This window comes from Gordonia sp. UBA7599 (assembly GCA_002477755.1).
Taxonomy (GTDB): domain Bacteria; phylum Actinomycetota; class Actinomycetes; order Mycobacteriales; family Mycobacteriaceae; genus Gordonia.
Map to the genome: position 1 here is coordinate 1 of DLKD01000014.1, position 57,671 is coordinate 57,671.

The following is a 57,671-nucleotide window of genomic DNA, read 5'->3' on the forward strand; positions in this document are numbered from 1 at the left end:
CACGCTCGCTTTCAAGGCGAGCGCAACAAAACCATATTCCGGGTCTCCGCAGGTCAGGGCGGCGTTGTGCTTGGACGAGGCAATCGCGCACATCGCCGCAAACGACATGCCGCTTCTCGATCGGCTCGGCAACGTTCAGTGATCTGGACGCCGCGCGCCGAAGAAGTCTTCCTCGCCTACGCGGCGGTGTACGGGGAACCCCTGAAGTCCGTGACGCCGGGCTACTCCAGAGCACTGTTGAACGGCCATCACTCGTTGCCTGATCCCGAACGCGCTGGGTGCGGCGTGACACGATTGATCTATGACGAAGCCTTCCAGGACGACCTGAGTTGCCGATGACCGCAACGTTGGTCGCCAAAGATCTTGCGGGTGGATACGCCCATCGGGTCCTGTTCGAGCACCTCAACCTCACCGTCGCCCCCGGCGACGTGATCGGTGTAGTCGGTGCCAACGGCGCAGGTAAGACGACGCTGCTGCGCCTGCTCGCCGGTGATCTTGCACCTCTGGCCGGCGCGGTGTCCCGATCACCGTCGGATGCGTTCGTCGGCTGGCTTCCCCAGGAACATCAGCGCGTGCCGGGTGAGACCGTGGGTGAGTACGTCGCCCGCCGGGCCGGGTGCACCGCGGCTCAGGAAGCCATGGATGCGGCTGCCGACCTGCTCGCCAATCCGGACACGACAGCCGGCGCCGGTGACCCCGCCGATGTCTATGCGGCGGCCCTGGACCACTGGCTCGCCACCGGTGCCGCCGACCTCGAGGACAGGCTCCCCGTGGTCCTCGCCGAATTGGGGTTTGCCACCGACGACCCCGAGTCTCTGTTGATGACCGGTCTCTCCGGCGGGCAGGCCGCTCGCGTCGGGTTGGCTGCCCTGTTGTGCTCGCGGTTCGACGTCGTGCTCCTTGACGAACCCACCAACGATCTCGACCTCGACGGTCTCGCCCGTCTGGAAGACGTGGTCGCGGGTATGCGTGGCGGCGTCGTGCTCGTCAGCCACGACCGGGAGTTTCTCGCTCGCAGCGTGACGCGCGTGGTGGAACTCGACCTCGCCCAGCACACCAACACTGTCTACGGCGGTGGTTACGAGGCATACCTGGAGGAACGGGAGGTGGCCCGTCGCCACAAACGCGAGGAGTACGAGGAGTACGCCGAGCGCAAGGCCGACCTGGTCGCCCGGGCCCGTACCCAACGCGAATGGTCGAGCCAGGGTGTCCGCAACGCGATACGCAAAGCGCCCGACAACGACAAGATCCGCCGCCGCGCGGCCGCCGAGTCCAGCGAGAAACAGGCCCAGAAGGTCCGTCAGATGGAGAGCCGGATCGCGCGCTTGGAGGAGGTCGTCGAACCTCGCAAGGAATGGGTTCTGGAGTTCAGCATCGGGTCTGCGCCCAGATCGAGCACCGTCGTCGCCACCGTCAACAACGCCGTCGTGCAACACGGCGACTTCACTCTCGGTCCGGTGTCGCTTCAGGTCAACGCCGGCGACCGGATCGGAATCACCGGCCCGAACGGTGCCGGCAAGACAACCCTGCTTCGACTACTCCTGGGGCAAATCAAACCCGCCGAGGGGAGTGCCACGCTCGGCTCGAATGTTGCGATCGGAGAGATCGATCAGGCTCGTGGACAGTTCGCCGGCGCACAGCCGTTGCACAGCCGTTGGCTGACCGTTTCGAGGAGTTGGTCCCCGAGATGTCGACGGCCGACGTGCGGACCCTGTTGGCGAAGTTCGGTCTGCGCGCCGACCACGTCAACCAGCCGACCGCCGCCTTGTCACCGGGTGAGCGGACGCGTGCGGCTCTCGCGCTCCTGCAGGCGCGAGGGGTCAACGTGCTCGTCCTGGACGAGCCGACCAATCACCTCGACCTCCCGGCGATTGAACAGCTCGAGTCTGCACTCGACAGCTACGACGGCACGCTGCTGCTGGTGACCCATGACCGTCGCATGCTCGAGGGCGTTCGACTCGACCAGACCTGGCAGGTGGCGGGCGGTTCGGTGGTCGTCAGAGGGTGATGCGCTTCTGTTCCCCGACGCCGAACATGCCGTCGACGTCAAGGGACGCATGCTCGGCGTGGATGGCGCCTTCGTACCAGCCATAGGGGGCGTAGTACTCGGCTAGCGACTTCCCCGGGCCCACGTGCATTGTCGACCGGACCGTCGGCGCGAAGGCGATGTCCACCGCGCCCGCGGCGTCACGGATGAACCACTTGCCCCAGGGGCCGTCCGGGCGTTCGACGGTCACCGGCGGGAGGCGGTGGAGCCGGTTGCCGATCCAGATGGCGTTCTCGTTGTAGTTCGCCGGGTTGAGCACTTGGTTGTGGGTGAGGTTGAACCCCTCGACGACGCCGGCCGGAGAGCGACGGATACCGGTGACCCAGTCATACTTCATCGGCCGCGGGTAGTCGCCATGATGGTCGTCGAGGATGAGGTAGCCCCGGCCGTCGGCAAAGCCGACCTGTTCACCGGCCGTCGTCAGGGACCCCGTCATCGGCATCATCACCTTGTGCGAATACAGGGCGCGCCCTCGGCCGAATGGATGCACCACCACCAGGTGTGCTGCGTCGTCGGGCCCGCAGCTCCCCGTCACATGCAGATCCATCGACCCCGTCTTGCCGCGGCCGGTGTGGTGCGCGTCGACGGTGACACGGTTCTGGTCGAGATGATTGCCGATCTGGACTTGTAGGTCGTGGGTACGGCCGCGTGACGTGGAATCGAGGAGGCCGCGAGCGATGCTCAACGACGTCGCCGGCAGCTTGCTCTCCCAGCGAGTGATCGTCGCTGATTCCTTGTGCACCGCGAGCACTTGGAGAAGTCCGACCGTCTTCGCGTTGTAGACGGCGCCGAGGATGAACCAATCGTCGTCGCCGAGCTGGAAGGCCTCCCATTCCTTCAGACGGAGGTTGCGTGCCGTGCGTGCGAGACGGGTGAAACGCTTCCCCGGTTCGGCGTCGAGCGGGTTGACCCGCGCGATCGCTGCGTTGTAGGTCCCGACGTTGTAGTGGCCGTCGTCGACCAACGCACTCGGCGGGGAGTCCGGAGCGGGTGGAAAGTTCGGTGTCGTCGGCATCGGTCCGAACCTACCGGGCCGGGTCCGAGCCGGGGGTCGGTCCGGCTTGACAATTACGTTACAGGTAGTAACGTAATGGAAAGAAAGTAATCTGGCCCACATTGGCACCCTGGAGGTAACCGTGCTCACAGCACACGACGAGCTGCTCGCCCACCAATTGGCCACCACCTTCGACCACGTCGAGCAGGCCGATCTGCGTTGGACCGAACGCATCGTCATGTTCGGTTTCGAGAAGTCCGGCGAGTACACGATCGTCACCGGACTGGCGCGCTACCCCAACCGGAATGTCACCGATGCCTACGCCATGATCATCGCGCGCGGCGGGGAGACCCGGGTGGTGCGGATGTCGACGCAGATCGATACCGCTCCCGTCGGCCTGGGTTCCTACACGGTCGGGCCCTACACCTACGCCATCGAAGAGCCGCTGCAGCGCACCAGAGCGACCCTGGTGGCCAACTCCGAGGGCGTCGAACTCGACCTCGTCCTCGATGGCGAGTACCCCGCGTACGAGCAGACGCCCGCGTTCCACCGGGAGCGCGGTCGGATCAAGGAGAATGCCCGCCGCTTCTACCAGAACGGTCGAGTGACCGGGCATTTCACGATCGACGGCAAGCGTGTCGACCTCGATCCCGATCAGTGGTGGTTCACCCGCGACCACTCGTGGGGGCTGCGTTACGGCCCGGGCGGCGGCAGCCTGGCCGAGGGTGGGCAGATGCAACCCGGCGACATCCCGGCCGGTGCCCTGTACTACATGGGGATCTTCCGGTTCGACGACGAGCTGGTGCACTTCGCCCAGCGCGAGGACCATCTCGGCAACCGGATCCAGTTCGAGGGCGAAGTGCTCACCCCGACCGCCGCCGGTGGCGGAACGGCGGAGATCATCGACGTCGAGCACGACCTGAAGTGGCGTCCCGGACGCCGGCTGATCGACGCCGGATCGCGGTTCACGGTGCTGCGTGGCGATCGGACCACCAGCGAACTCGAACTGTCACCGCGCTCGGACTACTGGCCCGCGTTCGCCGGCTACGAGGAGTTCAACGGCTACGCGTCGGGATATTGGCGCGGCACTGACTTCCTCGACGGATACACCGTCAACGGCGACGACCCGGAAGTCGTCGCGCCGATCAGCCTGCTCTCGGGCACCCTCTGCCAGGCACGGATGCCCCTGGACGACGGCACCGAGAAGATCGGGTACGGCCTGGTCGAGATGGTGTTCGTCGGCGCCAACCCGCGTTACGGCTTCGAGGGCTGGTGAGCCCGGCTCGCCGCCGAGGACCAACCTTCCCAATTCCTTCACAACCCACTACCCCTAGGAGACACCTATGTTGACCGCACACGATGAGCTGCTCGCCCATCAACTCCCCACGACCTTCGACCACGTCGAACAGGCCGACCTGCGCTGGACCGAGCGCATCGTCATGTACGGCTTCGACAAGTCCGGCGAGTACACCATTTGCACGGGGCTCGCCCGCTTCCCCAACCGCAACGTCACCGACGCCTACGCGATGGTCGTACGCAAGGGCGGCGAGACGAAGGTGGTGCGGGTCTCGACCCAGATCGATACCGGCCCGGTGGGCCTGGGCAGCTACACGGTCGGTCCCTACACCTACTCGGTGGAGGAGCCGCTCAAGCGGACCCGCGCGGTCCTGCAGGCCAACGAGCAGGGGCTGGAGATCGACCTGACGCTCGATGGCGACTTCCCTGCGTACGAACAGACCCCGGCCTTCCACCGCGAGCGCGGCCGGATCAAGGAGAACGCCCGCCGCTTCTACCAGAACGGCACCGTGACGGGACACCTGGTGATCGACGGTGAGCGGGTGGAGATCGATCCCGACCAGTGGTGGTTCGGGCGCGACCACTCCTGGGGGCTGCGTTACGGCCCGGGCGGCGGCAGCCTGTCGGAGGGCGGCGAGTTGCAACCCACCGAGATCCCGGCCGGTGCCCTCTACTACATGGGGATCTTCCAGTTCGACGACGAGCTGGTGCACTTCGCCCAGCGCGAAGACCACATTGGCAACCGGATTCAGTTCGAGGGAGAGGTGCTCACGCCGCTGGCCAACGGCGGCGGGTCTGCGCCGATCATCGACGTCGACCACGATCTGACGTTCCGGGCCGGACGCCGGCTCATCGGCGACGGATCGCGGTTCACCGTCCACCGTGCCGACCGGTCGACCAGCGAGATCGAGGTGGACCCCATCTCCGACTTCTGGCCCGGCCTTGGCGGCTACCAGGAGTTCAAGGGCTACGCCTCGGGCTATTGGCGGGGAACCGACTTCATCGACGGATTCACGGTCAACGGCGACGACGCGGAGGTCGTGGCACCGGTGAGCATGCTCTCGGAGACGCTGTGCGAGGTTCGGATGAAGCTCGACGACGGGACCGAGAAAGTGGGCCACGGTTTGGTTGAGATGGTGTTCTTGGGCGCCAATCCCCGCTACGGATTCGAAGGCTGGTGACATGACGGTCGAAGCAACCCCGAACCGGGTGGCCGCCGACATCCTGCCGGACGTGATGGAAGCCGTCGTCCGCGAACGGATTCCCGGTGCGTCAACCGCGCGGGTGCAGAACTGGGCCAAAGCGGATCAGGGATTCTCCACCGAGACCTACCTCTTCGAGGTCGCCGGCATCGCCGGCCGCGACGAGCCCCTGGGTTTGGTGTTCCGCCGCCCGCCGGAGAACCAATTGATCCCTGACTACGACCTGTCGTCGCAGTATCGGATCATGGAATGCCTGGCCGACTCCGAGGTGCCGGTGCCGACGGTGCAGTGGATCGAATCGGGACCCAACGTGTTCGGCTCGCAGTACTTCGTGATGGACCGGATCGACGACGTCACGACCGTCAGCGACGTGCCGCCGTATCACCAGCACGGATGGTTCGCCGAGTCGTCTGATGCCCAGCGGCGACAGCTGTGGGACGGCTGCGTCGACATGATGGTCAAGGTCCACGCGGTCGACGCCGTGGCGGTGGGCATGGGGTTCCTCGACCTGGGCAAGTTCGGTTCCGCGCCGCCGCAACGATTGGCCAACTATCTGCGGTGGGCGATTGAGTGGACGGTCGGGCAGGGGCAGATCGGCGGCGCCTACGCCCACGCCCTGGACTGGCTCGACGACAATCTCTACGAGCCCGAGAAGGTGTGCCTGTGCTGGGGTGATGCCCGGATGTCGAACGTGCTCTACAGCAGCGACTACCAACCGGTGGCCGCCCTCGACTGGGAGATGTCCTACCTCGGTGATCCGGCCGGTGACCTGGCCTGGATGCTCACTACCGACTGGCTGTCGAGTCCGTTCCCCGAACACGCGCCGGCGCCCGGAGTGCCCTCGCGGGAGGAGACTCTGGACCGATACCGCACCAAGACCGGGCTGTCGCTGGACCACATGAAATTCAGCGACATCACCGCGACGCTGCTCCTGGCCCAACCGCTGATGCGATTGACCAAGATCTACGACCTCGGTGCCGACTTGGCCGAAGTGTGTGCGGGCCGACTGGACTTCATTTTCAGCGATCAATACCGGGAAGGGTGAGCAGTACCGGGAAGGGTGAAGGTTGCTCTTATGGAGGATGCACAGAGGCTCGTGGCCATGGGTCACGAGCCTCTGTGCTCTGAAAACGCAGGCTAGCCTAAATATGCATGAAATCGATAGCTCCCATTGATTGGGGGAATTTGCGCAAATATGAGACCGGCGTCACACTCACGTTGTGATCTCGCAGCTGCCTCTCGGGCGGGGTGAAAACCCTACCGACAAGTAGTTGGCCCCCGGCAATCGCGGCAACGATTTTCCGGGGGCCGTCGACAAGCTCCGAAGTGCCAAACTCCGGTGCACAAACCCCCAGCAAGGAGACGATCGACATGGCAAGCCTATCTGACGGAGTGTTGGAGCACGCGGCTGGAAGGCCCGATGCGATTGCCGTCCGCGGTCCCGACAGCGTCTATACGTACGGCCAGCTCAAAGACGGAATTCTCGCGTATGCGGGGATGCTCCGGGAGCGCGGGATCGAACGCGGCGATCGCGTGCTCTTCATCTGTCCGTCGGTGCCGGAGTTCGCCGTCGCCTATCTGGGCGTCAATGCCGTGGGAGCCATCGCACTGCCCGCCAATCCGTTGTGCACCGAGACCGAGCTCGGCTACTACATCGAAGATGGTGGCTGCCGCATGGTGATCGCGTGGGACGGGATCTCGCAGGCTGGGCGCGCCGCTGCTGCGGCTGCGGGCATCGACTTCGTCGCATTGACCACCGGCGCGAATGTCAGCGAAGGCACCCCGCTGGAAAGCCCCGTCGACCTCGACCGCGACGACGTCGCGTGCCTGCTGTACACGTCGGGAACCACCGGTCGGCCCAAGGGCGCCGAGCTGACCGTCAACAACCTCAACGAGGCTGCCCGAATCTCCAACCAACTCGGTGACGAGAGCCCGGAGGACCGCGCAGGGACCTCGCTGCCGCTGTTCCACGTCTTTGGCCAGGCCTCGGTGCTGCTCGCGTGTCTGCGTGCGGGCGCCGCGTTGAGCCTGCGGCCGACGTTCCATCCGAAGGATTTCATCGACATGATCGTCGACGACGAGCTCACGATCGTCGCCGGCGTCCCCACCATGTGGAACGCCATGCTGCACGTCCCCGACGACGTCAAAGAGGGTGCCTTCGACAATCTTCGGCTCGCGGTGTCGGGTGGAGCCTCGCTGCCCCGGGAGATCACCCAGGCCTTCCAGCGCCGCTTCGGCTGCATGATCCTCGAGGGATACGGTCTTACCGAAACCTGCGGGGCCGCAACGTTTTCCAGGCCGGGTGTCACGGCACCCGAGGGCACCGTCGGCATGGCGGTCTACGACTGCGACGTCGAGGTCCGCGACCACGACGGCGCCGCCGTACCCACCGGTGAGCGCGGCGAGGTGTACATTCGCGGACCGGTGGTGATGCGGGGCTACTGGAACCGTCCGGACGCGACCGCCGAGACCATCGTCGACGGCTGGCTCAAGACCGGTGACATCGGTGAGATGGATGCCGACGGGAACCTCGCCATCGTCGACCGCGCGAAGGACCTGATCATCCGTGGTGGCTACAACGTCTACCCCAGCGAGATCGAGGAGACGCTCTACGCGCACCCCGACGTCGTCGAGGCGGCGGTCGTCGGAGTCCCCGACGACCACTACGGCGAGGAGGTGGTGGCCGTCGTGGCCACGACGCCGGGATCGAATGTGTCCGCGGCCGACATCACCGAGTGGGCGACGGAACGGCTCGCGGCCTACAAGTACCCACGGGCCGTGGTCTTCGTCGACGAACTCCCCAAGGGGCCGTCGGGCAAGATCCTCAAGCGTGCCATCGAGCGGGAGCCGCTCTTGGACGCGGTCGTGAAATCGCGTGCCGCACGCGCTGCCGCCAAGCACTGATCCCGTAGAAGCCGAAACCCAACAGAACAGGGCAACCATGCAGCAATTGTCAGGACTGGACGCAGCCTTCCTGAATCTCGAGACCGGTCCCGTCTACGGCCACGTGAGCAGTCTGGGCATCTACGACTCGTCGACGGCGGATCAGCCGCTGACCGCGGCGGTCCTTCGGGAACGAATGATGTCGCGGATCCACAAGCTGCCGATGTTCCGCCGAAAGCTGGTCACCGTCCCGTTGGGTCTGGATCAGCCGTACTGGTGCGACGACGACGAGTTCGACATCAATGCGCACATCTTCGATGTCGGCATCAGTGCCCCCGGGACCCGGCAGCAGCTGAACGAGGTCGTCTCCCGGCTCGTGGCCAAACCGCTCGATCGCAGCCGGCCGCTGTGGGAGATGGCGGTGATCAACGGCCTCGAGGACGGCAAGACGGCGCTGTTGGCGACCGTGCACCATTCGGTTATCGACGGCGGTTCGGGCAACGACGTGAATGCGATCCTGCTCGACATGGATCCCAACGCCGACCAGACCAACCCGCCGCCAAAGCCGTGGCACCCGGAGGCGCCGCCGGACGGGATGAAGTTGCTGCGATCGGCGGTCACGGCCAACGCGGTGCGGCCGTTCAAGGCCGTGAAGTCGGGGTTGAGCATGACGCGCCAGTTGCTCAAGGAGACGCCGGCTCTGGCCTCGATGGTGCCGGGTGTGGCATCACGCGGTACGAGTGTTCTCGGCCCGCGGACGCCGTTCAACGTCAAGCCGACGAATCGGCGGATCTTCGTGCCCTTCCAGATACCACTGGACGAGGTGAAGACCATCAAGAAGGCGGTGGGGGCCACCATCAACGACGTGGTCATGGCCGAATGCGCCGGTGGTCTCCGGTCGTGGTTGATGGCGCGGAATGAGTTGCCCGACAAGCCGCTCACCGCGTCGATCCCGGTGTCGATTCGCGACGAGAGCCAGAAGGGTGCGATGGGCAATCAGGTCTCGATGATCATCACCGATCTGCCCACCGACGTCGCCGACCCGCTGGAACGGATCAAGGCCGTGCACGAGTCGATGATGACGGCCAAGGAGGTGCACGACGCGCTGCCGGTGGCGACGATCATCGGGTTCAGCGACTTCGCCACCCCCGCGATCTCAGCAGCCGCGGCACGTGCGGCGCAGCGTGCCAACTTCACCAGCGGTGTGATGCCGAATGTCACGATCTCCAATGTGCCCGGTGCGCAATGGAAGATGTACCTGTGTGGCGCTGAGTTGGAGGAGTTCTACCCGGTCTCGATGATTGTCGACGGCCAGGCCATGAACATCACTCTGTTCAGCTACGACGGGCACCTGGACTTCGGCCTGGTGTCGTGCCCGCACGCGGTGCCCGACCTCCAGAGCCTTGCCGACGCGATCGTCGCCGATCATGCGGCTCTGTTGGCGGAAGCCACGGCATGACGGACTAGAGCCGTCGGCTCAACCGGCCCGGCCCGCCGCCTCGGCGTCGGCCGGGCCGTTGCCGTCTGGCAACTTGTCGGCGCACACCTCGGCGATGCGCTCGCGGAACCAGATGCTGCCCGGGTCCAGGGCGAGTCGGCGCGACCAGCAGATGCGGTACTCGAGGGCCGGTATGTCCACGGGTGGGGTGAAGCTGGCCACCTCTGGGCCGACCGGTGTGGTCATCGGAGTGATGGTCACCAGGTTCGTGGTGGCGAGCAGGTGCGGGATCAGCTCGGAGTTGGTCAGGCGCATGGCGATGTTGCGGGTCAGTCCCATCGAGCCCAGCAGATCGTCGAGGTGCTCGTGCATGAGCGCCCGGTCGACGACTATGTGGGGCAGCGCGCAGAACTCCTCGAGGTCGGGTGACGTGCCGGCCACTGGATTCTTGGCGCCGGCAACGCCGTGCCAGCGGATGTTGCAGGCGTGGATCGAATCCCGCGATTTCGGTACTCGTTCAGCGGGCAGGAGAGCGGCGTCGATCTTGCCGCCGAGGTTGACTTCGTGCGGTGGGGGCGTGCTGTAGTTCTCGATGCGCACATCCGGTGCCTGCTGCTGCAGCAGCACCGTGATCGTCGGGAGTATCTCGGCGGCCAGGAAGTCCGGTGCCACCAGGGTGAACGTCGAGCGTGCAGTGGCCGGGTCGAAGTGCGGTGCCTGCAGCGCGTCGCCGACGAGGCGCATGATCTCCGCGGCAATCGGCTTGAGCCGGTCGGCTTCGGGCGTGGGGACCAATTCGCGGCCCGACCGGATCAGCAGAGGGTCGTCGAATGTCTTTCGCAATCGGGCCAGTGCGTGACTGGTTGCCGCCTGACTGAGTTCGAGGCGTTCGGCTGCCCGGCTCACATGGCATTCGTGCAGGAGGGCATCCAGCGCGCGGATGAGGTTGAGATCCACCGATTCCGCGGTAGGTATCGGCAGGTGTAGCGGTGCGCCGTCGTGCATCGCTCAGTCTTTCCGGCGTCGCCGCAACCGGCTGAACAGGTTGACCTCGGCGAGGTCGACCAGTTCGTCACCTCGGCCGGACAGGACGGTACGGATGCCCCACAGTGTGAAGCCAGTGGCCTGTGCGATCGAGATCGTCGGGGGGATCGACAGCTCCTGCCGGGCCACCGTCACATCGAGCAGCGCCGGACCGTCGTGGGCCAGGAATTCGGCGACGGCCGCGGGCAGGTCCGACGATTTCTGTACCGACCAGCCGCGAATACCGACGGACTCGGCGACCGCGGCGAAGTTTGGGTTCTCCAGGTCGGTACCGAAGCTCACCAGGCCGTCGGCCTTCATCTCGAGTTCGACGAAGTTCAGCGACGAATTGTTGAACACGACGGTCTTCACCGCGATGCCGTTCTGCACCAGCGTCAGCAGCTCGCCGAGGAGCATCGCGATGCCACCGTCGCCCGACAGAGAGATCACCTGCCGGCCCGGCTGTGCCGCCGCGACACCGGTCGACATGGTCAGGGCGTTGGCCATCGAACCGTGGTTGAACGAGCCGAGCAGTCGGCGTTTGCCGTTCATAGTCAGGAATCGCGCCGCCCAGATGATCGGCGAGCCGACGTCGGGGACGAAGACCGCGTCATCGTCGGCGGTCTGATCGATCAGGCGGGCGAGGTACTCGGGTCGGATCGGGATGGAGTCGTCGGGCTGGGCGAGTTCGTCGAGCACGGCGCGGGTGATCCGGTAGTGCTCGCGGGCGTCGTCGAGATGCTCGCCGTCGCGACCGTCGCGGATCAACGGGGTCAGCAGCGGCACGGTGTCGGCGACTGCCCCGACGAGAGGGAGGTCGACGTGGATCCGCCGCCCGATCTGACTGCCGCGGATGTCGAGCTGGATCACCTTGGCCTTGGTCGGCAGGAACTGGTTGTACGGGAAGTCGGTTCCGAGCATGAGGAGGGTGTCGCACGCCGCCATCGCGTGATACCCGGACTCGAAACCGACGAGGCCGGTCATGCCGACGTCGCACGGGTTGTCGTACTCCAGGTACTCCTTGCCGCGGTACGCGTGGACCACCGGGGCCTGGAGCTTCTGCGCAAGCTCGACCACCGCGTCATGGGCGCCGACGCATCCGGCACCGGCGAAGATCGTGACCTTCTTCGACTCGTTGAGCATTGCCGCAGCGAGGTGGACCTCCTCGTCGGAGGGTCGGGTCACCGGGCTGGTCGCGCGGATCCGCGGTGGGCGTGCCGGGCGGTCGACCTTGGCGTCGAACAGTTCGCCGGGGATCACGAGGACGGCGACGCCGCGCTCTTCGACGGCGGTGCGGACCGCGATGTTCAGGATCCGCGCGAATTGCGTTGGTGTATGCGCGAGTTCGCAGTAGACCGAGCACTCGTCGAACAGCCGCTCCGGATGGGTTTCCTGGAAGTAGGTGGTGCCGATCTGTTCGACGGGGATGTGCGAGGCGATCGCCAGGACCGGCACCCGGGAGCGCTGGGCGTCGTAGAGCCCGTTGATGAAGTGCATATTGCCCGGGCCGCAACTACCTGCGACGACGGCGAGTTCCCCAGTGACGGCGGCTTCCGCGCCAGCCGCAAACGCTGCGGCCTCCTCGTGGCGGACGTGCATCCAGGCCATGTCTTTTGCCCGGCGCAGGGCGTCGGTGAACCCGTTGAGCGAATCGCCCGGTATGCCCCAAATACGCTGCACCCCCGATCCGCGGACTGTCTCGAGGATGAGGTCGGCGACTGTGTAGCTCATTGGCTCTGTCCCTGCTCGGCGGTGGTGGGCTGGAACCTACCAGCGCTGAGCGGGATGCATCCGTAGATCGCGGGCATCGTCCCTAGCGCCGACGCTGATGACATCACCCATTTAGCATTACCGCCGACGTTGGTGACCACTATGTGGTCGCCAATGTCGGCGCTGATGTGTTTGGCGCCTAGCGGGTCAGCTCGATGAGCTTGTCGACGGTGTTGAGGTTTCGAGCGGTGCCCGGAACCCCGAGGGTTCGACCGATCGACGCGTCTTTCATCTGCGGGCGACCGGCACCACCGGCGTAGCGGATGTGCATCTCGGAGCCGATGACGTCCCAGCAGTCGTCGCCGGTTTCGTACTCCCGGGCCTTGGCAATAGCTTCCGGGGTCGGTGTGCCGGCCAGGAACGTGACGTAGGAGTACTTGGGGACGATCACCTCGAACGGGTGGGCGGCGCGCGCTGCCACCAACTCCTCGTGGCTGCGAGAGATCACCTCACGGAAGAAGCCGAACTGTTCGTCCACCGCTGCCTCGAGAGCGCGGTCGAACTCGGCGGGGTCACCGGGCGGTTCGCAGATGAGGTTGCCCGACGCGATGTAGGTCGAGACGTCGGTGGCGCCGAGCGACGTGGCGAGCGCACGCAGATCGGCCATCGGCAGCTTCGCGCCGCCGACGTTGACGGCCCGCAGAAGGTGGATCCGTCCACTCATGGGCACCAGCGTAGATGCCGTCGCGCTGCACGATCGAAATCCGATCGAGACAGGCACCCGACGGGTCGATGTCAGGTGCAGAAGACCCGACGCCCTAGTGTCCCAATTGTCACTTTAATCACTTTAGTAACACCCCTGAGGGAGGGCGCATGCGTGCGATCCAACGACGTGGGACTCGTCTCGCGCTGAGCGCGACTGCCGTCGTTGCCCTGGCTGGCGCGCTGGTCACCGGTATCGCGCCCGCGGCCCACAGTTCGCCGTGTGGAAACGACGGCCCTGGATCGGCCGGCAACAGCTCACTTGGTGGGACGGGTTCGACGGGTTCGCTGGGTGGAGGTGGTGGAAGCGGCTCTCTCGGCGGCGAGCAGAATGAGCCGGGTGGGGGACCGCAGGGCAACCTGCCGACCTGGCGGACCCCCACGTCGCGAATCGTCTCCTGGGTCACCGGTCCACGCAGTCCGAACAGCACCCTGCACCGCTTCACCGTCTCGGGCACCGACCTCGGCGTCGCCTGGGACAACGGAGAGGGCCAGACGCTGATGGCCTTCGGCGACACCTTTGGGTGGTGCAACGTTTCTGGCCAGCAGTGGCGCAACAACTTCCTTGCGCGCACCGACGACGACAACCTCGCCGATGGCTTGACCATCGAGCCGGGCGTCCCGGGCGACTCGAACTCGGGTGCGGTGGTCCTGCCCGATGCACCGAACTATGCGACGGAGATGGTCCGCGGTATCAAGACGGACTTTGTCGAGATCTCGACGATCCCAACGGCCGCCATCAGCCTGAACGGCAAGCAGTACGTCAACTTCATGTCGGTGCGGAAATGGGGCGGTGAGCCGGGGGTCTGGAACACCAACTACGCCGCGATCGCCGAGTCGAGCGACAACGGCCAAACCTGGACGCCCAGACCCGAGACCGCGATGCTCAACCTGCCGCTGACGCTGGCCCTTCCCGATGATCTGCCGACGGTCAACGTCAACAACCACCGGTTCCAGCAGAGTGGCTATGTCAAGGGGCACGACGACGATTACGTGTACCAGGTCGGCACGCCCAATGGCCGTTCCGGTCGCGCGTACCTCGCCCGGTTCAGGCCCGAGGACATCCTCGACCTCACCAAGTACGAGTACTGGCTGGGATCGACGTGGACGTCGGACCTATCGCAGCTCACCGACGATTCGGCCATCGTCAAGGCAAGCGTCACCGAGCTGTCGATCGCGTGGAGCCCGTACCTGAACAAGTACGTGATGCTCGACGGCGACAGTTCGATCCGCATCCGCACCGCGCCGCAGCCGTGGGGACCGTGGAGCCCGGCGCGGATCCTCGTGCCCGCTGTCGCCGCCATCCTCTACGGACCGATGATGCTGCCGCACTCGCCGGCTCTCACCAGTACTTCCGATGGGCGCCTCTACTTCAACGCGACCCGGTGGACCGACTACAACGTGATGCTGGTGGAGGCCAAACTCAGCAAGACGTGGTGACGGCTACGGGCAGCCCATCTTGATGCGGTCGGTGTTGGGTAGCAGACCGGCGAAGTCGTCCGGCTCGGACTTACGGCCGGCCACGCGACAGGCGGTGTCGAGCCAGGCATCGGCGTTGACCGGCATCGCGGTCAGCGTCTGTTGGGGTTCACTCGCGACGTACATCGTCGAGCCGTCCGCGCTGATCCCGACGGCATTCCACGCGTGGTGGGCCGAGCGCACGGACATCAACGCCAGTGAGGAGCCGTCGCGCAGGTCGTAGCGCACGATTGTGCCGTCGTTCTCGACGTAGATGTTGGTGCCGGACCCGACGGCCATCGCCGGGATCGGGATTCGCGCACGCAGGTGCGCGACCTGGTCGACGCGGTTGCCGCGCACCCCGATGCGCAGCAGGTCGGTGCCCATCGCTCCAGTCGACTCGCTGCGCAACAGCGCGAAGCCACCGGGGACCTGCGCGGTGAAGGCCAACGGGCGACCGTCGACTGTCACGGTGTTGACGACACCTCCGGTGCGGGTATCGATGATCTGAACAGGGGTGGTCGCGTCGTTGGGTTTGCCGAGCAGGTTGACCGCGAAGTCGCCGGTCGGCGACAGCCCGGCGGCCTTGACCCCGTTGGTCTTGACCGTCCCGTTGTCGGGGTTGATGAGGACTAGCGAGCTCGACGGGTCCTTCCCCGGATCACTGATCCCGACGACGAGGCCGTCGCCGCGCCGCACAAGCGACGATCGCGAGTCCAGCTCGGGGATGGTGAAGTCCTGCTCGACACGCTTGAGGCGAGGACCGCTGAGGATCTGTGCCCGTTGTTCGTGGGGGTGGGTCACGAGGAGGCGCTGGTCGTCGAGCCAGAGGGCGGCCTCCGCCGAGCCGAGGTCGACGGTCCCACCGTCACGGGTATCGAGGACCGTCGAGCGCACCGCGACCCGGGAACCGTTCGGGGACACCTTCACCGCGGGTGGTCCGCACGCGTTGCAGGTCTCCCCGAATGCGAGCGGGAACACCTGTGTCCCGCCGCCGGCGGCGGTGAGGTTCCAGAGCGCGACACTCTTTCCTGCGGCGCTCACGAGACGGTCCGGCGAGGCGAAGACGACGGTGGTCGGGTTGTCCCCGGCGCCGGGAAGGGTGATGTCCGCAGTCGTGCCCGGCCCCACCGTGGCCACCGTGATCTTGCCGCTGGCAGCGGTGGCCAGTCGCTTGCCCTCGCGGTCCAGCGCGAGGTCGCGCGGAGCTGTCCCACCGCTGTCGACGGTGAGTGGCTTGCCGGTCAGCCGTGGGGGCAGCGGGCCGGCGAGGTCCCATACGACCATCGCGCCATCGGCCGCGTCGGTGGGATAGGCGAACCGCATCCCGTCACCAGACAGCGCACCCGATGCCAGCATCCACCCGTAGATGGGCGCCACTGTTTGCGCGGTGAGTCGGCCGTCGACGTCGAACCGGGCGTAGCGGCCCTCCATGGTCATGACCGCGAACGACCGGTCGTCCGGAACGACCATCCACAGGTTGGAGTTCTCGTTCGCCGTCGGGTGGGCGATCATCCGGGTGCCGGTGCGGGTGATCACCTGGAATGCGTTGGCGTCTGTCGTGGTGGCGACCGCGACGTCGCCCGACGGGGACAGTGCCCGCACCCATACGCCGGGCAGAGTGGTGACCGCCGATCCCTCCCGCCACAGGAGCGAGGCCGTTCCCGGTGATGCCTTGTTGCCGTACGGGTTCTTCGCCGCGGCCACGGTCTTCCCGTCGGCGCTGATCCCCACCCAGATCGGTGGTCCGCTAACGGTTCCGATCATCTCGCGCGCACCGGTTTGGCGGTCGACGCGGTGGATCTCGCCGTTGGCGGTGCCCACGGCGAGGAAGCGGCCGTCGTCGGTGCCGTCAGCGGCGGTCACCCGGTCGGCGAAGGCGACGAAGGCTTCCAGGTGCGGGCTTGCGGTCAATGTGTGCAGCAGTGATCGCTCGGTCGCCAGCTCCGGAGTCGTCCGGTATCCGGTGGCTGCGAGCAGCAGCGCGGTTTGCATGTCGGTCTGGGACAGGGTGTCCGCGGTGGCCGCCAATTGGCGGGATTGCGCCACGGTCGCGGCTCGAATCGCCGCCGAGCGCTGGACGAGAGCCACCGCACCCGCGGCCAGTGCCGCGACGAGCAGCAGCACCAATCCGACGACTCCGCCGCGCGCAAGGCGTCGGGCCTTGCGGAGCTCAGCGACGTTCTCGCCGATGAGCGTGTCGCGCGGCACTCCGCGCACCGCTGCCGACAGGTCCGCAACCCGTTCGATGAAACGCGGGTCGGAGTCGCGCAGTGAGCCGGGCTGGTTGAACCAGGTCATGTCGATCCAGCGCGGCTCCTGCGGAAAGGCACGGTGGAGAACCGGCGGGATTGCGGTCGAGTCGGCTGTGAAGTCGTTTGCCGCGCGGTCCCAGGCGATGGCTCCTCCCGCGTGCACCAACAGGAGGGTGTCTGGCCCTTTGTTGCGCAACCACCAGGCGACTTCGGCGTTGACGTACTCCGAGTGCGCCGCCTCGGGGGTGGCGAGGAGGATGAACCATCGTGCTTCCGACAGCCCGCGTTCGATTGTCTTCCACAGCGCCGTGTTGGCGGCCATCGAAGAGTCGTCGTGGAACACCCGGATCGCCCGCAACCGGTGCCACGGTTTGGCGAACTTCTCCAACCCGGTGTGCAGGTCGTCGGCCAGGTCTGACGACGCCGCCCGCGCGTAGCTGATGAAGACGTCGAATTGGTCCGTCGCAGCCATTGTCCCCCCGTCAGTACGAGAACCGTCGACGATACTCCCGCCGACGACTCGCTATCGACGCCCCGGCGCTATAGGTCCACCTGGTCGAGGTTCCAGTCGATCGACCCGAGGCGGGGCATCTCCCGACCGTCGTCGACGCCGATCTCCTTCTTGATCCCCGCTTCCAGTTTCGTGTTCGACGCCATCACCAACGCGTCGTTGGCCCCTTTGGTAGCGGCGAGATTGGTCATCTCACCCGGGTCGGTTTGTAGGTCGTAGAGCTCTACGTCGTTGTATCGGTAGAGGTCGTCGATTGTCTTCGGCGAGTTGCGCTGGGTCGGGGCGAAGTAGCGCGTGAACTTGTACCGGCCGTCGAACGTGGTGCGTAGGCTTCCGCGTTTGGACAGGTCGGGCATGTACCCGTTCGCACCGACGACCGTCGCAGGATCCTTGCCCGCCGCCTTCGCGTCGGCGATCACGCGGATCGCCTCGGCGTCGTTGGTGGCGATACCGCTGTAGGTGTAGAGGATCGAGTCCCGAACGCTGTGCAGGCCGGCCTTCCCGGGCTGTTGCATAGCCTCGGAGAAGTCGTGTCCGGGAAGCTCGCGGCCGGCGAACTCAGCTGCCTCGGTCGGCGAGACCCCGGCCATCGAGAGGATGGACGGGACCAGGTCGATGTGGCTCGTCAACGCGGAGAAGTCTTGTCCTCCCGAGACGTCCGGGTGGCGGACGTGCATGGGCAGGTGCATGCACTCCTCATAGGCGAAGGGCCCCTTGCCGCGGAGTCCGTGCGCGCCACCCATCTCGCCATGGTCGGACGTGAAGACGACGATGGTGTTTTCGGTCAGGCCGAGGTTGTCCAGTTCGGTCTGGATCGTCTCAAGCTGGACGTCGACGCTGCGGATGCTATTGAGGTAGAAATCGGAAAATCGCTGCCACCGGTCTTCCTCCGGCGGGATACGACCGAGGGTGTAGCCCCATGCGCGATCAAACTCCCCATGGGCTTTCGGGCGTCCCGGTTCGTCGAACGGTTGGGTCAGGTTGGTGGGGAGCTTTGCGCCCCAGGTCTTGTCGTAGATCGAATTCTCGGGTGCAGGCGCCGCTTTCAGTAGGAGTTTTCCCGTGTCTTGGACATGCGTGCCCGGCGCGTCGGTGTTGAAGTACATGATGTCGTGGGGGTTCACCAGCGAGACGAACAGCGCCCAGGGCTTCTTCTCGTCGGCGAGCGGCCTGCCCCGGTTGCGCAGCCAGGAGACGGCGGTACCGCCGATGACGTTGTCATACCGGTACCCGCCCAGCGTGTGCCCGACCACGTCGCCCGGCCATACGAAGTCGGAGAAACCGTAGGCGTCCATCTCCTTGGTGAAGAGGCGCTCTGGCTCCTCGACGTCGAAGGCCGAATCGAGGTGCCACTTGCCCTTGTACGCGGTGTAGTAGCCGCCCTTGCGGAGCATGTGGCCGACCGTGGGGATGTCGTAGCTCATCGGTGCGACGTAGGACATGTCGACGTTGTCGAACATCTTGGTGTCGGGCGTCTGTAGGCCGGTCAGCATGACCGAGCGCGAACTCGTGCACATGACGGCGGGGCCGTAGTGCTTGTGGAAGGTGATCCCGTCGGTTTGCAGGCGGTCCCGCCCGGGCAGGGACATCCCCTTCGGCCACTTGTCGAAGTAGCGCTCCTGGTCGGTGAAGACGAACACGATGTTGTGTTTGTCCGAGGACGGAGGCATCGACCGCGGGCGGGCCCCGGGCTGCGTCGCCCTGTCGCGCTCCTTGACGGTCTTCGCGTCGTTGCTGCACGCGGCCAGGGCGGCGCCGCCCGCGATCGCGCCGGAGGCGGCGAGGAAGCTTCGTCGGGTCACATTTCTCATTGGGCACCTCACGTCGGATCGAACTAGTCTGTAGTGAACTATACATATACTGTAGTGAGTAATACAGATACTTGTGAACCGCAGCGTCCCGTGGCCGGTAGGCTGCAACGATGCCCAGTGCCCATCAGGCCGGACACCGACAGCGAGGCCGCCGCCCAGACGCGCAGAGCGCCCGTGAGCGAATCCTCGACGCGGCCACCGACGTCGCGACCGAGTTTGGTTACGAAGGCACCACCATCGCCCGGGTCAGCAAGAAGGCGGGCGTGTCGGCGACCTCGATCTACTGGCAGTTCGCCGACAAGGACGAGATGATCGCCGCGGTGATCCAGCGAAGCTACGAACGCTGGGCGGCGATTATCGATCTCCCGGAATCGCAAGCCCGAGAGCGAGCGCTGGAAATCGGCCGCCACGTCGCCAGCGCGCTGACCCGCAGCCCGGAGTTCCTCCGGTTCGGCCTGAAACTGATGCTGTTGGGCCAGGAACAGCGACCGGCCGGCCACGAGATCTACTTGAACACGCGCCAGGTCGAATTCGAACGGTTCGCGGCCTTGATTCGCGATGCCGACCCGTCGCTGAGCGAGCGTGGGGTGAACCTGGTCGCCACCTATGCGATCGCCGGTGCCGACGGTTTGTTCCTCGCCCGCGAGATCGGTGGCGACGACGTCGACTTCGTGGCGCTGTTCGAGCTCCACGCGCGCCTTGTTTTCGGGGCGGCGATCGAGATCATCGCCGCCGACGAGCGAGGAAGCTCAGAGGTGTGACTCCACAAACGCGATGATCTCGCCCTCGACGAGTGCGCGGGTCGGCGGCTCGTTGTGGATCTCGTGGCGTACGCCCGGGTACACGACGGTGCGCACATCGCGGCTGCCGCGCGACCACAGGGAGTTGGCGACGTGGAAGGCACCCTCGCCGTAGTTGGCGACCGGGTCCAGCTCCCCGGCGACGATCAGCACCGGCAGCGCGGCGTCGATGCCGTCGGCCCACCCGTCGTTCACCTCGTCGTAGAGCAGGACGAAGTCGTTGATGAACCGGTTGCTCATCGGCGTCGCGAGTCCGTTGAGCGGGTCGGTGGCGTGATCGGCGCGTACACCGTCATCGGCGGCCACCCACTCGGTGCCGGTCTGTACGTCGGGGAAACGCTCGACCATGGGGGCGAACATGGCCATCATGAACTCCGCGCCCGGCTCGGTACCGCTCGTGGCGGCGGCCTGCGCGAGCGCCTCGCGGTCCAGCGCATCAATCCCGCCGATCTGCGCGGCGATGCCGCACAGGATGAGCCCGGCAAGGTCGGAGCCGTACTTGGACGCGTAGCCGCGCGCGATCATCGATCCCCAACTGTGGCCGAAGAAGAAGTACGGCAGGTCCGGATACGCCTCGACGGCCCGGTCGTGCAGCGTCTTCTCGTCGTCGACGACGACCGCGGCGCCGTTCTCGCCGGTGTCGGCCCACACCCCGGATTCGACGGCGGTCGCACCGTGCCCGGCATGGTCGTCGGCGGCGACGACGAACCCGGCGTCGAGCAGCGCCGAGATCAGGTGCAGGTAGCGGCGCGAATGCTCGCCAAGCCCGTGCGCAATTTGGACGATCGCGCGCGGCGTCGTGGCCGGTGCGTAGATCCAGCCGTGGATCTGGTCGCGGCCGTTGGCGGAGGGGAATCGGATCTCATGCAGGGCCATGAATCCGACTGTAGGACCGGGCGCATCAGAAGGTGACCCGATCGCGCAGCAACGGGCCGGTCATGCAATGGCCGCCACCGCGGCCACGGCCCAGTTCGGCGCCGGCGATCGTGTGAACGGTAATCCCGGCCTGCGCCAGCAGGTCGTTGGTCACGGTGTTGCGGTCATAGGCGAACACTTCGCCGGGGCGCAGCGCGACGACGTTGTTGGCGCTGTCCCACTGCTGGCGCTCGGTGGAGTACGAGTCGCCGCCGGTGTCGACGACGCGCAGGCGGTCCAATCCGAGGGCGCGCGGGATCACGTCGAGCAGCGGGTCGGTCTCCGCGGTTACGTGCAACCCGCCCGGCCCGCTCCCGCCCGGTCGCAGGGTGAACGGGCGGATGTCGTCGACGATCGAGCGGTAGACGGTCACCACGTCGCGGTCGGCGAACGTCAGGATGGTGTCCAGGTGCATCGCGGCCCGCAATCGCGGCATCCCCGCGACGATGACGGCTTCCGCGGCACCGGCGTCGAACAGGGCGGCTGCGACCTGCGTAATCGCCTGCTGAGACGTCCGCTCGCTCATGCCGATGATGACCACGCCACCCCCGACGGCCAGCACGTCACCACCCTCGACGGTCGCCGGGCCCCAGTCCTTCTCGGGGTCGCCCCACACGATCTTCGACGCCGCCGGGGTGAACGCCGGGTGGAAGCGGTACACCGCGGCCATCAGCAGTGTCTCGCCGTGGCGCGCCGGCCAGAACAGCGGGTTGAGCGTTAGCGCATCGTTGACCCACGTGGTGGTGTCACGGGTGTAGAGCATGTTCGGCAGCGGCGCCATGATGTACGACGACGGGCGCAGCCGGTCGATCGCCAGCGACACGACCGACTCCGGCAGGTCGTGGACGGCCAGCCCGCCGATCAGGTACCGGGCGAGCGCCCGGTCGTCGAGCGAGTCGAGGAAGCTGCGCGCCTCGTCCAGCAGCAGCAGGCCGACCTCGTTGGCCGTCACCTTGCGGTCGAGGATCCACTCCCGCGCCCCCGGAACAGCGAGCGTCTCCGCGAGCACCCGGTGCAGCTCGAACACCTCCACGCCCTCGGATTCCAACTGTGCGACGAAGGCCCGGTGGTCCTCGACCGCGCGATCGACCCACAGCACGTCGTCGAAGAGCAGATCGTGGCTGTTGCTCGGCGTCAGCCGGTGGTGGGCGAGGCCGGGCTCGCAGACCAGGACGCGGCGCAACTGCCCGACTTCGGAGTAGACACCGAAACCCGGGGCGGTGTCGTCGGCGGTTGAATCGGCAGGGGACATGATGGCTCCCTCGTCGTCAGGAGGCGATCATCACGACGTCGTCGGCGGCTGAACGCGGTGCGGGTGCGGCCACCGGATCGGTCCGGGGGTCGAGATGAATGCCCGCAATCATGCAGCGTATCGATCCTCCGGCCAGTTCGATGGGTGAAACATCCAGCGCCAGCAGATCGCACGACGATTCGACGACCTCAACCTGGTCGGGGGTAAGTGCGGCGGCAGCCGTCGTCGAGAGGGCCAACAGCCGCCGCGACGACGAGCCGCGCAGTTCGATCGCGTTGCCGGCAAACGCCCGGACCTGTGCCTGGGTCAGTGCGACGACGGTCTTCCCCGTCTCGCGCAGCCGTCCGACGACCTCGCTGCGGAGCTTCACGTCGGCGATCGCGTCCAGGCAGACGAGGGCGAAATCGGTGGCCACGCACATCATCACGTTGGTGTGGTAGACCGGCGTGCCTTCCTCGTCGCGGGCGTCGAACATCATCGGCTCGTAGCCGAATGCCGTGCAGAACCGGTGCAGCAGCTTGGGGTCGGCCCGTCGCGACCGCGCCGTGTATGCGATCCGGGACGTGTGGTCGAGCACCATCGCGCCGGTGCCCTCCAGGTGGATCCCGTCGAGCTCGAGTCCGGAGTAGTCGGTGACTTCCTCGACGCGGTAGGCGAATTTGAGGAACTCGATGACGTCGGGGCGGCGCTCGCCCCGACGGTTCTGCGCATACATCGGATACAGCGCGATGCGCCCGTCGTTGTGGGTGGAGAACCAGTTGTTGGGGAACACGCTGTCGGGGTGCTCGGCGGTCTCATCGTCGAAGAGGTGCACCGTGACTCCGGCCTCGGTCAGGCGTCGAGCAGCGGCCGTCGACGCGTGGTACGCCGCGGCGGACACATCGCGGCGCAAGCCCAGGCCGGTGGTCTGAAACGCGTTGTCGATGGCGGTCGCCGGGTTGGGCCGGAAGTGGTGCGGGCGGATCAGCACGGCGGCACTGGGCGCCTGGGTGGGATTGGCGCGGGGTGCCGCGGTGAGATTGGCGTCGGGTGCCGGGGTCGGGCCGGACATGGGATCAGCCGACCCGGCTGGTCGTCGAAGCGCCCGCGGCGACGAGGGCGAACAGGTCCTTAGGGTCGTCGGGGTCGGCGATCAGGTCGACCTCGAGCGCCTGCCCGGGACGCAGGCTGCGGTCGAGGTAGCACAGCGCCGAGAAGTCCTCGATCGCGAATCCGACGGAGTCGAAGACGGTGATCTGCGCGGCGGACGTGCGACCGCCGGCGTCGCCGCGCAGCACCCGCCACAGCTCTGTGACGGGGTGGTCAGGGGGCAGCTGCTGTATCTCGCCTTCGACGCGGGTCTGCTCGGGGAACTCGACGAACACGTCGGCGCGGCGCAAGATCGCGACGTCGAGCTCGGTCTTGCCGGGACAGTCGCCGCCGATGGCGTTGAGGTGCATGCCGGGGCGGACCATGGCGTCGGTGAGGACCGTCGCATTGGTCTTGTCGGCGGTGCAGGTCGTGACGATGTCGGCGCCGGCACACGCGTCGACGGCATTGGCCGCACGGTGCACCGTGAAGCCCAGCGGTGTGATGTTGCGCTCGAAGGTGTCCATCGCCGCGGGGTCGATGTCCCAGATGCGCAGGGTGTGGATGCCCAGGACTGCCCGGAAGGCCAGTGCCTGGAATTCGGCCTGGCTGCCGGTGCCGATGAGCGCCATCGTCGTCGAATCGGGCCGGGCCAGTGCGCGTGCGGCCATCGCCGACGTCGCGGCGGTGCGCAGTGCGGTGAGGATCGTCATCTCACTCCACAGGACGGGGTAGCCGGTGTCGACGTCGGCGAGGACGCCGAACGCGGTGACGGTCTGCAGGCCGCGTGCCGGGTTCCCGGGGTGCCCGTTGACGAACTTGAAGCCGTAGGTGCGGCCGTCGCTGGCGGGCATCAACTCGATGACGCCGGTTGCGGAGTGGCTGGCGATCCGCGCGCACTTGTCGAACTCGGGCCACCGGCGGAAGTCGGCCTCGATGGCGTCGGCGAGGCCGGCGACGATGGGTTCGATGCCGGTCTCGCAGACCCACCTGCGCATGGTGGGGACGTCGACGAAGCGCACCATCGGATCTCCTTGCATCATTGGTCTGTGCACTCCACGCTAGGTTCGAGGCGAGTACACAAACAAGAAGCAACACGTGCACATTTAGGCTTGCAGGTGCGCAATTTGCTTACTACAGGCATACGATCTAGACATGATTCCCGCTCTCGACGACCTCGACCGGCAGCTCATCTCCCTGCTGCGCGCGAATGGTCGGGAGTCGGTGGTGAACCTGGCGAAGCGTCTCGGGGTGACCCGTGCGACCGTCAACGCCCGGCTGGACCGACTGGTCGAGAACGGCGTCATCGTCGGCTTCTCCGTACGCGTGCGCGATCCCGCCGATGCGTCAGTGGTGCGCGCGATCATGCTTATCGCCGTCGAGGGTCGCAGCACCCCCGAGGTCATCCGCAACCTGCGCGGCGTGCCCGAGATCGCGGCGCTGCACACGACCAACGGTGAGTGGGACCTGATCGCCGAGATGAATTGCGAGAGCCTCGCCGCCTTCGACCACGCTCTCGGGGTGATCCGCGGGATCGGCGGTATCCACCACAGCGAGACGTCCATCCTGCTCAGTTCGGCGACGGCGTGACCTCGTGGTCGAGCGGCGACTCTCGACCCCTCTACGCCAGACCAACAATCCCGGACACCCTTGTGCCCAGGTCGGCGATGAGGCGCTTGTCGCCGCCGGCGAGGGGGACGGCAAAGATGCGGCCCGCCAGATCGGAGGCGTAAGCAACACCGGCATCGGCGTCGACGGCCAACCCGACCGCCTCCCCGAACCCGTCGGCCAGAATCTCCGGTGACGCACCGCGCCGTCCCGGCGCAGGCAGGTCCGCGCGGTTGAGGGTGTTGCCGCTCGGTGGTGCGCCGCGATCGGTCCAGTAGAGGACACCATCGACGATTGCGAGGTCGATCGGTTCGGGCAACCCGTTCCACAGCACTTCGATGTCAGTTCGCGACGCGGGGTCGTGCGCGTCGTCGACGAGGATCGGTGCGCGCAGGATCTTGCCCTCGCCGCCCTTCGACGGCCCCTTCTGGGTCCAGTAGAAGTAGTCGCCGTCGACCGCGACGCCGACGCACTGGTTCCCGATGCCCGCAGGGTTCACGACGAGGTCCTGGCGGTCGCGCCCGTCGATGCGGGCACGGCTGACCCGGTGCCCTTCGCGGTCACCCCAATAGAGCCAGCCGTCGGCCAACGCCAGTTGCTTGCCGGTGGTCACCTCGCCCGGCTCGACCAAGTCGCGTCGGTCGTTGCCGTCAACGTTGACGGCATGAACGCCGCCGTTGGCCTGCGAATAGTCCAACGAGGCCTCCCCGCGCAGTGATCGATCGCGGATGGGCCGACCCATCGTCGTCCAATAGACGACGCCGTCGGCGGTCTGCACGCCGTCGGGGCTGGGGCCGGTGTCGTCGTAGAGCGCGGCATACTCGCCCGACTCGACGTCGACGGTGAAGATCGTGTCGACGGCGATCCCCAGGGCAAGAAGCGTCATGAACATGTCAATAGGTCTACCCCGTGCGCGGACGCGACGTGCCCCCGGCGTCGGGGTCAGGCTGGCAGCACCACGACGGGGACCGGAGCGTACCGCACGATCTTCGTCGCGTTGGTGCCCAGGAAAACCCGGGTGAGCACGTCGGTCTTGTGGGAGCCCAGGACGAGCATGTCCCCCTGGTCCCAGGCGATCGAGTCCATCGCCGCGCGCCACCCGTGCCCAAGGCCGACGACCGTCTGCACACCGTCGTCGATCACGCTGGCCGCGCGCAGCTCGCCGAAGTAGGACTCGCTCTGCTCCCGGGCGGCAGCGACGATCTCATCCTCGACGCCGGGCCCGACGACGGTCGGGAACATGGTGTCGAGGCGGACCGCGAAAGTCACCAGCCGCAGACCGACGCCGGCCCCCGCGGCGATGGTCTTCGACGTCGCGATCACGGCCGCATCGCCGTCGAGGCCGGCCACGGCACAGCTGACACCGGTGAATCCTCCGACCGGCCGCGCGTAGCCGCGCGGTGCGATGCCCACCGGCACCGTCGACGAGTGCAGCAGCCAGCTCCCCGTCGAACCGAGTTCGACGCTGCCGCGGCGTGCATCCTCTGACGAACCGACGACGATTCCCGTCGCTCCGGTCTCCAGGGCGACCGACAACAGAGCCGTCCCCGGTGACCGGTGGTCGACCTTGCGGAAGGACGCCTCGGCGCCGCTGCCCATCTCGGCGAGTTCGGCCTTGGCGCGGGCGAGCGCGGCGTCACCCTGCTGCGCGGCCCACGCCGCGAACTCGGCGTCGGCCTGTCGGGCCAACGACGGCGAACTCCAGCGCGGCGGTATGACGGAGACGACGAGGAGGTCCTCGCCGCGCGCGTCGGCGTAGGTGGAGGCCAGTTCGAGCGCGCCCGAGGACCGGCTGCCCGGGCCATAGCCGACGACGACGGTCACTTCTGTGGCTCCTGCGCCGTCGACGGCTCGTCAGTCGCCTGACCCCCGGGTGGATCCCCGGCCAGCGTGCCGGCCCCGGCGACGAGAGCGCCGAGTGAGCGGGGACTCAGGTGTGAGTGGTGACGACTCCACAGGAAGTAGAACGTCAGCACGACCGCCAACCAGCCTAGGAACCACGCGTAGGTCGTCCAGTGCAGTCCGGTCAGGATGTAGATGCACGCGGCAATCGAGAGGATCGGGGTGACCGGATAGCCGGGCACTTTGAAACCGCGCTCGAGGTCTGGCTCGCGTACACGCAGGACGATGACGGCCAGCGCGACGACGATGAACGCGACGAGGGTGCCGATCGACACCAGGTCCCACAGGCTCGACAGCGGGATGAAACCGGCGAGGAGCCCGACGATGGTCGCCACCACGATCGTGTTGAAAACCGGCGTGTGCGTGCGCGGACTGACTTTGGCGAAGCGCTCCGGGAGCAGGCCGTCGCGCCCGATGGCGAACAGGATGCGGGTCTGCCCATAGAGGACGACCAGGGTCACCGAGAAGATGGAGGCGCTGGTCGCGCCGTCGTACCGGTACTTCGAGTTGATCAGCCGCATGAAGGCGACCGTCGAGGCGGGCGTGACGACGGTGCGCGACTTGATGGGTGTGGATGTCGGTGTGCGTGACGCGGTGGCGCACGGTTTGGTCGAGGGTCCGCGCCTGTTGGTGGCGGACAAGATGCTGAGCCAGACCGGCGGGCACGCGGATTTCCATATCCCGGCTGGAATCTCGGCAACCGAGATCATCGGCGGCGTGCTGGTGGATTCGGTGGAACAGGCACGCCTAGAGGCGCGCAAGCTGATCCGCGAGGGCGTCGACGTCATCAAGATCGCTTCGTCGGGTGGCGTGAGTTCCCCCAACGACCAGCCGACCTTCCTGGGCTTCCGCACCGAGATGGTGGCGGCCGTCGTCGAGGAGGGCCAGAACTACGGTGGTCGTCCGGTCGCGGCGCACGCGATCGGCTTGGCCGGTATCCAGGCGGCGGTTCAGGGCGGCGTGCACAGCGTCGAGCACGGTTACGCGTTGACCGATGAGTTGCGCAAGGAGATGGTGCAACGCGGCCAGTTCCTGGTGCCGACGCTGATCGAGACACTGCATCCCGATACCGCGACGCCGCAGGCGGTGGCCAAGAGTGCCAAGTGGCACGCGATGGCCCAGGAGTCGATTCAGGCCTCGGCCGAGGCGGGGATCAAGATCGCCGTCGGTACCGATGCCGGCTTGGTGCCTGCCCACGGTGCGACGCTGGGCGAGCTGGGGTGCTTGGTGAAGTTCGCGAAGATGACGCCGATGCAGGCGATCGTCGCGGGCACCAAGACCTCCGCGGAGCTGTGTGGCGTCGACGACACGCTTGGCACGTTGGAGGCGGGCAAGATCGGCGACGTCGTGGTGGTCAAGGGTGATCCGACCGCCGACATCGATTCGCTGGCAGACAAGGACAACATCCTGCTGGTCCTCAAGGAGGGCAAGTCGATGAGCAACCGCGGGCAGTACGCGGGAGTCTGATCGGCTGATCTGACACAACAGCTACGGGTCCCAACAAGAGCTACGGTCGCAACCGTAGCCTCTGTTGGGACCCGTAGCTGTTGTCGCTGTCCTTAGTCGGCGAGGATGCTGTCGCCGCCCTCTGGGATGAGGATCTGGTGGAGGACTCGGTTGTGGAGGTGGTCGAGTTCTGAGCGCTCGCGGTCGGTCAGTGGGTAAGCGTCGGGGTTGGCATAAACGTCGGCGAACTTGAGGATGCGGCAGTCGTGGGTGCCGTCGCCGTTGTCGGCGTTGAGGATGTAGACCGGCAGCATCTGCAGGTTGGCCAGGTAGGTCCGCTTACCGTCGGAAGTGTCTTCTTGGACGATGTCGAAGCGAGTGGTGTACGCCAGCTTCGAGTTGCGGCTCCCGGGGTGGTAGCAGACGAAGTCGCCGAAGGCGTAGACGATCAGGCCGTCGGGGCGACCGGGGCGGGTGACGCGTTGCATGGGCTGGGCGACGTAGGGGTGGTTGCCCAAGATGGTGTCGATCCCCAGGTCGATAAGTGTGTGGGCGGCCCGTACGACGTTGGGATGGGGGTACATCTGTAGTTCCCAGCCCCAGTGGCAGTAGGCGATGATGTAGTCGGCGCCTTTGGCCTTCGCCGCGGCGATGTGGTGTTGGACCAGGGTGTAGTCGGGGGCGGGGACGGCGTCGTTGAAACGGACTTCGTTGACCAACCAAGGCTGATCGGCCGGCGGTTGATGGCCGTTGAGGTCCATGGTGAAGGTGAGCAGGGCGACTTTGATGCCGTTGTGCTCGACGACGATGACGTCGTCTTGTTCGGCGGCGCTCGACGCGGTGCCGGCGAAGCGGGCACCCGAGCTGCGCAACACGTCGAGGGTGGCTTCGACACCGTCGACGTCCCAATCCAGCGCGTGATTGGTGGCGGTGGAGATGAAGTTGATCTTCCCCTGGTCGCGGAACCGCTGGAACATCTCCGAGCTGGTGTTCATGCGGGCAAGTGATCCGGCGGGTTGGGTTCGTCCGGTCGGCTTGTTCGAGGCAATGGTGGATTCGAGGTTGGCGCTGACGATGTCGGCGGTGCAGTAGAAGTCGGCGATGCCGTCGAAGAGGTGTTCGGTGTTCGCCGGGACCAGTACGTCGACCGCCAACAGGTCACCGCCGCAGGTGAGGCTGACGCGTCGTTTCGCGGTCCCGTCACCCTCCGGGAAGGCTAAGTCCTGGCCGGCGAACAGCTCTTCCAACCCCGAACCAGGCTGGGCGATCTCCAACTGGTTGAACCGGTAGTGATAGAGCCACTTCACCTGTTCGATCGCATCGGTGGCCACGTCGTACATGCCGTGCTCGGGCTGCGGGTAGTGGAAGTCGTCGTACATGATGTGGGCGAAGAGCATGATCGCGAAGTCGACGAGGTGGTCTTCGTTGAGGTCTTTCAAGACGGGTGCGCCCGGCTCTGACGTGAACAGACCCTCCGGCACGAGTCGGGCGATGGCCGCGAAGGCGCCGGGGCGGGGTGGCACTGGAGCCTCCCGGGCGGGCAACGGCAAGCACCCGGTCGTCAGCAGGGGGCCTATTTGTGCGAGGGCCCGTCCGGGCCCGACGTCGGCGATGCGCCCGAAGATCTCCTGGACGCACGCCTTCTCGTCGGGATCGAGGGTCTCGGGCATCGCCAGCTCGCCGGTGGAGACGCGTCGAAAAGTATCGGTGACTTCATGGGTGTGGAAGATCGACTGCTCGGTCATGATCGCGACCAGCTCGGCGATCTCTGACGGTCTGTGCTTGCCGATCATTCCATCCCTCACATCGGCCGCAGTGGGCACATCGCCCGCCGAAAGTGGCTGGTCGGACCGCTATATGGCTGACTCTATTGGCAGCAGACGGGGTCCTCCGGCCAGAGAGGGGAGCATGAATCCCGGAAATTCATCAGTGCCGATGTTGCTGAACTGAGGGTGAAATCCGCCCATCGGACATTGCATCTCACTAACGAACAACATTTGGCGGCCGCCAACAGGTCACTACGTAGATACGGAGTCGTTCGGCTATCGGGTTTGGAGGTAGAGGAGCCCCGCATAGGTCGCTATGACGGGGACCAGGACGACCCATCCCGTGAGCAACATCGTGCGCACATCTCTCGATCGCGCCATGCCCATCGGACCCAGCATGTTCTGGGTCGGGAACGGGCCGTAGCTGTCCGCTTTCGACGAGAAGAACAGGATCGTGGCCCACGTCGAAGCATTCAGCCCGACTCCCGCACCCAGTTGCCCGAACATCTTCTCGACGAGTACCACCTGGACCGCGGCCGCGCCCGGGAGCCCGACCCAGCCGACGAGGGCGACGGTGACGGCGAATCCGAAGGGGGAGCTGTCCTCGATATGGGGGCGCAGGAGGTCGCCGACCGCCTCGAATGGGTGCAGGCTGTCGACGAGGATGATGCCCAGCGCCAGGATCCAGAACAGCAACCAGATCCCGGCGACGCTCGCGATTCCGCGGCTCATCGTCGACAACCATTCGCGCACCGGCAACCGGGCGCTGATCCCGGCGACGATCGCCAGGAGGGGAAGGGCGATCAGCGGGAAGGTGATTCCGATGTTGGCCACCATGGATCCGATCACCAGGATCCCGAGCACTGCGGCGAAGACAGCGGTGGACCTGCGGGCCGACGGGTTGTCAGGTCCGACCGTCTCGGCGGCCTCCTCATCGGTGTAGAAGTCCGCCGACGCGACACCGCGGCGTTGGACGACGGGAACCCAGAACATTCCGACGACGAGCGAGACCACGGCGAGCGGGAGGCTGATCATCAAGTACTGCGGAAAGCCAATGTCGGCCGTCGTCATGACCGCGACGTTGCTGCCCGCAAACGGAGCCACCGCTAGCCCCGCGCAACCGCCGATGAAGAACATCACGGCCGTGGCGATGCGTGTGAACTGCAAACGTGCGGCAACCGGGATCAGCAACGGCGCGGCCACCGCGATCGCGCCGGCCAGCGTTCCCAGCGCGACGACCGCGACCGCGCACACCGCCATGATGCCTAGCGCGGTGGCGCGCATCCCTCGGTCGTGCACCAGGGTCAGGACGCCGGAGACGATCACCTGGGCTATTCCGGTCTTCCGCAGAACCGCACCGAGGCCACCGCCCAGCGCGATGACGAGACCGACGACGGTGAGCGGGTTGGTCACCGACTCGGCCAGCATGTCCATGCTGGTCGACGGAGACGGCAGCGCGAGACAGAGGGCGGTGAGGAAGGCGGCAAGGGTGGCCGGCAGGATCCGCATTCCGGCCAGGGCGAGGACCGCGTACATGCCCAGCGGCAACAGGGCCCACAGCGCGACCGGGTCGTGTCCGCCAGCATCGGCGGCCGCGCGGACGTCGGGGGAGACGATCAGGGCCGTCGCGATACCTGCGATGACGAGGATCGCACGCAGAAAGTGGGCTGCCGTCACTGGAATCGGTGCGTCACAATGCGATCGGGCCAGCTATTGCGCAGCGCCGCGTTGTGGATCTCCGGGCTCGCGACGAACGCCAGGATCGTCCGTAGGCGCATGGCCTGGTCGTTGAGGTCGATACCGGAGATCTCGGTGATGCGCTCTAGCCGGGCGCGAAACGAGTTCAGGTGAATGCCGAGCGGTCTAGCCGCCGCCGCGACATTCGTCTGCTGCTTGAGCGCGGACAGGACGGTCGGCAGAAGGTCGGTTCGGTGGTCAAGGTCGTACTGGTGGAGAATCCAGAGCCGGGCCGTGAGACTGTCCGCATACGGTCGAAGCGCGTCGGTGGCCTGGATGATGGCGAGCGGGTCCTCCACATCAGCGGCCTCGGCGATTCGGACGGGAGCGCTCTCGTTTAGTGGGCGCGGGCCAAGCTTGACGTTGAGCGCGCGCAGGATCAGTCGCGCCGTACTAGCGGATTCATGCAGGCGCAGGACGCCGGGTACAACCGGACCGACGCCGATCGGCAAATCGGTGTCGCGGCGCCACCCGGCCCCGACCAATCGTGTTCGCAACCGTTCGACGACCGACCGCGGCTCATCCCCCGGCGCGACGGGGATCGCCGCGAGTAGGTAGCCCTCGCTCACGACGTCGCGCACGTCCGGGAACTCAGCGGCAAGGGCGTGGCGGAGCCACGCGATGCGATCAGCGCTGACCCCCGCTGCAATCACCACGTGGTCCTGGTCCAGGCGCAGGCCGACGATCGACGCCGGGACCGCCGTGTCCGTGGTGCCGGCGATCAGGGCCAGCAGGGCGCTCTCGCGCCGCCGGCTCGCCAGCGCCTCGTCGCGCGGGACGGCGTCCTCGGCATGGTCGAGTCGCGCCTGCGTTGCGGGCTCGGACACGACTTCGGTCAGCGTGCGGACCAGCGTGTCGGTGGTGGCCCACGACGAACTGCGCAGCAGTACGGGCTGTGTCCGGGTGCTCAGATGACGTGGTGTCGATGACGAGACGATCAGGCCGGTCGCCGTCGCACATGCGTCTGACACCGCGTCGAGCGTCGCTTGATCGTCGACGGGGACGGTCACGAAGACCAGTTTCTCGGTGTAGTCGGTGGCGGTGCCGGGTTGGTAGAACTCCAGGCCTTGGACCGGGCTGTCGAGCAGCGTGACGTCAACTTTGGCGTCCTGTGGCAACAGGATGCCCTCGGCGTCGGTGAGGATCGCTCCAAGACTGCGATACATAGGAGAACAATAACGCGCGAAACTATGCGTGACGCGTGCCTCAGCCGCCCTCGCGGATGTCGATGGCCTGCATCAGGGCCCAGTTCAACTGGGACAGGGCGTGAACGGCGGCGGCCTGCGGCGACTGTGCCGTGATCGTGGCACCTTGGAACTCCGCGGTGACCGTCGTGTCCCAGCGGGCGGCCACTTTCTCGCCGTCGACGAGCGCGCTGCGGGCTGTCGTCAACGATTCGTTGATGATGTCGACGGCGCGATCGAACCGTGGGGCGAGTTCGGCGATCGCCGTCGGATCCTCGTGCGTGGCCACGTTGACAGCGGCTTGCCCGAGGCGGTCGGCGGTGTGGGTGGCGACCATCATCAGATGCTCGAGTTGGGAATTCAACGCGCGATGGGCCACCAGGCTCACGACCATCTTGTCCAGCTCGGTGCGGACATGGGCGCTGGTGGTGTCGACATCGGTTACTGCCGCCAGCACGGGTGCGCCGGAACCGCCCGCGGTCAGCGCCGTGCGGACCGGTTGCAGGTAACGGTCCATCGCGTCGAAGAAGGCGGTGATCTGTGCCAGCAGGGTGGGGTGCGTACTGGTCGAGAAGAGGAGATAGGCGCAGGCGATGCCGACGGCAGCGCCCGCGGCCGTCTCGTCGAGCCGCAACTCCAGGATGTCGGCGTTGAGGTGACCGAGTAGGCCGTACATGGAGGCCAGGGTGATGGTGATGAAGAACATTTTGACGGCGTACTCCAGGGGGCCGAAGTACAGCGCGCAGAACACCGCGGCGACGCAGATCGCGATCAGGACGGCAGTATTGCCGTCGGCCAGCATGGCCAGACCGATCCCGACGGCCACGCCTGCCAGGGTTCCCGCCACGCGGCGCGATGCCCGGGTCAGGATGGCGCCCCGTGTATTGGCGCCGACGAAGACGAGGAACGCCGTCGTCACCGCCCAGTACCAGCGGGAGGCCGAGATCAGTTCGCCGACGCCGGTCGCGATTGCTGTGGCCACCACGACCTGAACGGTCATGCGGCTCGTCGGCGCCCATTGGACCCATGGCTTCCACCGGGATGTGGTGTGCGTGGACGCCGGTGTCGGCGGCGACGGGGGCGGTGGCCCCGGTGTCGGACGGGCGGTCGCCACGGATGCGGTCGCCGACGCGGACGTGGCGGGACCTGCCGCGGGACGGGTCGTCAGCGGCGCGTGGAGGTCGATTGCGCGCAGCTTTGCGTGGGCGATGGTCGCGCGATCGATGCCGATGGCGGCGAGGTCGGTCGGCGAATCGGTGATGGTCGTCGCCAGCCGCTTTTCGGCCTCATCGCCGAGCCGTCGGACCAACGTCGGGTCGGCGCCCGGGGACAGCACCGTGGCGAGCGCGTCCAACGGTTCGGAGAGCGCTGCGGTCGCTGGCGCCGCGGTCTTTGGATCCTGCAGCAGCTTCGAGGTGTCCAGGCAGGCGAGTTCGATCTCCATGCGGGAATCGAGTACCAGGCTGGCGAAATCGACTGTGGTGCAATCGATGTAGTGCTCCGTGGGGACGTCGGCCTGCCAGTCGTTGATCGCGGTGGCGATGGTGTCGACACGTCGGAGGTAGGTGCGCAGCGGTATCGGGTGCGCCATCGCGGATTGTGAGCGTGCGGCGGTCAGTGCGGCGGCGCTGCTGCTGCGCAACTCATCGAGCAGGCGGTGCAGCCGTCGTCGGGGGAAGTGGTTGGACAGCAACAAGAATCGGAGGACCAGTGCGGATCCGGCACTGCTCAGGGCGACCAGGCAGAAGTACGGGAGCTGGGCGAGTGGGGGGTGCTGGAAGAGTGCGAAGAAGTACGAGAGGAAGCAGGCGGTACCCAGTGCCGTGGCGCGGGGACCAAACCGGCGGGCCCAGGTGAGCACTCCGGCCAGGGTGATGAACGTGATGATCTCGGCCCAACGCCATCGGCCCAGCAGTGTGGCGACGCAGAAGGCCGCCATGATCGGCAGCGCCAGCAGGGCGGTGGTGACGAGACGGGCGTGGGCCGTCTTGTCCTTGACCATGAAGCCCATTTGGAGGGAGAGGAAGCCGCCGATCGACACCAGCGCCGGATCGGCGTGCAGGAAGTGCACGATGAGCCACGCCGAGACCGTGCTGATCAGGACCGACAATGCGACGGTCGTGGCGTTGATCAGCCGAACGTGCCCGGGGTCGGTACCCACCACCAGTCGGGCAATCGACCTCGGGTGGGGGATTTGCATGAGACCAGTCTGTCAAACCCGCTACCGGCCGGACGGAACTCGGGAGGGGTCTAGCTTGATTGGGCCGCGAGGAGCGTCGTCGTCAGCGACCTCTTGTCGATCTTGCCGACGGCGGTGACGGGCAGCGATCCGACAATGGCGACCTGATCGGGCATCTTGAAGGTCGCCAGACCACGGTCGGTGAGGAACTGTCGTAGTGCGGCCCGGTCGGGTGCGGCGTCGCGCGGATGGCCGGGCGCGACGACGATGGCGGCGCAGATGCGTTCGCCGAGCGCGTCGTCGGGCAGCCCGACGACGGCCACCTGGCCGACGGCTGGATGGGCGAGCAGATGCTCCTCGACATCGTCGGCGGCGACGTTCTCGCCGGCCCGCACGATGGTGTCCTTGATCCGGCCGGTGACCGCGAGGTAGCCGTCGGGCCGTCGCGTAACCCGGTCGCCCGAGCGGTAGAAACCGTCCGAGGTGAACGAGCGCGCATTGTGTTCCGGCGCGCGGTAATAGCCGCGGATCGTGTACGGGCCGCGCACCAGCAATTCACCCTCGGTCCCGTCGGGGACGTCGTGCCCGTCCTCGTCGACGACGCGGACCTCGTCGAACTCCGACATCGGACGGCCCTGCACGGTGGTGACGAGGGTGCGGTCGTCGTCGAGGCGGGTGTAGCAGATCAGTCCCTCGGCCATGCCGAAGACCTGCTGGACCACGGGCCCCAACGCGGCGTCGAGTGCCTCGGCGTCGGGTTGGGCTAGTTTCGCCCCACCCACCTGCAGGACGCGCAACGACGAGATGTCGGCCGGTTCCCACTCCGTCGCGGCACACCACACCTGGGCCAGCGCGGGGACGAGCGCGGTGACGGTGATCCGGTGGCGCTCGATGAGGTCGAAGGTGTTGTCGGGGCTGGGGTTGTCGGTGAACACGACCCGGCCGCCGGTGGCAAACACACCGAGCAGGCCGGGGCAGCACAGCGGGAAGTTGTGGGCGGCGGGCAGGACCACGAGGTAGGCGTCGTCGGGTCGCAGCTGCAGAATCTGCGCTGAGACGCGTGCGTTGTAGGCGTAGTCGTTGTGGCTGCGCGCGATCAGCTTGGGCAGCCCGGTGGTGCCGCCGGACACGAGGAACAGGGCGGGGGCGTCGGGGTCCGGGCTCGCCGGGGTGAAAGTGCCGTCGGCTTCGGGGAGTCCGGCGTAGGGGCCCGGATCGCCGGCGATGAACACGTGGCGGACGGACGTGACCGCGCGTTGTAGGTCGGCTGCGAGCTCGCGGTAGTCGAAGCCGCCGCTGACGTCGGCGCTGATGTAGGCGACGGCCCCGGCTCCGGCGGCCAGGTGGGCGATCTCGGCAATGCGGTGGGCGGGCAGCGCCATCACGGGGGCCACACCCAGGCGCAGCAGGCTGAGCAGCGTGACGGCGAACTCGGCGGAGTTCGGCAACTGCAAAACGACGCGGTCCCCGGCCCGCAGACCGGCGGCGGCAAAGCCGGCTGCGCGACGATCGGCCGCGGCCATCAGGTCGGCATACGAGAAGACCGTTTCGGGCGATTTAGTGGAATCGATCACTGCGACGGCGGAGGGGTTGCGCAGGGCCGAAGCTGCAACGAGATCGCTCAGCGGACGGTCGTCGAAGAGGCCCTCGGACTGGTAGCGCTGCGCCGTCTGTGCTGGTAGCGGCAGGAATCCGTCGGTCAGCCCAAGTGTCGCGCCGCCATCGCGGGGATCGTTGTCCGGGGAGCTCATGGCTGCCATTGAAGCACAATTCTTAGGCAAGCCTAAGCGGCCGACCGCCCCCTTGATGCCAGCAAAGTTTGAATTTGGAACCTCTCTGGCTACCCTTACTGAACTGTACTGAGGCTTACCTTATCTGTGCCTACTTTCGGAGTTTGCCATGTCTGTCGTCATCGAGACCTCCGCCCGAGCCAACCACGGTCGACATACCGATCGGGCCGCTCAGATCGTCGCCGCCTGGGCCGCCGCAGAGGACTTTGGGAACGACTACGTCGTCTACGAGGGGCCCGGCGGCTGGCACTTCGCCGCGACGCCGCGGGCCACGGTGGAGCTCCGCAAGGGCTCCATCACGACGGTCCTGCGCTCCGGTGAGTCGACGACCGCAACATGGACCGACGACGCGTCCGGAGCGATCGCTGACGCATTGGACGCGCTGCCGTTCGACGAGTGGCAGGTGTTCGGCTGGGTGGGGTTCGACTACTGCGCGGCTCACCACGACCTGCTCGACCGCGTCGCCGACGATGCAGTCCTGGCCGTGCTGATGGTGCCGCAGACCCACGTCGTGCTCGATCCCCGCGGATTGGCTTCCGACGGCGGGTTCCGCGCTGGTGCTGTCCGGGTCGTCGCCGTCCCGGATTCGATGGAGGCGGCAGAGCTGATCGCACGTCTGGCCGAGCTCGCCGACGGTGCCGTCGAACCGGCCGTCGCCCGGCCGGTGGATGTCTCCGAGGACGTCGACGATTACCGCGGTCGCGTTGCGACGGCGATCGACGAAATCAGCCGCGGTGAGTACCAGAAGGTGATTATGTCGCGCCGCGTCGACGTGCCGTTCACCGTCGACATGCCCGCGACCTATGCCCGCGGCCGTGCGAACAACAACCCCGCGCGGTCGTTCCTGGTCTCCATGGACGGGATGTCGGCTGCCGGTTTCAGCCCGGAACTCGTCGTCGCCACGAGCGCCGACGGCGAGGTCGTGACCGAACCGCTGGCGGGCACCCGCGCTCTCGGCGTCTCCGACGAGCACGACCGCGCCGCTGCGGCCGAACTCCGCTCCGACGCCAAGGAGATCGCCGAGCACGCCATGTCGGTGGCCGCCTGCTTCGACGAAGTCGCCCAGGTCTCCCTCCCGGGCACCACGGCGGTCAACGAGTTCATGGCGATCCGAGAGCGCGGCAGTGTGCAGCACCTCGCGTCAACGGTGCGCGGCGAGCTCGCCCCCGACGCCGGTCCCTGGCGCGCGCTGGCCGTCATCTTCCCGTCGATCACCGCCTCGGGCATCCCGAAACAACCGGCGCTCGACGCGATCTACCGGCTCGAACCCGACGAGCGCGGCTTGTACTCGGGCGCAGTGTTGACCGCGTCGTCGGATGGCGCCATGGAGGCGACGCTCACGCTGCGCACTGTGTTCACCACGCAGGGGCACTCCTGGCTGCGGGCCGGAGCCGGCATCGTCGAGCAGTCGACGCCCGACCGCGAGTTCACCGAGACCGTCGAAAAGCTCAGCAGCGTGGCACCCTTCGTCGTGCCCGCGCCGGAGGAGCGTCAGTGAGCGCGATCGACGAACTCCGCAGCGAGGTCGCCAGCGCGCTGCAGGTCGCACCAGACGAGGTCGGTGACACCGCCGACCTGATCGAGCTGGGCCTCGACTCGATCCGGATCATGAAGATCGCCGGCGGGTGGCGCAAGCGCGGTGCGAAAGTGAACTTCGCGCAGATGGCACAACAGCCGCGGCTCACCGACTGGGCTGCCCTCGTTGGCGGTGATTCGGGCTCGGTCGATTCTGATCTGGGCTCGGTCGATGCTGATTTGGGCTCGGTCGGAGACGATTTGGGCTCGGTCGGCGAGGGTTTGGGCTCGGTCGGCGACGAGGCATTCGCCCTCGCTCCGATGCAGCACGCCTACTGGGTGGGCCGGACCGGTGCGGCCGACCTCGGCGGCGTGGCCGCACACCTCTACGCCGAGTTTGACGCCTCGCCGTCCACCCCGATCGACCCCGAACGACTACGCACGGCGGTGGCTGCACTGATCGACCGCCATCCGATGCTGCGGGCCCAGTTCCTGCCCGACGGCACGCAGCGCGTCATCGCCCGCCCCGACGGCGACCCGCTGACCGTGCGCGATCTGAGCTCCGCCGACGACGAGCAGGTCCGCATCACGCTCGACGAGATCCGCGACGCCACGAGCCACCAGCTGCTCGACGTCGCGACGGGCCGTGTCCTCGACGTCGCACTGACGCTGCTGCCCGGCGGGCGTCACCGCCTGCACGTCGACATCGACATGCTTGCCGCCGACGCGATGAGCTACCGCCGACTGCTCGCCGATCTGGTCGCCCTCTACGACGGCGAGCCGCTCCCCGCGATCGGCGTGACCTACCGCGACTACCTCGAGCACCGCGCCGCCCACCCCGATCCGGCTCGCGACGCCGACCGGCAGTGGTGGCTCGACCGTCTCGACGACCTTCCCGCCGGGCCCGCGCTGCCCACCTCGTCGGGGGTCGTCGACCATCGCGTGCAGCGCAAGCACCACTGGCTCGACGCCGCGGCCAAGGAGCAGCTGCTGGCCGCCGCGCACGCCCGCGGCATCACCCCCGCCGCAGCGCTGGCCGCGGTCTTCGCCGCGACGATCGGCGCATGGTCGGCAGACCCGCGCTTCCTGCTCAACGTGCCGCTGTTCCACCGCGAACCCATCCATCCCGACGTCGAGCTGGTCTCCGGCGACTTCAGCTCGTCGATCCTGCTCGACGTCGATGTCAGCGCGGCGGCGTCGGTCGCCGAACTCGCGCAGCAGGTGCAGGACCGGCTCCACACCAACGGATCGCACAGTTCCTACGGGGCGCTGGAGGTCTTGCGCGACCTCGGGCGGGCGCGCGGGGAGACCGTGCTGGCCCCCGTCGTCTACACCAGTGCGCTGGGGCTGGGGGAGCTGTTCGCCCCGGCCGTTATCGACCGTCTCGGCGAGCCCGGCCACATCGTGTCGCAGGGACCGCAGGTGGTCCTCGACGCCCAGGTCACCGAAGTATCGGGCGGGCTCCTGCTGAACTGGGACGTGCGGGAATCGGCATTCCCGTCCGGGGTCGTCGACGCCATGTTCGCCGCCTACACCGACGCCATCGGCCGTCTCGCCGTCGGTGACGTGGGGTGGCAGGGGCTGGCCGCCCCGCAACTGCCGGCCGCCCAGCGTGCCGTCCGCCAGCAGGTCAACGCCACCGCGCACCCGACCAGCGGGCGACTGCTGCACCAAGAGTTCTTCGCCATCGCGGCCAGCGATCCAACGCGCACCGCCCTGCTCTCGACTACCTCGGCCTTGACGTACGGAGAACTCGCCGACGAGGCGCTGGCCGTCGCGGGTGCGCTCGCCGCGGCCGGGGTGCGCGCCGGCGACGCCGTGGGCGTGCAGTTGCCCAAGGGCCCCGACCAGGTCGTCGCGACGCTCGGCGTCTACGCCGCCGGTGCGGTGTGGATTCCCATCGGCTACGACCAGCCCTCGATGCGTCGCACCGCGATCGTCGAGACCGGCGGCATCGGTGTCTTGCTCACCACCGATCCCGCGCCGGCCGCCGACGATCTGCCTGACGGCGTGACCGTGCTTTCCCTTGACCACGCCCGCCAGCAGGAGCGGCTTGCCGCGTTGGCCGCGCGGGACCCCGAAGACGTCGCCTACGTCCTGTTCACCTCCGGTTCGACGGGCGCGCCCAAGGGCGTCGAAGTCCCACACCGGGCGGCGATGAACACCATCGACGACGTGAACCGCCGCTTCGACGTCGGGCCGGACGACCGGTCGCTGATGGTCGCGGCGCTGGAGTTCGACATCTCCGTCTACGACATCTTCGGCCTCTACAGCGCCGGTGGTGCCGCGATCGCGGTCACCCCCGATGAGGCCAAGGATCCCGCCGCCTGGTTGCGACTCCTGCGCGAGCACCGCGCCTCCGTGCTGACCTGTGTGCCCAGCGCGCTGGACATGCTGCTGACCGAGGCGGAGTCCGCCGGTGCCGCCGCACTCGGCGACTCGCTGCGCGCGGCCCTGCTCGGCGGTGACTGGGTCGGCGTCGACCTGCCGCGCCGGTTGCACGCGTTGAGCCCGCAGACCCGGTTCGCCGGACTGGGCGGGGCCACCGAGATCGCCATCCACGGCACCGTCTGCGAAACCGTCGACCCGCCGCAGGAGTGGGCCGCCGTTCCGTTCGGTACGCCGCTGGACAACGTCGAGTGCCGCGTCGTCAACGCCCTCGGCGACGACTGCCCGGACTGGGTGACCGGGGAGCTGTGGGTCGGCGGCGCGGGCGTCGCCCGCGGGTACCGCAACGATCCCGACCGCACCGCGGCTCGCTTCGTCACCCGCGACGGTCTGCGCTGGTACCGCACCGGCGACCTCGCGCGCTACTGGCCCGACGGCACGATCGAATTCCTCGGCCGCGCCGACCATCAGGTCCAGGTCCGCGGGCACCGTGTCGAACTCGGTGAGGTCGAGGGCGCACTGCGCGCCGTCGACGGTGTGCACCAGGCCGTCGTCGTCCCACTCGGCGACGGTCAGTCGGTGCGCGGCCTGGCCGCCGTCGTCACGCTCAGCACCCCAAGACACACCTCGGAGTCGTTGGCAGCCGCCGTCGGCGCGCTCGTCCCGTCGTACATGGTCCCGGCACGCATCGAGATCGTCGACGCCATGCCGCTCACCGGCAACGGCAAACTCGACCGCGCCGCCGTCGGGGCCGTCCTGTCACAGGGTGCGGCGAGCAGCGGGCACATCGCACCGAGCACCGCATTGCAGCGGGCGCTGTGCGACATCGTGGCCACCGTGCTGGCGCGGGAGGTCGCTGAGATCTCGGTGGCCGACGACTTCTTCGCGATCGGCGGCGACTCGGTTCTCGCGACCACCGTCGTCGCTCGCATCCGGGAATGGCTCGACGCCCCGCAAGCCGGTATCGCCGATGTCTTCGCCGCGCGGACCGTCGCCGACCTCGCCGTGCGTCTCGACGCGGCCGACGCCCGCCCGGGCCGGCTCGAACAGGTCGCGGCGGTCTACCTGGAAGTCGCCGCACTCGACGACGACGAACTCGACGAAGCCGCGGCCCACGGTGCTGGAATCGACTCCGGGGTGAGCGCACGATGACTGAACCCACCACCCCGACCTTGCTCGTACTCGGCGCCGGACCCAAGGCACTGGCCGTCGCGGCCAAGGCCAAAGTCATGGCCGACCTCGGCCTGCCCGCCCCGCGCGTGGTGGCCGTCGATACGCACGCCGTCGCAGCGAACTGGCAGCCGATCGGCGGCTGGACCGACGGGCGCCACCGACTAGGGACCAGCCCGGAGAAGGACGTCGGGTTCCCCTATCGCGGCGCGGTCCACCGCGGCACCGAGACCGACGTCAACCGCGGCATGCTCGCCTACAGCTGGATGTCCTTCCTCGTCGAGCACCAGACCTACACCGAGTGGGTCGACCGCGGCCGTCCCCACCCGCAGCACAACGTGTGGGCCCGCTACCTCACGTGGGTGGCCGACCGCGTCGAGCTGGACCTGCGCGTCGGGCGCGTCACCGAGATCGCTGCCGACGAGGACACCTGGTCGCTGCGCCTGGCCGACGGCACCGAGGTCGTCGGCGACCAGCTGATGATCACCGGTCCCGGCTCGAGTGCCAGCTCGTTCCTCGACGACGACCGCGTGCTCTCGGTTTCACGGTTCTGGGACCTGGTGCCCACGCGTGACCTGCCCGCATCGTCTCGCGCCGCGGTCGTCGGCGGCGGCGAGACCGCCGGATCGGTCCTCGACGAACTGGTCCGCCACGACATCATGACCATCTCGGCGATCGCCCCCGGGGCCACGATCTACACCCGCGGCGAGAGCTACTTCGAGAACGCGCTGTTCAGTGATCCGACCGGCTGGCCGTCGATGGCCGCCGCCGAGCGTCGCGACCTGATCCGCCGTACCGACCGCGGCGTGTTCTCGGTGCGTGTGCAGGAGAGTCTGCTTTCCGACCACCGCGTCCACCACCTGCAGGGCCGTGTCACGGCCGCGCGCCGCGTCGAGGATCTCGTCGAACTCACCCTGACCAACGATGGGCGTGGCGCCTCGACGCAGGCCTTCGACCTCGTCGTCGATGCCACCGGTGGGCAACCGCTGTGGTTCACCGACCTGATGACGCCCGACACCCTCGATTTGATCGAGCTGGCACTGGGTCCCGCGGCGTCGGCGTCCGGGCCGACGATGACCGCGCTGGAGGAGTCGATCGACTCCCGTCTCGCGGTGGGATCGCTGACACCGACGCTGTTCCTGCCGAACCTCGCCGGCTTCGCGCAGGGCCCGGGGTTCCCGAATCTCAGTTGCCTCGGCGAACTGTCGAACCGCGTGGTGCGCGGCTCGTTGGAAGAAGCCGGTGCCCTCGGGCGCCCACGAGCAGGAGTGGTGCGCCGATGACCCACGAGATCAAACGGGAGATCGTCGACGTCGATGAGGCCGTCGCGCAGGCCGGGCCGCCGATCGTGCCGCTGATGACCGGCCGCTTCTCCCTGCGGACTGTCGACCCCGACGGCGGTGATCCGGCGATGCTCGCCGCGTGGTTCGCCCGACCCCACCTGGTGGAGGCTTGGGACCAGGCGTGGTCGGCGCCGCAGTGGGCCGCCGATTCCCGGTACCGGCTGGGCGGCGACTATTCGCGGCCGATCATCGTCTCCTACGACGGTGCCGAGGTCGCCTACCTCGAGCTGTACCGAGTCGCGCGCGACGAGATCGCCCGCCTGTACCGCGTCGACCCGTTCGATTCCGGGCTGCACATCGCCACCGCCGACGAGACGCTGCTGGGCCGCGGGGTGATGTCGGGCTTCATGGGTGAACTGGCCGAGGCGGTCTTCGACGCCGATCCCCGCTGCCACCGATTCGCCAGCGAGCCCGAGTACTCGAACATGCGGATGCGCCGCGCTCTGGAGCGGCAGGGGTTCACCGACCTGGGGGAGTTCGACATCCGCCCCGACCGCCGCATTGCGCTCTACATCCGCGGGCGTACCCCCGCCGACGTGCCGACCCCGTACGCGCCGGACACCGTCGCGTCGCGAACCTGACCCTGCTCAACAACGGATTGATTGCCATGACACAGCCGACCGCCACCCGCACCCGTCCAGGCGCCCTGCGCCAATTCCACCAGCCCGCCACGCCAGGTCTACCGCCGCTGGTGATCTTTCCGCACGCCGGCTCGGGGGCCTCGTCCTATCGCGCGCTGTCGGGGCTGCTCGCCTCGCGCTTCACCGTGCTGATCATGCAGTACCCGGGCCGCCAAGACCGGATGCGCGAACCGTCGGCGACCTCGCTGGGTGAGTTGGCGCAGGAGGCCCTCGACGAATTCGTCGCCGCGGGCTATACCGGCCCGGTCACCTCCTTCGGCCACAGCATGGGTGCCACGGTCGCCTTCGAGTTCGCCCATCGCGCCGAGGCCGCCGGAGTGCCCGTCGCCCGGCTGGTCGCCTCGGCGGCCGCGGCACCGAGCAAGGTCGCCGACCTGCCGCCGCACCCCTACGACGACGAGGGGATCCTCGCCAACCTGCAGGCACTCGAGGGCACCGGAGGCTCGGTGATGGGCAGCGATGCGGTCATGCGGATGGCACTGCCGGTCCTGCGCGGCGACTACCGGGCCTTCGACTCCTACTCGTGCGGGCCTGACGTGCGGATCAGCGCGCCGGTCGTCGTCGTCGGCGGGGCCGACGACCCGGTCATCAAGCCGCACCACCTGCACCACTGGGGCAGCCACGCCGAGCACGTCCAGGTCAGTGTCGTCGACGGCAGCCATTTCTACCTCAACGAGAAGCCGGAAGCGGTGCTCGACGCGTTGACGTGCGACCTGGACGGCAACCGATGAGCCCCATCGACGCCAAGAATTCAGATCCCATCGTCATCGTCGGTATGTCGGTGGAAGCTCCGGGAGGCATTGAGAGCCCGGAGGACCTGTTCGCCGCCGTTGCGCAGGACCGCGACCTCATCGCGCCCTTCCCTCGCGACCGCGACTGGCCGGTCGACCAGCTGCTGGCCCTCGACACCCTCGACGGGTGGGGTGCAGTACCCGACGCCGGCGGATTCCTGCTCGGCGCGGCCGAGTTCGACCCGCTTTCGTTTGGCCTGAGCCCGCGCGAAGCGGTCGCGATGGACCCGCAGCAGCGCGTCGCCCTGCGTACCGCGGTGCGGGCCATCGAGAACGCGGGGGTCAACCCGTTCGCCCTCGCCTCGCCCGATGCCGGTGGCGCCGACTCCGAGGTCGGCGTGTACTTCGGTGCGTCGATCAACGAGTACGGGCCGCGCGCATCGGCGGTCAACGAGTTCAGCGGGCACCGCGTCGTCGGGACCGCGCTCGGCGGGGTCTCCGGTCGCATCAGCCACCTGCTGGGTCTCACCGGACCGGCCATGACCGTCGACACCGCGTGCGCCTCGTCGTTGACCGCGCTGCACCTGGCGGCCAACGCGGTTCGCCTCGACGAGTGCGAGTGGGCGATCGCCGGCGGTGTCTGCGTGATGGGATCGCCGGCCGCCTTCTTCGAGTTCGCCAAGAACAACGCTCTGGCCCGTGACGGGCGCTGCCGGTCGTACTCGGCTGGGGCCAGTGGGACCGTTTGGGGCGAAGGCGTCGGGGCGGTCGTGCTGGAGCGTGAGAGCCGCGCCCGCGCACACGGGCACCGCATCTACGCCCGCCTGCGCGGCACGGCTGTGAACCACAACGGCGGCGGAGCGGCGATCGTCGTGCCCAGCGCGCCGGCGCAGCGGCGCCTCATCGAACGCACCCTCGCCGTCGGTGGCGCCGACCCCTCCGACATCGACTTGATCGAGGGCCACGGGACGGGCACGCTCGGTGATCCGTTGGAACTGACCGCACTGGCGCAGACCTACGGGGCGGCACGTACGGCCGAGCCGGCGTGGGTCGGCTCGGTGAAGTCCAACATGGGCCACGCCCAGGCGGCCGCCGGGATCCTCGGCCTGGTCAAAGTGCTGCAGTGCGGGCGACGCGGAGTCATCGCGCCCACCCGCTACGGCGACGATCCCACCGACAAGATCGATTGGGATTCCGCAGGCCTGGCCTTGCCGACGTCCGCGGTGCCCTGGGCGGCGAGGAGCGGATCGCGTTGGGCCGCGGTGTCGAGCTTCGGCGTCTCGGGGACCAACGCGCACGCCATCCTCGAGATGCCCGACTCTATTAACGAACACCCGGCCGATGACCGCCCGGAGGTGGCCCATGCCTGACTACCGCACCCCCGACGGCCGGGTCCCGGTCCTCGTCTCCGCGGACGCCGCCGAGCTGTTGGTGCTCGAGGCGCGTGCCATCGCGGCGTACGTCGCGGAGAACACCGGTGTGACTGCGCGCGACGTGGCCGCCCACCTGTTCCGCACCCGGCCCGCGCGGCGCCATCGCGCAGTCGTGCTGTGCGCGCCCGACGTCGACGGCGGCCGCCGGGACCTCATCGACGGTCTGCAGGCGCTGGCGGACGGGACGTCACACCCGGCTCTGGTCGTCGGTCGCGAAGCGGCCCGGAACTGCCGCGTCGCCTACGTGTTTCCCGGCCAGGGCAGCCAGCGCCCCGGCATGGGCGCAATGCCCTACCGGCACTCGCGCGTGTACCGCGACAGTGTCGACGCCTGTCACGAGGCGTCGATGCGCCTGTTCGGCCGGTCCCCGCGCGACTACATCCTCGGCAAGATCGCCGACGACGATCCGGTCCGCGACGACATCCGCTACATCCAGCCCGGACTGTTCATGCACATGGTGGCACTGGCCGCCATGTGGGACGACGCGGGTGCGTCGCCGGCGATGACCGTCGGGCACAGCCAGGGCGAGATCGCCGCGGCCTACCGCAGCGGCGTGATGACCCTCGACGACTCGTTGACCATCGTCACGGGCCGCGCGGAAATGGTCCAGGAGAATTCCCCGCGCGGCTACACGATGGCCGTCCTCGGCGTCGACGTCGACACGTGCGAACAGATTCTCGCCCGGCATTCGGGATGGGCCCAGCTGTGGGTGGTGAACTCGCCGCACATCCTTTGTATCTCCGGTGAGCGCGGCGCGGTGCTCGACATCATCGAGACGCTCACCGCCGATGGGATCTTCGCCAAGGAGATCCGCGTCGAGTACCCCGCCCACACCAGCATCGTGTCGGAGTTCTTCCCCGCTTTCTGCGTTCAGGTCGGCCCACTGCTGGGTGAGAAGTTCCTCTTCGACGGGGAGGTGCCCTGCTACAGCGCCGCGGTCGGCGGGCCCATGGACTCCACGATGCCGATGCTCGACTACTGGTTCTGGAATCTGCGCAACCGGGTCCGATTCGACCTCGCGGTCAAAGGGGCCGCCGACGCCGGGGCCACGCACTTCATCGAGATCGCCGAGCATCCGACGCTGGCGCTGGCGATGGCAGAGAACCTCGCCGACCACTCGGCCGCGGTGCTGCCGACGTCGCGCCGCGAGGCGCAGGACCTGGCCGAGTTCACGGCGAACCTCGCAGGGCTGGCGGTCGTCGACAACGGTTTCCGGTGGGAACGACTCGCAGTCGACGACGGTGGGCGGTCGCCGCTTCCGCTGGAGGGCTTCCCGAACACGGCGTGGCGCCGCGTCAGCCTGTGGGCCGACCGGTCCGCGGGTGAGAACGACCCGGTCAACGTGCCGGCCTGGGGTGCGCGGATGGCGCGGCGCGGGATCCGGCGGCTGCAGGTGCAGTGGCAGCCGATGGAGCGCCGCGAACTGCTTGCGCCCCGTCGTATCGGCGTGATCGACCCCACCGGCGACCACGGCGCGCTCGCAGCGGAGATCTGCGCGCTGGCACCCGTGCACGGGGCGATTGCGCTGCGCGTCGACGATGCCTCTCCCGAGGAGATCGCGCAGATCGACACGGCCGTCGTCCTGGTCGGCGGGCAAGCGCCCGGTGACGGCCCGACCGATGCCGCGGCGCGATTGGCCGCAGTCCTGGCCGATGGCGCGTGGCGGCGCGGGCTGGAGTCGCTGCCGGAGCAGTTCTGGGTGGTGACCGTCGGCGGCGAGCAGGTGAATTCTGCCGACCCGGTGCCCGACGACGTCAACGGCACCGTCGTTGCCGCGCTGCGGTGCGTCGCAGTGGAGCACCTCGGTACGCGAGTGCGCCACGTCGATCTGGACCCGAACGTCGGCAAGGGCCGCGGCGACCAGATCCTGGCCGCGGTCCACGTCGCTGCCGAACCCGACATCGCGATCCGGTCAGGCCAGTCGTATGTGAAGCGGTTGGTGCCCGCGCCCGTACAGGGGCCTGTTGAGCAGGACCTGCGCCACGTCGTCATCACCGGCGGTACCGGCACCTTGGGCTTGGCTCTGGCCGCGCACTACGCGGCTGCCGGCGCGTCGCGCATCAGCCTGCTGAGCCGGTCGGGTGCCGCCGATCCGGCCGTCGCGGCCCGACTTGACGCACTGCGACGCACGGGCACCGACGTCGAGGCGCTCGTCGCCGACCTCACCGATCCGGGGTCGGTGGCCGCCGCCGTGTGCGAGTGGGCCGACGGTCCGAGTCTGCTCATCCACACCGCCTTCACCTACGTCGGCTCGTCCGCCGACGAGATCACCGCCGCCGACCTGGCGAGCGCCCGCGCCGCGAAAGTCGACGGGCTGACCAACGTGCTGTCCGTCCTGCCCGCACCGCCGGAGCAGGTGGTGGCGTTCTCGTCGATCGCCGCCACCATCGGCGGCCGCAACCAGGCGGTGTACGCCGCGACGAACCGGGCGCTGGAACTGGCTGCGGCCCGGTTGCGCGAGCAGTCGGTTTCCGCCGCGGCGATCGGGTGGGGGCTGTGGCAGGTGCAGGGACCCGTGTACGAGGGTGGTGCCGAGCAGGCCGCCGACGCCGGTGCACGGCCCATGCCGGTGGCCACCGCGATCACGGTCGGCCTGGCTGACCTGTCCGAGGATGCCGTCGTCGCCGGTGCCGATTGGGCCCAGCTGCGGACCATGCTGTCGGTGGTGGGTGCTGACCGCCTCCTGCGCGAGGTCCCCGACGCCGATGATGAAATCGACGACGGGCCCGTGGTCGAAGCGCCGACTCAGGCCACCGCCGTCGAACCGGCGGCGATCGAACCAGAGGCGCCCGCCGAGGCCGAACCCTCCGACCAGCCATCGGCGACACCCGGTGCGGCGTCGGGCGGTCCCTTGATCGGGGAGCTGAGCGCCGAACTGGCCGCCGCGATGGGGCTGGGCCGCGCCGACGCGGCCGAACTCGATCCGCACCTGCCGTTGGTCGCGCTGGGCCTGGATTCGTTGCAGGCCCTGGATTTCCGCAAGCGCGTCAAGACGTCGCTGAACCAAGAACTGCCCGTCGAGGCGATCCTCGGCGGCGCGAGCCTGCATGAAGTTGTGGAGTTGATGGAGAATGTCTGACGCCATGGCGCGCAAGCGCGAACTGCTGCGGCAGCGGCTGGCCGAGCAGGGCCTGGCGGCGACCGTGGAGACCGTCGAGGCGCCGGTCCGCTCCGACGGTGACACCACGCCGCTGGCCGTCGCGCAGCGCCGACTGTGGTTCGTCTCCTACCGCGACCCAGCCGACACCTCGCTCACCGTGCCGGTTGCGCTGCGGGTGACCGGCGACCTCGACGAAGAGAAGCTGCACCATGCTTTCGAAGCGGTCCTGGCTCGCCACGAGACACTGCGCGCCACTTACGAGCTCGGTCCCGACGGCGAGCCGGTCATGCGCCACCGCGCCGGCGTCAGCCTGCCGTGGACGACTCACGACCTGACCGATCTGGACGAGCGGGCCCGTCAGCGCCGACTGGCGGTCCTGGCGCGGCGTGAGTTCTCCACCCCCTTCGACCTCACCGCCGACGTGCCGATCCGCCTCACGCTGATCCGTACCGGCGCGCGCGAGCACGTCCTATTGCTGGCGGCCCACCACATCTGCGTCGACGACGCGTCGTGGCCGGTGCTTTTCGCCGACGTCGCCGCGGCCTACCGAGGCGCCGACCTGGCACCGCTGGGGGTGCAGTACGCCGATGTCGCACCGGCGGTCGAGACGGCGATCGACGCCGACGTCGCCTACTGGCGCGAGCACCTGTCCCCGTTGCCGGACCTGCCCATCCTGCCCGGCGCCGAGACGACCGGATCCGACCGCCGACGCAGTGACCGCGTCATGCGCGAGATCCCCGTCGGCGTCGCTGCCGCCGTGGCCTCGGCCGCCAGCACGCAGGCCGCCACGCCGTTCGCCGCCTACCTCGCAGCAACGTGGGCCTACCTGCACCGCATCACCGGTGCGAACGACTTCCTCGTCGCCGTGCCGGTCACCGCGCGCCCCGCTGGCGCGGAGGACCTTATCGGCTACTTCGGCAACTCGCTGCTGGTGCGCGCCACCGTCGCACCCACCGACTCCTTCGCCGAGCTCGTCACCCGCGCAGGTGCGGAACTGTCGGAGGCCCTGGCTCACCAGTCGGCGCCGATCGACCAGGTCGTCGCGGCGATCAGCCGCCGCGACGGCGGCCCGCGGGGCGGCCTGGACACCCTCGTGTCGTCGAGCCTGAGCGTCCGCGGTGAAGTGCGCGGACCGCAGATTGACGGTCTGGAATGGGAGCCGCTCGATGAACTCGGCGCCGCAGCCGGTCAGCTGCCGCTGGAGTTCAGCATCGTCGGCGACCTCGGCGGTGGGCCGTTGGCGCTGGAACTCGAGTACGACACGGCGATGCTCGACGAGGCGACCGCGGGCGGACTGCTCGACAGTGCTATCGCCTTCTTGGCGGCAATCACCGCCGAGCCGGCCACCGAGATCCGCCGCGCCCCGTTGCTCGACCCGACCGCCCTCGACGACGCGCTCGCCGCCTCGCGCGGGCCGGCGCACGACGTCGCCGAATCGACGCTCACCGCGATGATCGAATCGGCGGTGTACTGGCGCGGCGACCGTGTCGCCCTCATCGACGACGAGCGCGAGGTCAGCTACCGCGAGCTCAACGCGACCGCCAACCGCCTGGCCGTCCACCTCGTCGACCAGGGCGTCGGCCCCGGCGATCTCGTGGGCCTGCGGACCGGTGCATCGATCGATTTCGTTGTCGCCGCCATCGCCGTCCTCAAGGCCGGTGCCGCCTACCTGCCGATCGACCCCGACTACCCCGACTCCCGCACCGAGTTCCTGCTCGAGGACGCGGCACCGCGGCTGGTCCTCGACGCCGACGGGATCGCCGCAGCGATCGCAGCCTCGGTAGACCGGCCTGCTGAGAACCTCACCGACGCGCAGCGCCGTGCCCCGCTGCGCCCGGCCGACCTGGCCTACGTCATCTACACGTCCGGCTCGACGGGCGTGCCCAAGGGCGTCGCCGTGCCGCACGGCGCGATCGCCGACCACCTGCTCTCGGCACGCGAACTGGGCATCGCCGACGCGGAGGACCGGCTCGTTCTCACCTCGTCGGTGAGCTTCGACGCGTCGGTGTTCGAGCTGTTCCACAGCCTGTGCGTCGGTGCCACCGTCGTGCTGCCCAAGCCGAAGGCCCTGGCCGATATCCCGTATCTGGCCGACCTGCTGGTCGCCAAGCAGGTGACCGTCATGCACATGGTGCCCAGCATGCTGACGACGCTGCTGAGCATCCCCGAGGTCAAGCAGTGGACGACGCTGCGCTCGGTGCCAGTCGGCGGTGAGGCGCTCGTCGCCGACGTCGCGAATGCCTTCCTGACCAACTTCAGTGCGGCGCTGAGCAACAACTACGGCCCCACCGAGGCCGTCGTCGCCGCCACGCACTTCCCGGTGGACCGCGCCCAGGACGTCCCGGTGGTGCCGATCGGCGCCCCCAACGGCAACGTGTCGGCGTACCTGTTGGACCCGGCGCTAGCCGTCGTGCCGGACGGCGTCGTCGGGGAGATCTACCTCGGCGGTCCGCAGCTGGCCCGCGGCTACCTGCGCCGACCCGCGCTGACCGCGCAGCGGTTCATCGCCGATCCGTACGCACCCGGGCAGCGGCTGTACCGCACCGGTGATCTGGCGCGGCGTCGTGCAGACGGTGCGCTGGAATTCGTCGGTCGCGCCGACGAGCAGGTCAAGGTCCGCGGCTTCCGCATCGAGCTCGGCGAGATCGCGGCGGCCGCCGCGACCCACCCCGACGTCGCGCATGCGCTCGTCATCGCCGACGAGTCCGCCGCGGGCACCCGCCTGTTGGCCTACGCCATCGCCGCGCCCGGCGCCGGTCTCGACGTCGACGCGGTGCGCGACCACATCGGCGCGGTCCTGCCCGCCTACATGGTTCCCGACGCGGTGATCGCGATCGACGAGGTCCCGCAGACCGTCCACGGCAAGCTGGACCGCGACGCCCTCCCACGCCCAGGTGCCGACCGGGCCAAAGGTGCTGGCCGGGCACCGCAGACGCCCACCGAGCACCGCGTCGCCGCGATCTTCGGTGAGCTGTTCAGCCGCGACGGTGTCGCCGCCGACGACTCCTTCTTCGACCTGGGTGGTCACTCGCTGCTCGCCGCACGGCTGGTGACGGCGTTGACGGCCGAGTTCGGCATCAGCGTCGACGTGAAGCTGCCGTTCGACCATCAGACCGTCGAGGGCCTAGCCGGCGCGCTGGTCGCACTTGTGCGCGATGAAGTCGGCGTCGACTTGGACGAGGCGGGCACGCCCGCCGGTGCCGGTGTGGACTTCGGTGCCGACGTGGACTTCGGTGCCGACGTGGACTTCGGCGGCGAGGCACTGGGCGACGTCGACTTCGGTGGTGCAGCGTTGGGTGACATTGACTTCGGTGGTGAGGCCCTCGCAGCCGCCACCATTCCCGCCGGTCCGGTCCGGCCCGTCTTGGAGCCGAGCGCGTCGACCGGTGACGCGCCGCTGTCGTTCTCGCAATTGGCGATGTGGTTCGCCGATCGCTTCGCCGGGTCGGGCGCGCACGGCAACGTCATCCTGCTGGCCGCCATCGACGGGCCGATCGAAACCGCCGCACTGTCGGCGGTTGAGCGACGTCGCGAATCACCACGAGAGCCTGCGGACCACCTTCACCGAGCGCAACGGTGCGCCCGTGCAGGTCATCGCTGATCAGGCCGAGATCGGCCTGCTGCAGGTCGACGTCTCGACGTCGCGGGATCCGGAGACGGCCGCGCAGGCCGCGGCGCGCGATGCCGCTGCCCACGTCTTCGACATCGAAACGGGACCGCTCGTGGCGGCGACGCTGATCCGACTGTCCGACGAGCAGCACCGGCTCTCGCTGGTGTTCCACCACATGGTGATCGACCACGGTTCGGTCGCCATCGTGCTGAACGATCTGGTCGCGGCCTACCGGGCGCGGAGTATCGGCACCGACCCGGCCCTCGCACCGATCCCGTTGCGCTACACCGATTTTGCGCGCTGGCAGCACGAGGTGTTCACCGCCGACGGCAGTCCCGCCGCGCAGTTCGGCAGCGCCGAGATCGACCAGTGGCGCACCCAGCTCGCGGACGTGCCCGACGAGATCCTCGTCGCGCCCGACCGTCCGCGGCCCACCGCGCTGTCGCAGGACGGCGTCGTCGCCGACTTCGCGATCAGCCCGGCCGTGCGCGCGCAATTGCGCGCCGTCGGCAACCGGTTGGGCGTCACCGAGTTCATGGCGCTGAGCGGCGCGCTGACCGTCGCTCTTCACCGGCTCGGCGCGGGCGACGACATCGTCGTCGGCACACCATCGCTCGGGCGCACCGATCCGGGCACTCAAGGACTCGTCGGTCTGCTCGCCAACATGGTGGCGATCCGCACCGATCTCACCGGTGGTCCGCTGACCGTCGGGCAGGCCCTGCAGCGCACCCGCAACGCGGTGCTGGAGGCATTCGCCCACGCCGATGTACCGCTGGAGCGCGTCGTGGAGGCGGTCAATCCGCGCCGGACTCGTGCACGCAACCCGTTGTTCCAGGTGATGCTCCACTTCCGCGAGCGCGATGAGAACTCCGACGGCCGCGCCCTCGACGACGAGGCGACGCTGACACTGCTCCCGATGGCCATGACCACGTCGTTCCTCGACCTCAACGTCATCGTCGCGGTCACCGCCGACGGCGGACTCGACGGTCGTCTGGTGGCCAGCGCCGACCTCTACGACGAGGAGACGGCCGTCGCGATCGCCGGCGTGTTGGTCGACGTCATCACCGAGGCGGCCACCGTCCCCGACGCGGCTGCCGATGCGCCGGTCGCGCTGGGCGCCACGCTCACCGTCGTCGACCACGGCGATGATCCGGTGGCCCTGGCACAGCTGATCGGCGATCGCGCTCCGCGTCGTATCGTCGCCGCACCGTCGACGTTGGCGGCGCTGCCGCACTCGGGGCTCACCGATGCACCGTCGGTGCGCAGCTGGGTGTTGAGTGGACCGGGCGCCGGCCCGGCGCTGGCCGAGACCTTGCGCGCCCTTGCACCGGAGTCCTTCGTCGTCGACAACCACACCAGTGCGGCCCCCGCCCCGGTGATGGTGCTCGACACGCTTGGCGGACCAGGCCAGACGCCCACCGAGACCACGCTCATCGCGTTGCTCGAAGAGCTCCTGGGAGTGGCCGGGATCGGCCGCGAGGACAACTTCTTCGCCGTCGGCGGTGACAGCGTCATCTCCCTGCAGTGGGCGGCCAAGGCCGCGGAGGCCGGACTGGTGATGAGCCCGCAGCAGGTGTTCGACTTCTACTCGATCGTCGAGCTCGCTGAGTCGGTCGACGCCGGCGAGGGGCAAGCATTGCTGGATGCCGCGGTGGCGGAGCAGGCCGCAAAGGAAGCCGGTGACACAGTTGCCGACGAGCCCGCCGCGATGTCGGCGTCGGGCCTGCCCGACGACCTGCTCGCCTCGGTGAGTGCGGCGTGGAAGGCACAGCAGTAGTGACCACCGAGACTCAAAGCGCGGCCCCCGAGGTCGTCGACGTCCTGGCGTTGTCGCCGCTGCAGGAGGGCTTGTTCTCCCTTGCCGAGGTGGCCGGCGTCGACGGCCTGGACCTCTACAGCATGCAGTTCGTCACCGAGATCACCGGGCCGGTGCGCGAGAGCGTCCTGCGCGTGAGCCTTCAGACGATGTTGGATCGTCACCCCAACCTGCGGGTCTCGCTGTGGGACACCGGCGTGCCACATCCGGTGCAGATCGTCCCGGCGTCGGTCGTGCTGCCCTGGCGCAGTGTCCGTGTCGATGGTGCCGAGTTCGATCGGCTCGTCGTCGACGAGCGGCTCAAGCGGTTCGACCTGCGCCGCGGCCCGTTGCTGCGCGCCGTGCTCGCGGAGCTGCCCGACGGTCGCTACCGGTTGCTGCTGACCGTGCATCACGTCCTCATGGACGGGTGGTCGTTGGCGCTGTTCTTCGGCGAGCTGCTCGCCGTCTACAACGCCGACGGCAGCGCCGAAGGGCTCGGCCCGGTTCGGCCCTACCGCAACTACATCGCCTGGCTCGGTCGCCAGGACCGGGCCGCCACGCTCGAGACGTGGTCGCGCGAACTGGCCGACGTCGAGCCGCTGCTGCTGGGCACGGGTGTCATTCCCGACGCGGAGCCCGCCCGTACCCGGCATGCGCTGTCGGCGGCTGAGACCGAGCGCTTCGTCGGTTGGGCGCGGCGCAACGGGCTCACCGTCAACACCGCCGTCGAGTTCGCGTGGGCGACGGTCCTGGGCCGGCTGACCGACCGGCGCGACGTGGTGTTCGGCACCACCGTCTCCGGGCGCCCCCAGGGTGTCGACGGCGTCGACGAGATGGTCGGCCTGTTCATCAACACCGTGCCCGCCCGCGTCGACCTCGACGCCGAGGGCGCGGCGAGCGTCGTCGACCACTGCCGCGCGCTGCAGCGCGCATCGGCGCGCCAGCGCGACATCGCCTACCTGGGCCTGGCCGACATCGCCCGGGCCACCGGGCACTCGCCGTTGTTCGACACGCTGTTCGTGTTCGAGAACGCGCCGATCGGCGCGGCCACCCAGCCGGTCACCGCAGCCGACGGCGCTCGGTTCCTGCCGCTGGCGATGGAGAGCCTGTCGCATTACCCGCTGACTGTCGTGGCCTACCTCGTCGACGGTGAGCTCGTCGTCATCACCGAATCCCAGCCCGCTGCCCTCGGTGGCGTTGTGGCCGCCGACGTCGCGCGCCGAGTTCTGCAGGTCTGTCGCCAACTGCCCGACGCCGATGAACCGGACTCCCTGGACGTCCTGCTTCCGGAAGAGCACGCCCTCATCGGTGGCATGCCCCGGACGACCCAGTCGGGGTGGATTCCGGGCCCAGTCGGGGCGGATTCCGGGCCCACTCGGCGAGGTGCGGCGACCCACTCGGCGGATATTGGGGCCCAGTCGGCGGATACTGGCGCGCTCGACACCGTCCCTGCCGAGACCATCATCGAGGCTTTCGCCGCGGTGGTCGAGCGCAATCCGAACGCGACCGCCCTGGTCGCCGATGACGGCACGTGGACCTACGGCGAACTCCTCGCCGACGCCGCCCGTCTGGCCCACCTCCTTTCCGCCGAGTGGGCCCCAAAACCCCGCCGAGTGGGCCCCGAAACCCCGCCGACTGGGCCCCAATTCCACCCCGACTGGGCCCTGAATCCACCCCGAGTGGGCCCTGAATCCACCCCCGCGGAGGCGGTGGTCGCCGTCGCATTGCCACGGTCGGGCCGCTCGGTCGTCGCGATCCTCGCGGCGCATCTGGCCGGCGCCGCTTACGTGCCCGTCGACCTCGCGCTGCCTCCCAATCGGATCGAGTTCCTGCTGTCGACGACCGACACCGCTGTCGTCCTGACGACCGCTGCCGACGCCGAGCGCTTCGCCGACCGCACCTGCCTCGTCGTCGACGATCCTGACGTGGTGTCGCGTCTAGCCGAGCAGCCCGCCACGGCGCCGACACCAGCGCTGCAATCCGAGAGCGCCGCCTACGTCATCTTCACCTCCGGTTCCACCGGCGAGCCCAAGGGCGTCGTCGGCACGCACGGCGCCGTCGCCAGCTACGCCGCCGATCACCGCGACCGCATGCTCGCCCCCGCGCAAGCTCGACTGGGCCGTCCGCTGCGGGTCGCGCACGCGTGGACGTTCAGTTTCGACGCCTCCTGGCAACCGCTCGCGGCGTTGCTCGACGGGCACGAACTGCACCTGTTCTCCGACGACCAGATGCGCGACGCGAGCCGACTCGTCGCCGGGTTGCGCGACGCTCAGATCGACATGATCGACACCACCCCGTCGATGTTCGCGCAGCTCGCCGCGGCCGGACTGGTCGGTGCGGGCTCGCAGGGGGTGAGCGTGCTGGCCCTGGGCGGCGAGGCGATCGGCCCCCAGCTGTGGGCACAGCTGGGTTCGCTGGAGACCACCGAGGTCCACAACTGTTACGGACCCACCGAGACGACGGTCGAGGCCGCCGTCGCCCGCGTGGCCGACACCGCGACCCCGACCATCGGCCGCGCGACGCGGCGGATGCGCGCCGCCGTGCTCGACTCGCGGTTGCTCCCCACCCCCGTCGGCGTCGTCGGCGAGCTGTATCTGAGCGGCGCGCAGCTGACCCGCGGCTATCTCGGACGGCCCGGTCAGACCGCTACGCGATTCGTCGCCGACCCCGCACGACCGGGGCAGCGCATGTACCGCACCGGAGACCTCGTGCGGTGGAGCGGCGAGGGCAACCTCGAATTCGTCGGCCGCAGCGACGACCAGGTGAAAATCCGTGGCTACCGCATCGAACTGGGCGAGGTGGAGGCCGGACTGCGCCGTGTACCGGGCGTGCGCACCGCCGCAGTGCTTGCCACGCCGCGGCCCACCGGGGCGGCTCTTGTCGGCTTCGTCGTCGGTGCCGAGGG

36 protein-coding genes and 3 pseudogenes (1 of these 39 running past the window's edge) are annotated in these 57,671 nt (G+C 68.2%); 21 read left to right on the forward strand and 18 right to left on the reverse strand.

What is annotated here, in order from left to right; genetic code table 11:
* Together B4L26_RS01395 and B4L26_RS01400 are read left to right on the forward strand one after the other, a co-directional pair.
* Window positions 1-339, forward strand: a 339-nt coding sequence (locus B4L26_RS01395; RefSeq protein WP_290714936.1) for a hypothetical protein, incomplete at its 5' end; no start/stop codon positions are given.
* Window positions 336-2,008 (forward strand): annotated as a pseudogene (locus B4L26_RS01400) (ABC-F family ATP-binding cassette domain-containing protein). The gene B4L26_RS01395 and the pseudogene B4L26_RS01400, both read left to right, overlap by 4 nt.
* On the opposite strand, the gene B4L26_RS01405 reads toward B4L26_RS01400, so the two are convergent.
* On the reverse strand, window positions 1,998-3,062 hold the full coding sequence (locus B4L26_RS01405) for a DUF2804 family protein (protein WP_290714938.1): 1,065 nt from the start codon (window positions 3,060-3,062) through the stop codon (window positions 1,998-2,000). The pseudogene B4L26_RS01400 and the gene B4L26_RS01405 sit on opposite strands and share 11 nt — an antisense overlap.
* A gap of 121 nt (window positions 3,063-3,183) precedes the next feature.
* Between B4L26_RS01405 and B4L26_RS01410 the strand changes: the two genes are divergently transcribed.
* The 5 genes from B4L26_RS01410 to B4L26_RS01430 all read left to right on the forward strand — a co-directional run bounded on the left by B4L26_RS01410 (window position 3,184) and on the right by B4L26_RS01430 (window position 9,881).
* Complete coding sequence (locus B4L26_RS01410) at window positions 3,184-4,317, forward strand: hypothetical protein (protein WP_290714940.1); 1,134 nt, start codon at window positions 3,184-3,186, stop codon at window positions 4,315-4,317.
* A 67-nt stretch (window positions 4,318-4,384) separates the two neighbouring features.
* Complete coding sequence (locus tag B4L26_RS01415; RefSeq protein ID WP_290714943.1) at window positions 4,385-5,518, forward strand: hypothetical protein; 1,134 nt, start codon at window positions 4,385-4,387, stop codon at window positions 5,516-5,518.
* Between the two features lies 1 nt (window position 5,519).
* Window positions 5,520-6,584, forward strand: coding sequence for a phosphotransferase family protein (locus B4L26_RS01420; RefSeq protein ID WP_290714946.1), 1,065 nt, complete (start codon window positions 5,520-5,522; stop codon window positions 6,582-6,584).
* Between the two features lie 326 nt (window positions 6,585-6,910).
* On the forward strand, window positions 6,911-8,443 hold the full coding sequence (locus tag B4L26_RS01425) for an AMP-binding protein (protein ID WP_290714949.1): 1,533 nt from the start codon (window positions 6,911-6,913) through the stop codon (window positions 8,441-8,443).
* Window positions 8,444-8,480: 37 nt separating this feature from the next.
* Window positions 8,481-9,881 (forward strand): WS/DGAT/MGAT family O-acyltransferase, encoded by a 1,401-nt coding sequence (locus tag B4L26_RS01430; RefSeq protein ID WP_290714951.1) that lies wholly within the window; start codon window positions 8,481-8,483, stop codon window positions 9,879-9,881.
* Between the two features lie 18 nt (window positions 9,882-9,899).
* On the opposite strand, the gene B4L26_RS01435 is transcribed toward B4L26_RS01430, so the two are convergent.
* The 3 genes from B4L26_RS01435 to B4L26_RS01445 form a co-directional block, all read right to left on the reverse strand.
* The gene (locus B4L26_RS01435; RefSeq protein WP_290714953.1) at window positions 9,900-10,865 is read right to left on the reverse strand and encodes a LysR family transcriptional regulator; all 966 of its coding nucleotides are present in this window, start codon (window positions 10,863-10,865) and stop codon (window positions 9,900-9,902) included.
* Between the two features lie 3 nt (window positions 10,866-10,868).
* Window positions 10,869-12,614 carry a ubiquinone-dependent pyruvate dehydrogenase gene (gene poxB / locus B4L26_RS01440; protein ID WP_290714956.1) on the reverse strand — a complete coding sequence of 582 codons (1,746 nt, stop codon included), beginning with the start codon at window positions 12,612-12,614 and terminating at the stop codon, window positions 10,869-10,871.
* Between the two features lie 178 nt (window positions 12,615-12,792).
* A complete protein-coding gene (locus B4L26_RS01445) occupies window positions 12,793-13,317 on the reverse strand; it encodes a DUF1697 domain-containing protein (RefSeq protein ID WP_290714958.1) in 525 nt (174 codons plus the stop codon).
* A 149-nt stretch (window positions 13,318-13,466) separates the two neighbouring features.
* On the opposite strand from B4L26_RS01445, the gene B4L26_RS01450 reads away from it, so the two are divergent.
* A complete protein-coding gene (locus tag B4L26_RS01450) occupies window positions 13,467-14,795 on the forward strand; it encodes a DUF4185 domain-containing protein (RefSeq protein WP_290714960.1) in 1,329 nt (442 codons plus the stop codon).
* A gap of 3 nt (window positions 14,796-14,798) precedes the next feature.
* Here B4L26_RS01450 and B4L26_RS01455 read toward each other — a convergent pair whose 3' ends face one another.
* Window positions 14,799-17,540 (reverse strand): toll/interleukin-1 receptor domain-containing protein, encoded by a 2,742-nt coding sequence (locus tag B4L26_RS01455; protein WP_290714963.1) that lies wholly within the window; start codon window positions 17,538-17,540, stop codon window positions 14,799-14,801.
* Window positions 17,541-17,608: 68 nt separating this feature from the next.
* Window positions 17,609-19,381, reverse strand: coding sequence for a sulfatase-like hydrolase/transferase (locus tag B4L26_RS01460; RefSeq protein ID WP_290714965.1), 1,773 nt, complete (start codon window positions 19,379-19,381; stop codon window positions 17,609-17,611).
* Window positions 19,382-19,500: 119 nt separating this feature from the next.
* Here B4L26_RS01460 and B4L26_RS01465 point away from each other — a divergent pair, with 119 nt between their 5' ends.
* Window positions 19,501-20,151 carry a TetR/AcrR family transcriptional regulator gene (locus B4L26_RS01465; RefSeq protein WP_290714968.1) on the forward strand — a complete coding sequence of 217 codons (651 nt, stop codon included), beginning with the start codon at window positions 19,501-19,503 and terminating at the stop codon, window positions 20,149-20,151.
* On the opposite strand, the gene B4L26_RS01470 is transcribed toward B4L26_RS01465, so the two are convergent.
* From B4L26_RS01470 to B4L26_RS01485, 4 genes are read right to left on the reverse strand one after another with little or no spacing between them, the layout of a single operon-like run.
* Window positions 20,140-21,066: an alpha/beta fold hydrolase gene (locus B4L26_RS01470; protein WP_290714970.1), complete on the reverse strand. Its 927-nt coding sequence runs from the start codon at window positions 21,064-21,066 to the stop codon at window positions 20,140-20,142. The two genes, B4L26_RS01465 and B4L26_RS01470, sit on opposite strands and share 12 nt — an antisense overlap.
* A 25-nt stretch (window positions 21,067-21,091) precedes the next feature.
* Window positions 21,092-22,357, reverse strand: coding sequence for an arginine deiminase (locus B4L26_RS01475; RefSeq protein WP_290714972.1), 1,266 nt, complete (start codon window positions 22,355-22,357; stop codon window positions 21,092-21,094).
* A 16-nt stretch (window positions 22,358-22,373) separates the two neighbouring features.
* On the reverse strand, window positions 22,374-23,408 hold the full coding sequence (gene ctlX / locus B4L26_RS01480) for a citrulline utilization hydrolase CtlX (protein WP_290714974.1): 1,035 nt from the start codon (window positions 23,406-23,408) through the stop codon (window positions 22,374-22,376).
* A 4-nt stretch (window positions 23,409-23,412) separates the two neighbouring features.
* Complete coding sequence (locus B4L26_RS01485; protein WP_290714975.1) at window positions 23,413-24,450, reverse strand: ornithine cyclodeaminase; 1,038 nt, start codon at window positions 24,448-24,450, stop codon at window positions 23,413-23,415.
* Window positions 24,451-24,580: 130 nt separating this feature from the next.
* Here B4L26_RS01485 and B4L26_RS01490 point away from each other — a divergent pair, with 130 nt between their 5' ends.
* Complete coding sequence (locus tag B4L26_RS01490; protein WP_290714977.1) at window positions 24,581-25,015, forward strand: Lrp/AsnC family transcriptional regulator; 435 nt, start codon at window positions 24,581-24,583, stop codon at window positions 25,013-25,015.
* A 31-nt stretch (window positions 25,016-25,046) separates the two neighbouring features.
* Here the strand turns inward: B4L26_RS01490 and B4L26_RS01495 are convergent, their stop codons facing one another.
* The 3 genes and pseudogenes from B4L26_RS01495 to B4L26_RS01505 form a co-directional block, all read right to left on the reverse strand.
* Window positions 25,047-25,919, reverse strand: a complete 873-nt coding sequence (locus B4L26_RS01495; RefSeq protein ID WP_290714979.1) for a hypothetical protein — start codon at window positions 25,917-25,919, stop codon at window positions 25,047-25,049.
* Window positions 25,920-25,975: 56 nt separating this feature from the next.
* Entirely contained in the window at window positions 25,976-26,857 is an 882-nt protein-coding gene (locus B4L26_RS01500; RefSeq protein WP_290714981.1) for a universal stress protein, read from the reverse strand.
* A pseudogene (locus B4L26_RS01505) lies at window positions 26,854-27,408 on the reverse strand (amino acid permease); the annotation flags it as partial. The gene B4L26_RS01500 and the pseudogene B4L26_RS01505, both read right to left, overlap by 4 nt.
* On the opposite strand from B4L26_RS01505, the pseudogene B4L26_RS01510 reads away from it, so the two are divergent.
* A pseudogene (locus B4L26_RS01510) lies at window positions 27,404-28,402 on the forward strand (metal-dependent hydrolase family protein); the annotation flags it as partial. The pseudogenes B4L26_RS01505 and B4L26_RS01510 overlap by 5 nt on opposite strands.
* 92 nt (window positions 28,403-28,494) lie before the next feature.
* On the opposite strand, the gene B4L26_RS01515 reads toward B4L26_RS01510, so the two are convergent.
* From B4L26_RS01515 to B4L26_RS01535, 5 genes are all read right to left on the reverse strand, one after another.
* Window positions 28,495-30,174: a CapA family protein gene (locus tag B4L26_RS01515; RefSeq protein WP_290714983.1), complete on the reverse strand. Its 1,680-nt coding sequence runs from the start codon at window positions 30,172-30,174 to the stop codon at window positions 28,495-28,497.
* A 249-nt stretch (window positions 30,175-30,423) separates the two neighbouring features.
* Window positions 30,424-31,824 (reverse strand): Na+/H+ antiporter NhaC family protein, encoded by a 1,401-nt coding sequence (locus B4L26_RS01520; protein ID WP_290714986.1) that lies wholly within the window; start codon window positions 31,822-31,824, stop codon window positions 30,424-30,426.
* A complete protein-coding gene (locus B4L26_RS01525) occupies window positions 31,821-33,050 on the reverse strand; it encodes a PucR family transcriptional regulator (protein WP_290714988.1) in 1,230 nt (409 codons plus the stop codon). The genes B4L26_RS01520 and B4L26_RS01525 overlap by 4 nt, the downstream gene beginning before the upstream one ends.
* Before the next feature lie 40 nt (window positions 33,051-33,090).
* Window positions 33,091-35,268, reverse strand: coding sequence for an FUSC family protein (locus tag B4L26_RS01530; protein ID WP_290714990.1), 2,178 nt, complete (start codon window positions 35,266-35,268; stop codon window positions 33,091-33,093).
* Between the two features lie 50 nt (window positions 35,269-35,318).
* Complete coding sequence (locus B4L26_RS01535) at window positions 35,319-36,998, reverse strand: (2,3-dihydroxybenzoyl)adenylate synthase (RefSeq protein WP_290714991.1); 1,680 nt, start codon at window positions 36,996-36,998, stop codon at window positions 35,319-35,321.
* A gap of 148 nt (window positions 36,999-37,146) precedes the next feature.
* Here B4L26_RS01535 and B4L26_RS01540 point away from each other — a divergent pair, with 148 nt between their 5' ends.
* The 10 genes in view from B4L26_RS01540 to B4L26_RS01585 are tightly spaced (at most 26 nt apart) and all read left to right on the forward strand, a layout consistent with a single transcriptional unit that may run on beyond the window.
* On the forward strand, window positions 37,147-38,535 hold the full coding sequence (locus B4L26_RS01540; RefSeq protein ID WP_290714993.1) for a salicylate synthase: 1,389 nt from the start codon (window positions 37,147-37,149) through the stop codon (window positions 38,533-38,535).
* Window positions 38,532-42,092 (forward strand): amino acid adenylation domain-containing protein, encoded by a 3,561-nt coding sequence (locus B4L26_RS01545; protein WP_290714996.1) that lies wholly within the window; start codon window positions 38,532-38,534, stop codon window positions 42,090-42,092. The genes B4L26_RS01540 and B4L26_RS01545 overlap by 4 nt, the downstream gene beginning before the upstream one ends.
* On the forward strand, window positions 42,089-43,393 hold the full coding sequence (locus B4L26_RS01550) for a SidA/IucD/PvdA family monooxygenase (RefSeq protein ID WP_290714999.1): 1,305 nt from the start codon (window positions 42,089-42,091) through the stop codon (window positions 43,391-43,393). The genes B4L26_RS01545 and B4L26_RS01550 overlap by 4 nt, the downstream gene beginning before the upstream one ends.
* Entirely contained in the window at window positions 43,390-44,034 is a 645-nt protein-coding gene (locus B4L26_RS01555; RefSeq protein ID WP_290715001.1) for a GNAT family N-acetyltransferase, read from the forward strand. Before B4L26_RS01550 ends, B4L26_RS01555 begins: the two co-directional genes overlap by 4 nt.
* 26 nt (window positions 44,035-44,060) lie before the next feature.
* Window positions 44,061-44,825 carry a thioesterase II family protein gene (locus tag B4L26_RS01560; protein WP_290715004.1) on the forward strand — a complete coding sequence of 255 codons (765 nt, stop codon included), beginning with the start codon at window positions 44,061-44,063 and terminating at the stop codon, window positions 44,823-44,825.
* On the forward strand, window positions 44,822-46,195 hold the full coding sequence (locus B4L26_RS01565; RefSeq protein ID WP_290715006.1) for a polyketide synthase: 1,374 nt from the start codon (window positions 44,822-44,824) through the stop codon (window positions 46,193-46,195). The genes B4L26_RS01560 and B4L26_RS01565 overlap by 4 nt, the downstream gene beginning before the upstream one ends.
* A complete protein-coding gene (locus B4L26_RS01570) occupies window positions 46,188-49,337 on the forward strand; it encodes an SDR family NAD(P)-dependent oxidoreductase (RefSeq protein ID WP_290715008.1) in 3,150 nt (1,049 codons plus the stop codon). Before B4L26_RS01565 ends, B4L26_RS01570 begins: the two co-directional genes overlap by 8 nt.
* Entirely contained in the window at window positions 49,330-52,959 is a 3,630-nt protein-coding gene (locus B4L26_RS01575; protein ID WP_290715010.1) for an amino acid adenylation domain-containing protein, read from the forward strand. Before B4L26_RS01570 ends, B4L26_RS01575 begins: the two co-directional genes overlap by 8 nt.
* Window positions 52,877-54,745 (forward strand): condensation domain-containing protein, encoded by a 1,869-nt coding sequence (locus B4L26_RS01580; RefSeq protein ID WP_290715012.1) that lies wholly within the window; start codon window positions 52,877-52,879, stop codon window positions 54,743-54,745. Before B4L26_RS01575 ends, B4L26_RS01580 begins: the two co-directional genes overlap by 83 nt.
* On the forward strand, window positions 54,745-57,671 hold the 5' portion of the coding sequence (locus B4L26_RS01585; protein WP_290715013.1) for a non-ribosomal peptide synthetase. Its footprint extends 1,843 nt past the window's final position; only the first 2,927 of its 4,770 coding nucleotides appear in the window; the start codon lies at window positions 54,745-54,747; its stop codon lies beyond the right edge, outside the window. Before B4L26_RS01580 ends, B4L26_RS01585 begins: the two co-directional genes overlap by 1 nt.

Bases quoted from the DNA above. Each gene is read 5' to 3' on its own strand.
- B4L26_RS01405 (WP_290714938.1), bottom strand. From the start codon at position 3,062: ATGCCGACGACACCGAACTTTCCACCCGCTCCGGACTCCCCGCCGAGT.
- B4L26_RS01415 (WP_290714943.1), top strand. From the start codon at position 4,385: ATGTTGACCGCACACGATGAGCTGCTCGCCCATCAACTCCCCACGACC.
- B4L26_RS01420 (WP_290714946.1), top strand. From the start codon at position 5,520: ATGACGGTCGAAGCAACCCCGAACCGGGTGGCCGCCGACATCCTGCCG.
- B4L26_RS01425 (WP_290714949.1), top strand. From the start codon at position 6,911: ATGGCAAGCCTATCTGACGGAGTGTTGGAGCACGCGGCTGGAAGGCCC.
- B4L26_RS01430 (WP_290714951.1), top strand. From the start codon at position 8,481: ATGCAGCAATTGTCAGGACTGGACGCAGCCTTCCTGAATCTCGAGACC.
- B4L26_RS01435 (WP_290714953.1), bottom strand. From the start codon at position 10,865: ATGCACGACGGCGCACCGCTACACCTGCCGATACCTACCGCGGAATCG.
- poxB (WP_290714956.1), bottom strand. From the start codon at position 12,614: ATGAGCTACACAGTCGCCGACCTCATCCTCGAGACAGTCCGCGGATCG.
- B4L26_RS01445 (WP_290714958.1), bottom strand. From the start codon at position 13,317: ATGAGTGGACGGATCCACCTTCTGCGGGCCGTCAACGTCGGCGGCGCG.
- B4L26_RS01450 (WP_290714960.1), top strand. From the start codon at position 13,467: ATGCGTGCGATCCAACGACGTGGGACTCGTCTCGCGCTGAGCGCGACT.
- B4L26_RS01455 (WP_290714963.1), bottom strand. From the start codon at position 17,540: ATGGCTGCGACGGACCAATTCGACGTCTTCATCAGCTACGCGCGGGCG.
- B4L26_RS01465 (WP_290714968.1), top strand. From the start codon at position 19,501: ATGCCCAGTGCCCATCAGGCCGGACACCGACAGCGAGGCCGCCGCCCA.
- B4L26_RS01470 (WP_290714970.1), bottom strand. From the start codon at position 21,066: ATGGCCCTGCATGAGATCCGATTCCCCTCCGCCAACGGCCGCGACCAG.
- B4L26_RS01475 (WP_290714972.1), bottom strand. From the start codon at position 22,357: ATGTCCCCTGCCGATTCAACCGCCGACGACACCGCCCCGGGTTTCGGT.
- ctlX (WP_290714974.1), bottom strand. From the start codon at position 23,408: ATGTCCGGCCCGACCCCGGCACCCGACGCCAATCTCACCGCGGCACCC.
- B4L26_RS01485 (WP_290714975.1), bottom strand. From the start codon at position 24,450: ATGGTGCGCTTCGTCGACGTCCCCACCATGCGCAGGTGGGTCTGCGAG.
- B4L26_RS01490 (WP_290714977.1), top strand. From the start codon at position 24,581: ATGATTCCCGCTCTCGACGACCTCGACCGGCAGCTCATCTCCCTGCTG.
- B4L26_RS01495 (WP_290714979.1), bottom strand. From the start codon at position 25,919: ATGACGCTTCTTGCCCTGGGGATCGCCGTCGACACGATCTTCACCGTC.
- B4L26_RS01515 (WP_290714983.1), bottom strand. From the start codon at position 30,174: ATGATCGGCAAGCACAGACCGTCAGAGATCGCCGAGCTGGTCGCGATC.
- B4L26_RS01525 (WP_290714988.1), bottom strand. From the start codon at position 33,050: ATGTATCGCAGTCTTGGAGCGATCCTCACCGACGCCGAGGGCATCCTG.
- B4L26_RS01530 (WP_290714990.1), bottom strand. From the start codon at position 35,268: ATGCAAATCCCCCACCCGAGGTCGATTGCCCGACTGGTGGTGGGTACC.
- B4L26_RS01535 (WP_290714991.1), bottom strand. From the start codon at position 36,998: ATGAGCTCCCCGGACAACGATCCCCGCGATGGCGGCGCGACACTTGGG.
- B4L26_RS01540 (WP_290714993.1), top strand. From the start codon at position 37,147: ATGTCTGTCGTCATCGAGACCTCCGCCCGAGCCAACCACGGTCGACAT.
- B4L26_RS01550 (WP_290714999.1), top strand. From the start codon at position 42,089: ATGACTGAACCCACCACCCCGACCTTGCTCGTACTCGGCGCCGGACCC.
- B4L26_RS01555 (WP_290715001.1), top strand. From the start codon at position 43,390: ATGACCCACGAGATCAAACGGGAGATCGTCGACGTCGATGAGGCCGTC.
- B4L26_RS01560 (WP_290715004.1), top strand. From the start codon at position 44,061: ATGACACAGCCGACCGCCACCCGCACCCGTCCAGGCGCCCTGCGCCAA.
- B4L26_RS01565 (WP_290715006.1), top strand. From the start codon at position 44,822: ATGAGCCCCATCGACGCCAAGAATTCAGATCCCATCGTCATCGTCGGT.
- B4L26_RS01570 (WP_290715008.1), top strand. From the start codon at position 46,188: ATGCCTGACTACCGCACCCCCGACGGCCGGGTCCCGGTCCTCGTCTCC.
- B4L26_RS01575 (WP_290715010.1), top strand. From the start codon at position 49,330: ATGTCTGACGCCATGGCGCGCAAGCGCGAACTGCTGCGGCAGCGGCTG.